General features: G+C 69.6%; 54 protein-coding genes (1 of these 54 running past the window's edge). 20 read left to right on the top strand and 34 right to left on the bottom strand.

The genetic code is table 11. From position 1 onward, the window contains the following. The first annotated feature begins 88 nt into the window (after positions 1-88). Together ACIHFD_RS41015 and ACIHFD_RS41010 are read left to right on the top strand one after the other, a co-directional pair. Entirely contained in the window at positions 89-943 is an 855-nt protein-coding gene (locus tag ACIHFD_RS41015; protein ID WP_397371512.1) for a helix-turn-helix transcriptional regulator, read from the top strand. A gap of 263 nt (positions 944-1,206) precedes the next feature. After that, positions 1,207-2,154, top strand: coding sequence for a DNA polymerase ligase N-terminal domain-containing protein (locus ACIHFD_RS41010; RefSeq protein WP_397371511.1), 948 nt, complete (start codon positions 1,207-1,209; stop codon positions 2,152-2,154). 26 nt (positions 2,155-2,180) lie between these two features. On the opposite strand, the gene ACIHFD_RS41005 is transcribed toward ACIHFD_RS41010, so the two are convergent. Genes ACIHFD_RS41005 through ACIHFD_RS40975 form a run of 7 tightly spaced genes read right to left on the bottom strand, consistent with a single transcriptional unit; the run spans position 2,181 to position 9,590 of the window. Beyond that, positions 2,181-3,215 carry an aldo/keto reductase gene (locus tag ACIHFD_RS41005; RefSeq protein WP_397371510.1) on the bottom strand — a complete coding sequence of 345 codons (1,035 nt, stop codon included), beginning with the start codon at positions 3,213-3,215 and terminating at the stop codon, positions 2,181-2,183. Next, positions 3,212-4,192: an ABC transporter permease gene (locus ACIHFD_RS41000; protein WP_397371509.1), complete on the bottom strand. Its 981-nt coding sequence runs from the start codon at positions 4,190-4,192 to the stop codon at positions 3,212-3,214. Before ACIHFD_RS41000 ends, ACIHFD_RS41005 begins: the two co-directional genes overlap by 4 nt. Before the next feature lie 5 nt (positions 4,193-4,197). After that, a complete protein-coding gene (locus tag ACIHFD_RS40995) occupies positions 4,198-5,679 on the bottom strand; it encodes a sugar ABC transporter ATP-binding protein (protein WP_397371508.1) in 1,482 nt (493 codons plus the stop codon). Beyond that, the gene (locus tag ACIHFD_RS40990) at positions 5,679-6,704 is read right to left on the bottom strand and encodes a sugar ABC transporter substrate-binding protein (RefSeq protein WP_397371507.1); all 1,026 of its coding nucleotides are present in this window, start codon (positions 6,702-6,704) and stop codon (positions 5,679-5,681) included. The genes ACIHFD_RS40995 and ACIHFD_RS40990 overlap by 1 nt, the downstream gene beginning before the upstream one ends. 14 nt (positions 6,705-6,718) lie before the next feature. After that, positions 6,719-7,453: an SDR family oxidoreductase gene (locus tag ACIHFD_RS40985; RefSeq protein ID WP_350729393.1), complete on the bottom strand. Its 735-nt coding sequence runs from the start codon at positions 7,451-7,453 to the stop codon at positions 6,719-6,721. Further along, entirely contained in the window at positions 7,450-8,748 is a 1,299-nt protein-coding gene (locus ACIHFD_RS40980) for an L-fuconate dehydratase (protein WP_397371506.1), read from the bottom strand. Before ACIHFD_RS40980 ends, ACIHFD_RS40985 begins: the two co-directional genes overlap by 4 nt. Then, on the bottom strand, positions 8,745-9,590 hold the full coding sequence (locus tag ACIHFD_RS40975; protein ID WP_397371505.1) for a fumarylacetoacetate hydrolase family protein: 846 nt from the start codon (positions 9,588-9,590) through the stop codon (positions 8,745-8,747). Before ACIHFD_RS40975 ends, ACIHFD_RS40980 begins: the two co-directional genes overlap by 4 nt. A 1,041-nt stretch (positions 9,591-10,631) precedes the next feature. Between ACIHFD_RS40975 and ACIHFD_RS40970 the strand changes: the two genes are divergently transcribed. Continuing rightward, entirely contained in the window at positions 10,632-11,837 is a 1,206-nt protein-coding gene (locus ACIHFD_RS40970) for a cytochrome P450 (RefSeq protein WP_397371504.1), read from the top strand. A gap of 192 nt (positions 11,838-12,029) precedes the next feature. On the opposite strand, the gene ACIHFD_RS40965 is transcribed toward ACIHFD_RS40970, so the two are convergent. The 5 genes from ACIHFD_RS40965 to ACIHFD_RS40945 form a co-directional block, all read right to left on the bottom strand. Then, positions 12,030-12,782: a DUF559 domain-containing protein gene (locus ACIHFD_RS40965; protein WP_397371503.1), complete on the bottom strand. Its 753-nt coding sequence runs from the start codon at positions 12,780-12,782 to the stop codon at positions 12,030-12,032. An 886-nt stretch (positions 12,783-13,668) separates the two neighbouring features. Further along, positions 13,669-14,409, bottom strand: coding sequence for a class I SAM-dependent methyltransferase (locus ACIHFD_RS40960; RefSeq protein ID WP_397371502.1), 741 nt, complete (start codon positions 14,407-14,409; stop codon positions 13,669-13,671). A gap of 226 nt (positions 14,410-14,635) precedes the next feature. Beyond that, a complete protein-coding gene (locus ACIHFD_RS40955) occupies positions 14,636-15,046 on the bottom strand; it encodes a DUF2000 family protein (protein ID WP_397371501.1) in 411 nt (136 codons plus the stop codon). A 56-nt stretch (positions 15,047-15,102) separates the two neighbouring features. Then, positions 15,103-15,936, bottom strand: coding sequence for an SRPBCC domain-containing protein (locus tag ACIHFD_RS40950; RefSeq protein ID WP_397371500.1), 834 nt, complete (start codon positions 15,934-15,936; stop codon positions 15,103-15,105). Positions 15,937-16,016: 80 nt separating this feature from the next. Continuing rightward, a complete protein-coding gene (locus ACIHFD_RS40945; RefSeq protein ID WP_397371499.1) occupies positions 16,017-16,724 on the bottom strand; it encodes a helix-turn-helix domain-containing protein in 708 nt (235 codons plus the stop codon). A 61-nt stretch (positions 16,725-16,785) separates the two neighbouring features. On the opposite strand from ACIHFD_RS40945, the gene ACIHFD_RS40940 reads away from it, so the two are divergent. After that, complete coding sequence (locus ACIHFD_RS40940; protein WP_397371498.1) at positions 16,786-17,619, top strand: AraC family transcriptional regulator; 834 nt, start codon at positions 16,786-16,788, stop codon at positions 17,617-17,619. Positions 17,620-17,622: 3 nt separating this feature from the next. Here ACIHFD_RS40940 and ACIHFD_RS40935 read toward each other — a convergent pair whose 3' ends face one another. After that, positions 17,623-18,645 (bottom strand): GDP-mannose 4,6-dehydratase, encoded by a 1,023-nt coding sequence (locus tag ACIHFD_RS40935; protein WP_397371497.1) that lies wholly within the window; start codon positions 18,643-18,645, stop codon positions 17,623-17,625. A gap of 255 nt (positions 18,646-18,900) precedes the next feature. Between ACIHFD_RS40935 and ACIHFD_RS40930 the strand changes: the two genes are divergently transcribed. The 4 genes from ACIHFD_RS40930 to ACIHFD_RS40915 all read left to right on the top strand — a co-directional run bounded on the left by ACIHFD_RS40930 (position 18,901) and on the right by ACIHFD_RS40915 (position 23,045). Beyond that, positions 18,901-20,160 carry a glycosyltransferase family 4 protein gene (locus ACIHFD_RS40930; RefSeq protein ID WP_350729375.1) on the top strand — a complete coding sequence of 420 codons (1,260 nt, stop codon included), beginning with the start codon at positions 18,901-18,903 and terminating at the stop codon, positions 20,158-20,160. A 3-nt stretch (positions 20,161-20,163) separates the two neighbouring features. Beyond that, on the top strand, positions 20,164-20,874 hold the full coding sequence (locus ACIHFD_RS40925) for a class I SAM-dependent methyltransferase (protein WP_397371496.1): 711 nt from the start codon (positions 20,164-20,166) through the stop codon (positions 20,872-20,874). Continuing rightward, on the top strand, positions 20,871-21,926 hold the full coding sequence (locus tag ACIHFD_RS40920; protein WP_397371495.1) for a prenyltransferase: 1,056 nt from the start codon (positions 20,871-20,873) through the stop codon (positions 21,924-21,926). The genes ACIHFD_RS40925 and ACIHFD_RS40920 overlap by 4 nt, the downstream gene beginning before the upstream one ends. 123 nt (positions 21,927-22,049) lie before the next feature. Continuing rightward, on the top strand, positions 22,050-23,045 hold the full coding sequence (locus tag ACIHFD_RS40915) for a DUF1702 family protein (protein ID WP_397371494.1): 996 nt from the start codon (positions 22,050-22,052) through the stop codon (positions 23,043-23,045). Here the strand turns inward: ACIHFD_RS40915 and ACIHFD_RS40910 are convergent, their stop codons facing one another. Then, complete coding sequence (locus ACIHFD_RS40910; protein ID WP_397371549.1) at positions 23,046-23,675, bottom strand: class I SAM-dependent methyltransferase; 630 nt, start codon at positions 23,673-23,675, stop codon at positions 23,046-23,048. 85 nt (positions 23,676-23,760) lie between these two features. Here ACIHFD_RS40910 and ACIHFD_RS40905 point away from each other — a divergent pair, with 85 nt between their 5' ends. Genes ACIHFD_RS40905 through ACIHFD_RS40895 form a run of 3 tightly spaced genes read left to right on the top strand, consistent with a single transcriptional unit; the run spans position 23,761 to position 25,522 of the window. Continuing rightward, the gene (locus ACIHFD_RS40905; RefSeq protein WP_355205206.1) at positions 23,761-24,213 is read left to right on the top strand and encodes a pyridoxamine 5'-phosphate oxidase family protein; all 453 of its coding nucleotides are present in this window, start codon (positions 23,761-23,763) and stop codon (positions 24,211-24,213) included. Beyond that, positions 24,210-24,401: a ferredoxin gene (locus ACIHFD_RS40900; protein WP_350729366.1), complete on the top strand. Its 192-nt coding sequence runs from the start codon at positions 24,210-24,212 to the stop codon at positions 24,399-24,401. Before ACIHFD_RS40905 ends, ACIHFD_RS40900 begins: the two co-directional genes overlap by 4 nt. A gap of 32 nt (positions 24,402-24,433) precedes the next feature. After that, positions 24,434-25,522, top strand: a complete 1,089-nt coding sequence (locus ACIHFD_RS40895) for a Zn-dependent alcohol dehydrogenase (RefSeq protein WP_397371493.1) — start codon at positions 24,434-24,436, stop codon at positions 25,520-25,522. 39 nt (positions 25,523-25,561) lie between these two features. Here ACIHFD_RS40895 and ACIHFD_RS40890 read toward each other — a convergent pair whose 3' ends face one another. The 4 genes from ACIHFD_RS40890 to ACIHFD_RS40875 form a co-directional block, all read right to left on the bottom strand. Continuing rightward, entirely contained in the window at positions 25,562-26,146 is a 585-nt protein-coding gene (locus tag ACIHFD_RS40890) for a TetR/AcrR family transcriptional regulator (RefSeq protein WP_350729362.1), read from the bottom strand. A 20-nt stretch (positions 26,147-26,166) separates the two neighbouring features. Then, complete coding sequence (locus ACIHFD_RS40885) at positions 26,167-27,420, bottom strand: cytochrome P450 (protein WP_397371492.1); 1,254 nt, start codon at positions 27,418-27,420, stop codon at positions 26,167-26,169. A 64-nt stretch (positions 27,421-27,484) separates the two neighbouring features. Then, complete coding sequence (locus ACIHFD_RS40880) at positions 27,485-28,627, bottom strand: sensor histidine kinase (RefSeq protein WP_397371491.1); 1,143 nt, start codon at positions 28,625-28,627, stop codon at positions 27,485-27,487. Further along, positions 28,624-29,280 carry a response regulator transcription factor gene (locus ACIHFD_RS40875; RefSeq protein ID WP_363976538.1) on the bottom strand — a complete coding sequence of 219 codons (657 nt, stop codon included), beginning with the start codon at positions 29,278-29,280 and terminating at the stop codon, positions 28,624-28,626. The genes ACIHFD_RS40880 and ACIHFD_RS40875 overlap by 4 nt, the downstream gene beginning before the upstream one ends. Before the next feature lie 119 nt (positions 29,281-29,399). On the opposite strand from ACIHFD_RS40875, the gene ACIHFD_RS40870 reads away from it, so the two are divergent. Together ACIHFD_RS40870 and ACIHFD_RS40865 are read left to right on the top strand one after the other, a co-directional pair. Then, a complete protein-coding gene (locus ACIHFD_RS40870) occupies positions 29,400-30,500 on the top strand; it encodes a serine hydrolase domain-containing protein (protein WP_397371490.1) in 1,101 nt (366 codons plus the stop codon). Positions 30,501-30,555: 55 nt separating this feature from the next. Next, positions 30,556-32,019, top strand: coding sequence for a S41 family peptidase (locus tag ACIHFD_RS40865; RefSeq protein ID WP_397371489.1), 1,464 nt, complete (start codon positions 30,556-30,558; stop codon positions 32,017-32,019). Positions 32,020-32,460: 441 nt separating this feature from the next. On the opposite strand, the gene ACIHFD_RS40860 is transcribed toward ACIHFD_RS40865, so the two are convergent. The 8 genes from ACIHFD_RS40860 to ACIHFD_RS40825 form a co-directional block, all read right to left on the bottom strand. Continuing rightward, complete coding sequence (locus tag ACIHFD_RS40860) at positions 32,461-33,462, bottom strand: sugar phosphate isomerase/epimerase family protein (RefSeq protein ID WP_350729357.1); 1,002 nt, start codon at positions 33,460-33,462, stop codon at positions 32,461-32,463. 3 nt (positions 33,463-33,465) lie between these two features. Further along, positions 33,466-34,623 (bottom strand): Gfo/Idh/MocA family oxidoreductase, encoded by a 1,158-nt coding sequence (locus ACIHFD_RS40855; protein ID WP_350729355.1) that lies wholly within the window; start codon positions 34,621-34,623, stop codon positions 33,466-33,468. Positions 34,624-34,634: 11 nt separating this feature from the next. Continuing rightward, positions 34,635-35,687 (bottom strand): ABC transporter substrate-binding protein, encoded by a 1,053-nt coding sequence (locus ACIHFD_RS40850; protein WP_397371488.1) that lies wholly within the window; start codon positions 35,685-35,687, stop codon positions 34,635-34,637. Further along, positions 35,684-36,697: an ABC transporter permease gene (locus tag ACIHFD_RS40845; RefSeq protein ID WP_397371487.1), complete on the bottom strand. Its 1,014-nt coding sequence runs from the start codon at positions 36,695-36,697 to the stop codon at positions 35,684-35,686. Before ACIHFD_RS40845 ends, ACIHFD_RS40850 begins: the two co-directional genes overlap by 4 nt. Continuing rightward, positions 36,697-38,181 (bottom strand): sugar ABC transporter ATP-binding protein, encoded by a 1,485-nt coding sequence (locus ACIHFD_RS40840; protein WP_397371486.1) that lies wholly within the window; start codon positions 38,179-38,181, stop codon positions 36,697-36,699. Before ACIHFD_RS40840 ends, ACIHFD_RS40845 begins: the two co-directional genes overlap by 1 nt. Positions 38,182-38,196: 15 nt before the next feature. Then, positions 38,197-39,354 (bottom strand): ROK family transcriptional regulator, encoded by a 1,158-nt coding sequence (locus tag ACIHFD_RS40835; RefSeq protein ID WP_350729347.1) that lies wholly within the window; start codon positions 39,352-39,354, stop codon positions 38,197-38,199. 293 nt (positions 39,355-39,647) lie between these two features. After that, on the bottom strand, positions 39,648-40,520 hold the full coding sequence (locus tag ACIHFD_RS40830; RefSeq protein WP_350729346.1) for an SDR family oxidoreductase: 873 nt from the start codon (positions 40,518-40,520) through the stop codon (positions 39,648-39,650). A 53-nt stretch (positions 40,521-40,573) separates the two neighbouring features. After that, positions 40,574-41,632 (bottom strand): MBL fold metallo-hydrolase, encoded by a 1,059-nt coding sequence (locus ACIHFD_RS40825; protein ID WP_350729344.1) that lies wholly within the window; start codon positions 41,630-41,632, stop codon positions 40,574-40,576. Between the two features lie 44 nt (positions 41,633-41,676). Here ACIHFD_RS40825 and ACIHFD_RS40820 point away from each other — a divergent pair, with 44 nt between their 5' ends. Beyond that, entirely contained in the window at positions 41,677-42,522 is an 846-nt protein-coding gene (locus ACIHFD_RS40820; RefSeq protein ID WP_397371485.1) for a glutathione S-transferase family protein, read from the top strand. Here ACIHFD_RS40820 and ACIHFD_RS40815 read toward each other — a convergent pair. Continuing rightward, positions 42,470-43,753, bottom strand: coding sequence for an MFS transporter (locus ACIHFD_RS40815; RefSeq protein WP_397371484.1), 1,284 nt, complete (start codon positions 43,751-43,753; stop codon positions 42,470-42,472). The genes ACIHFD_RS40820 and ACIHFD_RS40815 overlap by 53 nt on opposite strands. After that, positions 43,750-44,316, bottom strand: coding sequence for a helix-turn-helix domain-containing protein (locus ACIHFD_RS40810; protein WP_350729338.1), 567 nt, complete (start codon positions 44,314-44,316; stop codon positions 43,750-43,752). The genes ACIHFD_RS40815 and ACIHFD_RS40810 overlap by 4 nt, the downstream gene beginning before the upstream one ends. 74 nt (positions 44,317-44,390) lie before the next feature. On the opposite strand from ACIHFD_RS40810, the gene ACIHFD_RS40805 reads away from it, so the two are divergent. The 5 genes from ACIHFD_RS40805 (at position 44,391) to ACIHFD_RS40785 (ending at position 50,856) form a co-directional block, all read left to right on the top strand. After that, entirely contained in the window at positions 44,391-45,035 is a 645-nt protein-coding gene (locus ACIHFD_RS40805; RefSeq protein ID WP_355205179.1) for a phenylalanine--tRNA ligase beta subunit-related protein, read from the top strand. A 204-nt stretch (positions 45,036-45,239) separates the two neighbouring features. Beyond that, positions 45,240-48,881, top strand: a complete 3,642-nt coding sequence (locus ACIHFD_RS40800) for a multifunctional oxoglutarate decarboxylase/oxoglutarate dehydrogenase thiamine pyrophosphate-binding subunit/dihydrolipoyllysine-residue succinyltransferase subunit (protein WP_397371483.1) — start codon at positions 45,240-45,242, stop codon at positions 48,879-48,881. A 68-nt stretch (positions 48,882-48,949) separates the two neighbouring features. Beyond that, complete coding sequence (locus tag ACIHFD_RS40795) at positions 48,950-49,129, top strand: DUF6104 family protein (RefSeq protein ID WP_192793777.1); 180 nt, start codon at positions 48,950-48,952, stop codon at positions 49,127-49,129. Positions 49,130-49,291: 162 nt separating this feature from the next. Then, on the top strand, positions 49,292-50,119 hold the full coding sequence (locus ACIHFD_RS40790; RefSeq protein ID WP_350729333.1) for a DUF4097 family beta strand repeat-containing protein: 828 nt from the start codon (positions 49,292-49,294) through the stop codon (positions 50,117-50,119). Further along, positions 50,116-50,856 carry a PadR family transcriptional regulator gene (locus tag ACIHFD_RS40785; protein ID WP_364259816.1) on the top strand — a complete coding sequence of 247 codons (741 nt, stop codon included), beginning with the start codon at positions 50,116-50,118 and terminating at the stop codon, positions 50,854-50,856. The genes ACIHFD_RS40790 and ACIHFD_RS40785 overlap by 4 nt, the downstream gene beginning before the upstream one ends. Before the next feature lie 7 nt (positions 50,857-50,863). On the opposite strand, the gene ACIHFD_RS40780 is transcribed toward ACIHFD_RS40785, so the two are convergent. The 6 genes from ACIHFD_RS40780 to ACIHFD_RS40755 form a co-directional block, all read right to left on the bottom strand. After that, the gene (locus ACIHFD_RS40780) at positions 50,864-51,691 is read right to left on the bottom strand and encodes an oxygenase MpaB family protein (protein WP_397371482.1); all 828 of its coding nucleotides are present in this window, start codon (positions 51,689-51,691) and stop codon (positions 50,864-50,866) included. Positions 51,692-51,798: 107 nt separating this feature from the next. Further along, entirely contained in the window at positions 51,799-52,755 is a 957-nt protein-coding gene (locus ACIHFD_RS40775; protein WP_397371481.1) for a zinc-binding dehydrogenase, read from the bottom strand. A 9-nt stretch (positions 52,756-52,764) separates the two neighbouring features. Further along, a complete protein-coding gene (locus ACIHFD_RS40770) occupies positions 52,765-53,643 on the bottom strand; it encodes a hypothetical protein (protein WP_397371480.1) in 879 nt (292 codons plus the stop codon). Positions 53,644-53,689: 46 nt separating this feature from the next. Then, a complete protein-coding gene (locus ACIHFD_RS40765) occupies positions 53,690-54,118 on the bottom strand; it encodes a type II toxin-antitoxin system VapC family toxin (RefSeq protein WP_397371479.1) in 429 nt (142 codons plus the stop codon). Continuing rightward, positions 54,105-54,383 carry a hypothetical protein gene (locus tag ACIHFD_RS40760; protein WP_397371478.1) on the bottom strand — a complete coding sequence of 93 codons (279 nt, stop codon included), beginning with the start codon at positions 54,381-54,383 and terminating at the stop codon, positions 54,105-54,107. Before ACIHFD_RS40760 ends, ACIHFD_RS40765 begins: the two co-directional genes overlap by 14 nt. 96 nt (positions 54,384-54,479) lie before the next feature. Then, positions 54,480-55,916, bottom strand: a complete 1,437-nt coding sequence (locus ACIHFD_RS40755) for an acetyl-CoA synthetase (RefSeq protein WP_397371477.1) — start codon at positions 55,914-55,916, stop codon at positions 54,480-54,482. 283 nt (positions 55,917-56,199) lie between these two features. On the opposite strand from ACIHFD_RS40755, the gene ACIHFD_RS40750 reads away from it, so the two are divergent. Continuing rightward, positions 56,200-56,210, top strand: partial view of a trypsin-like serine peptidase gene (locus tag ACIHFD_RS40750; protein WP_397371476.1) — the start only. Its footprint extends 1,111 nt past the window's final position; 11 of the gene's 1,122 nt are visible here — the first part of the coding sequence; it begins with the start codon at positions 56,200-56,202; the stop codon falls past the right edge of the window.

Genomic DNA, 56,210 nt, shown 5'->3' with positions numbered 1-56,210 from the left:
GCGGGGCCGCGTACGAACGGGAGAGAACCGCTGAGGCCCGGATTGACAGTCCCTGGTTACGGCGTCGCGGACCAGGCATCCTGAGGTCATGGACCGGATCAACAGGGCCGGCCTGGCGGGCTTCCTGCGCAGCCGCCGCGAACTGGTGCGGCCGTCCGACGTGGGCCTGGAGGGCGGCAAGCGCCGCCGCACACCCGGGCTGCGGCGCGAGGAGGTCGCCCGGCTGGCCGGGATGTCCGTCGACTACTACGCCCGCCTGGAACAGGCCCGCGGACCTCGCCCGTCGCGCCAGATGCTCGGCGCGATCGCCAGGGCGCTGCGGCTGACGGACGACGAGCGTTCCCACCTGTACTACCTGGCCGGCGAGCCGCCCGGACCGCCTCCCGGTCCGTCACAGGACGTCAGGCCCGGCGTCCTGCACCTGCTCGACCGGCTGGACGACACCCCGGCGCTCGTGTCGGACGCCAAGTACGACGTGCTGGCCTGGAACCCCCTCGCCGCCGCGCTCCTCACGGACTTCTCCGTGCTCCCGCCCGGCGAACGCAACCTCATCTGGCGCTACTTCACCGACCCTCGGGCCCGGGACCGCCACGACCCCGACGGCGCGTGGCGGTTCGCCAGGGAGTCGGTGGCCGACCTGCGCGCCGCCGCCGCCCGCTACCCGGACGACTCCGGCATCCGCCGGCTCATCGACCGGTTGCTGGCCGGCAGCACCGAGTTCGCGGAGCTGTGGGCCGGACACGACGTCACGGTCCGCAGGTCCGCGCGCAAGCGGATCAACCATCCGGCGGTGGGGTGGCTGGAGCTCGACTGCGAGACGCTGCACGTGCCTGAGGGCGACCAGTGGATCGTCCTCTACACCGCGGCGCCGGGATCGCCGTCGTACGAGGCACTGCGCCTCCTCAAGGTCATCGGCACACAGAACCTCCAGCACTCCCCCTGAACCCACCCCCACCCGCACGCAGCATCACAGAGCCCAGCACAACGGCCCGCGCCACAACGGAGCCCGGCACCACCGCCCGGCAACCCCAGCCCCGCACGGCCACCCGGCCACCCCAGCCCGACGCAACCCCGCACGGCACGCCATCTCGCGCGGTGCTGGGCGTGTCCGGTCGCGCTCGGTCGGTATGGCCTTGACCGGCGCGGGGTCCGTCCGCCGTACCCCGCTGGTGGTCCGGGAGAGTACGGGAGGGTAGTACCCCTGTCGTGGCCGACAAACTGGAGCGATACCGGAGCAAACGCGACGCCAGCCGCACCCCCGAGCCCATCCCCGCATCGCCGCCCTCCTCCGAGGACGGCAACGCGTTCGTCATCCAGGAGCACCACGCCCGGTCCCTCCACTGGGACCTGCGGCTCGAGCGCGACGGCGTCCTCGTGTCCTGGGCCGTCCCCAAGGGCCTGCCCGCCGACCCCGACACCAACCACCTGGCCGTGCACACCGAGGACCACCCGATGGAGTACCTCACGTTCCACGGCGAGATCCCCAAGGGCGAGTACGGCGGCGGCACGATGACCGTCTGGGACACCGGCACGTACGAGACGGAGAAATGGTCGGATCGCGAGGTCAAGTTCGTCCTGCACGGAGAGCGGGCTTCGGGGAGGTTCGTCCTTTTCCGGACCCGAGGCCAGAGCTGGATGATCCACCGCATGGACGCCCGGGCCCGCGACCCGTTCCCGCCGCCCGAACCCATGCTCCCGACCGAACGCGCCAAGCCCCCGAAGGACGTCTCGGCCTACGCCTTCGAGTTCGCGTGGGGCGGCCGCCGCCTGCTCGTCCCCATCGAGGGAGGGCGCACGACGGCCGCGCGGGAGCACCCGTGGTTGCGGGGGCTCGCGGAGTCGTTCGGCAGCCGCACGGCGATGCTGGACGGGGAGGTGGCCACGCTCGGGGGCGCCGAGATCCTGGTCTTCTACGACCTGCTGTACGACGACGGCCGCTCCCTGGTCGACCGGCCTTACGCGGACCGGCGGGCGGCATTGGACGCGCTGGAGCTGGCGGGAGCGCATTGGCAGACCGCTCCGTCGTGGCCGGGCGAGGCGGGCCCGGTCCGTCAGGCCGCCCGCGAACAGGGCCTGCCCGGGATCGTGGCCAAACGCCTCGACTCGGCGTACGAGCCAGGGCCCTCGAAGTCCTGGCTGTACATCCCCACCTGAGCCCCGCCGGGCTCAGCGCCTCGCCATCACTCCTTGGGCAGTAACTCCTCCGATATCAGCTCGTCCCACACCGCCTCCGGGACCGGGCGGGACAGCAGGGCGGCGTTCGCGGTGATCTCCTCGGGCGAGCGGGCGCCCAGGACGACCGAGGCGACGGCCGGGTGGCGGAGGGGGAAGGCCATGGCCGCCTGGGGCAGCGTGACGCCGTGGCGTTCGCAGATCTCCGCGATCCTCGTCGCCCGCTCCATCACCGACGCCGGTGCGGGCTCGTAGTTGTACGTGCCGGTCGGCCGCGGGGTGGCCAGGATGCCGCTGTTGAAGACGCCCGCCGCCAGCACCCTGACCCCGCGACGCGCGCACTCCTCCAGGAGCGGCAGGCCCGACTGGTCGAGCAGGGTGTAGCGGCCCGCGAGCATCACGACGTCGATGGTGGTCTCCTGGACGAAGCGCAGGAGCGCCTGCCACTGGTTCATCCCGACGCCGATGGCCTTCACCACGCCCTGGGCCCGCAGCTCGGCCAGCGCCGGGTACGCCTCCGCCAGCGCCTGGTCCATGTGGTCGTCCGGGTCGTGGATGAGCGCGATGTCGACGGCCGGGAGCCCCAGGCGTCCCAGGGACTCCTCCAGGGATCTGCGTACGCCGTCGCCGGAGAAGTCCCACACCCGCTGGAGGTCGGCGGACACGTCGAAGCCCTGCTCGTCGCGGCCGCCCGATGCCGAGGCGGGCACCAGCAGGCGGCCGACCTTGGTGGACAGGACGTAACCCGAACGGTCCTTGAGCGCGGCGCCGAGGCGGCGCTCCGACAGTCCGAGCCCGTAGTGGGGCGCGGTGTCGAACAGGCGCACCCCGGCGTCCCACGCCGCGTCGACCGTGGCCCGCGCCTGCTCCTCCGACACCTCCTGGTACAGGTTTCCGATCGGCGCACCACCGAAGCCGTGCCGCGACACCTCGACCCCGCCACCGTCACGCCCGACCCAAGACCCGCCGCCGTCACGACCGGTCGGAGACCCGTCCGGCGCGTCGCCGTCCGAGCCGGCCGGAGGTTCGTCGATCCCGTTCAATCCTGTGCCTTTCCGCCCGCGATCCGGCTGATCATCAACGCGATGAGGATGATCCCGCCATAGATCACCGGCTGCCAGAAGCCGGAGACGCCGATGAGCGTCAAGATGTTCTGCACCAGGCCGATCACCAGCACGCCGGTGAGCGCGCCCAGGATCGTGCCCTTGCCGCCGTCCATGCTCACGCCGCCGATGACCGCCGCCGCGAACACCATGAAGATCCACCCGACGCCCTGGTTGTTGCCGATCGCCCCGAGGCGGCCGGTCTCCAGGATCCCGGCGAGCGCCGCGAGCGTCCCGCCCAGGATGAACACCCCGTACAGCACCCGATCCACCCGGATGCCGGCGGCGCGGGCGGCGTCGGTGTTGCCGCCGATCGCGTAGAGCGCGCGGCCGAGCCGCAGGTAGCCCAGGCCGAAGATGCCCGCCGCGAACAGCACACCGGCGATCCAGATGGCCGCCGGCAGGCCGAGCCATATGGCGCTGCCCAGGTAGAGGATCGAGTCGGGGAGCTCGAACAGCGTCTTGCCCTCGGTCGGCCCCTGCAGGAGGCCGTGCACGATGATCAGCATGGCCAGCGTCACGATGAACGCCGACAGCTGGAACCTGATGATCAGGAAACCGTTGAACGCCCCGATGGCCGCGCCGACCAGCAGGGCCAGCGGGATCACCAGCGCGCCGGGCAGCCCGATGCCGAACCCGCCCGCGGCCGCCGGGATCACCAGCATCACCGCGATGGCCGGCGCGGTGCCGACCGTCGACTCCAGCGACAGGTCGAACTTGCCGGCGATGAGGATCATCGCCTCCGCCAGCACGACGAGCGAGATCGCCGCCTGCTGCTGGAGCACGTTCGTGAGGTTGCCCGCGGTCAGGAAGGTCGGGTCGAGGAACGCGCCCACGACGAGCAGGATCACGATCACCGGCACCAGCGTCAGGTCACGGAACCTGGCCAGGCGCACCCGTGGGACCGGCGCAGTCATAGTGGTCAATCTTCTATGCCCTCCATCACGGCCACGAGTTCGTGGTCAGTCCAGCCGCGCGGCACGTCCTTGACGACCCTGCCGTGGAACATCACCAGCACCCTGTCGCAGATCCGCAGGTCGTCGAGCTCGTCGGAGACCACGACGGCCCCCGCGCCCCGCCCGACCGCGTCCTCGACCGCGCCGAGCAGTGCCTGCTTGGCCTTGACGTCGACACCGGCCGTCGGGTTGATCACGACCAGCACCGTCGGGTCGTCCACGAGAGCCCGCGCGAACACGACCTTCTGCGCGTTCCCCCCGGACAGGTCGCCGACCGGCTGATCAGGGCCTTCCGTCTTGATGTCGAGGTCCTTGATCATCTCGTCGGCCTTGGCCCGTCGGCGGGCAGGTGACACGATCCCGTACCGGCCGAGCTTGCGGGCGATCGGGAACGTGGCGTTCTCCCCCACCGAGAGCAGCGGGACGAAGCCCTCGTGGTGGCGGTCCTCCGGCACGAACCCGAGACCCGCCTCCATGGCGGCGGGCACGTCGCCCGGTTTGACCCGGTTGCCGTTGACCGTGACCGTGCCGGAGTCGGCTTTGCGGAGCCCGACGAGGGTCTCGGCCAGGCCGACCTTGCCGCTGCTCGCGGAGCCGGCCAGGCCGACGACCTCGCCCGCTTTAACGGAAATATCGATATCTGCGTAGCGGTCGCCGAGCGAGAGTCCCTCGCCCGACAGCACGACCCGGTCGCCAGGCGTGCGGGTGCGGGACTCGTACGCCGTCGTGGCCTCCCCCGTCATCGCGGCGACCAGCTCGTCGTGGGGAAGCTCGGCGACCGGCCTGGTCACGATGTGCCGCGCGTCGCGGAAGACCGTGACGCTCTGGCAGATCTCGTAGACCTCGTCGAGGTGGTGGGAGATGTACATCATCGTGACGCCCTGCTCGCGCAGCGAGCGCATGCGCGCGAACAGCCGCTCGATGGCCGGGCCGTCGAGCCGGGCGGTCGGCTCGTCGAGGATGATGAACCTCGCCCCGAACGACAGCGCCCTGGCGATCTCGACGAGCTGGCGCTGCTCGACGGTCAGGTCGCCGGCCAGCGCCTGCGCGTCGACGTCCACCTCGTACGTGTCCAGCAGCTCGCGCGCCCTGGCCCGCAGCGCGCGCCAGTTGATCCTGGCGCCCCTGGCCGACTGGCGGTTGAGGAAGAGGTTCTCGGCGACCGTCAGCGCGGGGATGATCGTGGACTTCTGATAGACGCAGGCGACGCGCTGCCGCCAGGCGTCGCGGTCGGCGAGGGCGGGCGCCGCCTCTCCCGAGAACAGCACCTCGCCCTCATCGGCCGGCTGGAGCCCGGTGAGGATCGACACGAGTGTGGACTTCCCCGCGCCGTTCCTGCCGACGAGCGCATGGGTCTCGCCCTCGGCGATCGCGATCCCCGCGCCGTTCAGCGCGACGGTGGGGCCGAAGCGCTTGACGACGTTTCGGGCTTCAACGTGATTTTTCATCACTTGATCTGATTACCCCAAAGGCTCTTGTCGTCCACGTTGTCCTTAGTCACGAGCGGCGCGGGGAGCTGGTCCTCCAGGCCGTTCGGGAGCTGGATGATGTTGCTGTCGTGATCGGTCGGGCCGGGCTTGAACGTCTTGCCCTCCAGCGCGGCCTTGGCGTAGAAGACCGCGTACTTGGCATACAGGTCCGCCGGCTGCGACACCGTGGCGTCGATGTCGCCCTTGCGGATCGCCTCGAGCTCCTCCGGGATCCCGTCGTTCGACACCACGAAGACGTGCTTGGGGTCGCTCGGCGGGACGAGCAGGCTCTTCTGCTTCAGCACCTGCAGCGTCGGCGCCAGGTGCACGCCGCCGGCGTGCATGTAGATGCCCTTGATGTCGGGGTTCTGCTCCAGGCGGGTCTGCAGCATGGACGCGGCCTTGGTGCCCTCCCACTCCGTGGGCTCGCTGAACACGGTGATGCCGGGGAACTTGGACTTCATGCACTCCAGGAACGCCTCCGACCTGTCACGGCCGTTGATGGAGCTGAGCGCGCCCTGGAGCTGCACGACCTTGCCCTTGCCCCCCAGCTTCTCCCCGAGGAACTCACAGGCCTTGGTCCCGTACGCGCGGTTGTCGGCGCGTACGACCATGTAGACCTTTCCCTTGTCCGGACGGGTGTCGACGGTCACGACGGGGATCTTCTTGTTCTCCAGCTGCTGCAGCGTGTTGGCGATGGCACCGGTGTCCTGCGGGGCCATGATGATCGCCTTGGCACCCTGGCCCACCAGCGCCTGCACGTTGTTGACCAGCTTGGAGACGTCGTTCTGCGAGTTCGTGGGTGGCATGAGGTCCACCTTGTACTCGCCGGCCATCTGCGGGACGTACTTGATGTAGGAGTTCCAGAAGTTGGAGTCGGCCCGCGGGTGGTCGATGCCGACCTTCCCGCCGCCGCCCCCTCCTCCGGTTGTTGTCGTGCCCGAGCCACACGCGGTGACGACCGCCAAGAGGGCCGCCGCCGCGACCGCCGATCCGAACTTCATGGGGGGTACCTTCCTTAGTTGGACGCCCTCAGCCGGAGCCCTTGCATGCCCCCGTCGACCGCGAGCGCGGTCCCGGTGGTGGCGCCGGCTTCAGGACTGGCGAGATAGGCGATCGCCGCGGCGACCTCCTCCGCGCTGACCAGGCGGCCCATCGGCTGCCTGGCGTTCAGTGCGGCCCGCTCCCCCTCGGGGTCGTCGGCCTTGTCGAGCAGCCTCGCGACCCACGGGGTGTCCGCGGTGCCGGGGTTGACACAGTTGACGCGAATGCCCTCACGGATGTGGTCCGCGGCCATCGCGAGGGTCAGCGAGAGCACCGCGCCCTTGGTCGCGCTGTAGAGCGCGCGCTGCGGCAGGCCCGCGGTGGCCGCGATCGAGCACGTGTTGACGATGGAGGCGTGCTCTGACTGCCTGAGGTACGGCAGCGCCGCCCGCGCGACCCGGACCATGCCGAGCACGTTGACGTCGAACACCCTCTGCCACTCGCTGTCCGGGTTGTCCTCGATGGTGCCCAGAGCGCCGATGCCCGCGTTGTTGACGAGCACGTCGATGCCGCCCAGCCGCTCGGCGGCCTCCGCCACCGCCGCCCGTACCTGTGCGTCATCTGTGACATCGACCTTGATCCCGATGAACGGCTCGCCCGGCGGATTGATGTCGAGGCAGGCGACGGTCATGTCGCGCTCGGCGAGCAGGGTGGCCACGGCCAGCCCGATGCCGGACCCGCCGCCGGTCACGATCGCTTTCAGGCTCACGCGTCCCTCCATACTTCGCCGCCGGGGAATGTGTGGGCGGCGATCGACACTGCGTGCATCTCCGCGCTGGAGCCGGGCGCGGACGGTGCGGCGTAACGACCGTTGCGGATGACCACGGGGTCCACGAAGTGCTCGTGGAGGTGGTCGACGTACTCGATCACGCGGTTGTCCATGGAGCCGGTGATCGCGACGTAGTCGAACATCGACAGGTGCTGCACCAGCTCGCACAGCCCTACGCCGCCCGCGTGGGGACACACCGGCACGCCGAACTTGGCCGCGAGCAGCAGGATCGCCAGGTTCTCGTTGACGCCGCCGACTCTGGCCGAGTCGATCTGCAGGTAGGAGATGGCGTTGGCCTGCAGGAGCTGCTTGAACATGATGCGGTTCTGGACGTGCTCGCCGGTGGCCACGGGGATGGGGTCGATGCCCCTGGCGATGGCGGCGTGGCCGAGCACGTCGTCGGGGCTGGTCGGCTCCTCGACCCAATGGGGGTGGAACTCGCCCAGCGCGTTGATCCACTCGATGCCCGATCCGACGTCCCAGCGCTGGTTGGCGTCGATGGCGATCGGGAAGTCGGGGCCGCAGACCTCGCGGGCGACCCTGAACCTGCGCCGGTCGTCCTCGAGGTCGGCGCCGACCTTGAGCTTGATCTGCTTGAAGCCCTGCTCCAGGGCCTCCTTGCAGAGCCTGCGCAGCTTGTCGTCGTCGTACCCGAGCCATCCGGGGGAGGTGGTGTAGGCGGGGTAGCCGACCTCGATGAGCCGGCTGATCCGCTCCTCCTTGCCCGCCTCCTGGCTCTTCAGGATCTGGAGGGCCTCTTGCGGCGTCAGCGCGTCGCTCAGGTAGCGGAAGTCGATGAGGTCGACGATCTCCTCAGGGGACATCTCGGACAGCAGCCGCCACAACGGCTTGCCCGCCCGCTTGGCCTTGAGGTCCCACAGGGCGTTGACCACGGCGGAGATCGCCATGTGCATGACGCCCTTCTCCGGCCCCAGCCAGCGCAGCTGCGAGTCGTTGACCATGTCCTTGTAGAGCACGCCGAGGTCCTCGACGTCCTTGCCGATCACGTACGGCTCGAGCGCGCTGATGGCCGTGGTCTGGATGTCGTTGCCACGCCCGATCGTGAAGGCGAACCCGTGCCCCTCGAACCCGTCATCGGTCGTGAGCACGACATAGGCCGCGGAGTAGTCGGGATCCGGATTCATCGCATCCGAGCCGTCGAGCTCGCGCGAGGTCGGGAACCGCACGTCGTGCGTCTCCATCCCGACGATCCGGTACGCGCCACGAGTCGTCATGCCTGCCCCACCATCTGGCGCTGCCGCCCGAGCCCTTCGATCTCCAGCTCCATCACGTCACCTTCACGCAGGTACGGCTGCCCCGGCATGCCCATCGCCACGCCGGCCGGCGTACCCGTATTGATCACGTCACCCGGCTCCAGGACCATGAACTGGCTCAGGTAGCGCACGATCTCGGCCACGTCGAAGATCATGTTCTTGGTGTCGCCGTCCTGGCGCAGCTCACCGTTCACCCAGAGGCGCAGCGGCAGGCTCTGCGGGTCGCCCACCTCGTCCGCCGTAACCAGCCACGGGCCGAGCGGGTTGAACGTCTCGCACGACTTGCCCTTGTCCCACTGCCCACCGCGTTCGAGCTGGAACTCGCGTTCGGAGACGTCGTTGGAGATCGCGTACCCGGCGATCACGCCGAGCGCCTCCTCCCGGCTGCCCAGGTAGCGGGCCTCCTGGCCGATCACGACAGCCAACTCCACCTCCCAGTCGGTCTTCACACTGCCCCTGGGCACGAGCACCTCGTCGTACGGGCCGACCATGGTGTTCGCGGCCTTCATGAACACGACCGGCTCAGCCGGCACATCCTGCCCGGACTCGGCGGCGTGGTCGCTGTAGTTCAGGCCGATGCAAACGATCTTGCCCGGACGAGCGATCGGGGCGCCGATCCGCAGCCCTTCGGCGTCGACGACGGGCAGGGCACCACGCTCGAGCGCGTCCCGGACGCGCGCCACTCCCCCGGAAGCGAGGAAAGCCCCGTCAATCTCGGGCTCTCCGATGTCGCGCAGGTGACCGGCGTCATCCATGACCACCGGACGTTCCTGGCCGACAGGTCCTACTCGCAGCAGCTTCACACCGCATCCTTCTCATATACATCGGATGTCTCGATTCATGATGCTCGTGCGATCGGGCAGAGTGTGTCAAGGGTGACAAGACGGATACATCCGATCCGTGACCTCGAAAGACACCCCCTGGGGGTGGTCGATGCCTGTGAAGCGACTTTACCGCTCCGATGGCTGCATTCACATACACGAATTAACGCCTCCAAATACATCGGAGGTAAATCCCACCCCCAAGACCACACCTCCCACCTCCCACGCCAACCACCACCGGCAAACATCCCCCCAGGACAATCCACCCCACGCCGGCCGGGGTGGCGGCGTGGGACTCCAGTCCCGCGATAGGCGCCGGCGCGGGACCCAGGTCCCCGCAGCAGGTGCCGGCGTGGCCCCCGTGGCAGGTGCCCGGCGCGGGCCCCGTGGCAGGTGCCAGCGTGGGACTCAAGCCCTCGCGATAGGGGGCACGGGCCGGCTTATCGAGCACGCGGGCCCCGCCGTGTCCCACACGCCAGGCCAGCCGTATCGGGCATGCGAGCCGACTCAACCTGAGCGCACGCGACGGCTGCACCGCGCATGAAACCCAGCCGAGGCTCGCGCGCAGACGACCAACGGCTCGCACGTAGACGCCGAGGGCACGCACACAGACAGCCGATAGCACGCGCACAGACGACCAGCGGCACCCACACAGAGGGTCGACGACTCGCACGCAGACGGCCCACGGCACGCACACAGACAGCCATGGCGCACACACAGACGACCAACGGCTCGCACCCAGACAGCCGAGGGCACGCACGCAGAGGCACGCACGTGGACGGTCGACGACTCGCGCATAGACGGCCGGCGGCACGCAGGCAATCGGCCAATGACACGCGTGTTTCCCGCCGTCAAGCGAGGCTGCTGTCGTCGGTGACCGCGGGGACCTGGCGCAAGCCGCATCGCCCGACGAATGCCCGACCTCGGCGGACGCCTTGTGGAGCCATTTCGCCACTACATTGCCCCTTGACGGTCGTACAGGGACGTAATAGAACACGTTTCAAGTAGTAGTAAACCAAGCGCTTGATCAAGAGGGTGAATCTGGTGCACATCGACCTCGTCGACAGGGACATTTACGCGACCACCGGACCACCACACGAGCAGCTCGCCTGGCTCCGCGCGAACTCCCCCGTCCACTGGCACGAGGGCGAGCCCGGATTCTGGGCCGTCACCCGATACGAGGACGTCGTCCATGTATCGCGGCACTCCGACCGGTTCTCCTCGCACAAGAAGCTCGCCCTGTTCGAAGAGCTGACCCAGGAACAGATCGATCTCCAGCGCCACATGATGCTCAACCAGGACCCGCCCGAGCACACGAGACGGCGTTCCCTGGTCAACCGCGGCTTCACTCCGCGCACGATCGGCGCGCTCGAAGCGCACATCCGCGACATCTGCGACGACCTCCTGGACAAGTGCACCGGCGAGATCGACTTCGTCACCGAAGTCGCCGCGCCGCTCCCCCTGTACGTGATCTGCGAATTGCTCGGCGCGCCCGTGGCCGACCGCGACAAGCTCTTCACCTGGTCCAACCGCATGATCGGCAGCCAGGACCCGGATTACTCGGAGACTCCCGAGGTGGGCTCGGCCGCCGCCATGGAGGTCTACGCCTACGCCAACGAACTCGCGACACGCCGCAGGGACACCCCGAAGAACGACATCGTCACCAAGCTCCTTCAGCCCAACGAGCACGGCGAGACGCTTGACCAGGACGAGTTCAACCTGTTCATCCTCCTCCTGGCGGTCGCCGGCAACGAGACGACCCGCAACGCGGCCTCCGGCGGCATGCTCACCCTCTTCGAGCACCCGGACCAATGGGCCCGCCTGGTCGCCGACCCCACCCTCGCCAAGACCGCCGCCGACGAAATCGTCCGCTGGGTCTCCCCGGTCAACCTCTTCCGCCGCACCTCCACCACCGACCAGGTGCTGGGCGGGCAGGAGATCAAGGCCGACGACAAGGTCGTGGTCTTCTACGCCGCCGCCAACCGCGACCCCGCGGTCTTCTCCGATCCCGAAGTCTTCGACATCACCCGCGACCCGAACCCGCACATCGGCTTCGGTGGCGGCGGAGCTCACTTCTGCCTGGGCAACCACCTGGCCAAACTCGAACTCCGGGTCCTCTTCGAACAACTGGCCCGCCGACGCCCCAAACTCCGCCAAACGGGCTCTGCGCGCCGGCTTCGCTCGAACTTCATCAACGGCATCAAGGAGCTTCCTGTCACGGTCGGCTGACCCTTGGCGGCGGCCACCGCAGGGAATCGGTTCCACCCATGTCACCGCTCGCCACAAGGGCCTGTTGGTGGTCAGCACAACGGCGCTCGGCCCAGCTCGGACCAGCTCAGCTCGGCCCGAGCTCGGCCCAGCTCGGCCCGACGTTCCGCCACAAACGCCCCACCAAGGCTCCGGTGCGACGCGCGGCCGACACTACGGCGCAACGCCCAGCCAGCACTCGGCGTTGAGCCCGGCTGATACTCCGGTGCGGCGCCTGGCTGGCATTTGAGCACGGCGCCGGCCATCAGTCCGGCGTGGGCGCCCGGCCAGCGTTCGGGCACGGACGGCGTGCGGGCACGGACGCTGGCCGGCGCTCGGCGTGGTGGGTTGGAGGGGTGGGTGGCTGATTAATCGGAAGCGGGAGCGGCGGCGGGCGGCTCGGATGCGGCGGAGGATGTGGTTGGTGCGCTCCGGGCCGGGCTGCCAACCGCATTCGATCAAGGCGTTGGCCACGTGATGGAGGAGGTCGGCGATCTGGCCGGGGATGACGTCTCGGCGGACGGCGATCACGCGCCATCCGCGGCGGCGCAGCTCCTCGCGGCGGTCCGCGTCGCGTTGCTGGTCGGCGGCTGAGGTGTGATGCTCCTGGCCGTCGTACTCGACTGCGACCTTGAACTCCTCCCAGCCCAGGTCCAGGTACGCGAACCGGTCGTCGTCCAGCCCGACCCGGATCTGGGTGGTGGGTCTGGGGAGGCCGCCTTCCACGAGGATGATCCGGAGCCAGCTCTCCCTGGGTGAGGCGGCGCCCCGGTCGGCGAGGCCTAGGGTGTCGCGTAGGCGCCAGGAGTTGAGCGGGCGGTGCCACAGAGCTTCGAGATCGACGCCTCGGCGTGCGAACTGGTCGAGGATCGCCACCGCCTCCATGCGGGGCAACCAGCGGGCGCAGTCGAGGGCTGTGCGTTCCATGGTGGTGAGGCGGACGCCCTTGTGCATGGTGATGTCTTCCGGAGGGAGCGGCGCCGGGTAGGTGACGCAGCCTGGGAGAGCGAGGTGGCCGGGGGCGGTCAGCTCTATGGGCCAGTCGGCTTCTGGGGTGTGCAGGGCGTTCAGACCCCAGATATGGGCGGCTGTCTGGCGGCAGACAACGGCCTGCGGGATCGCTCGGGTGATTCGGGCGGTCCGCTCGGCGAGTGATGGCGGGGTGGGTGGCAGCTCTGCCTTTGGAAGCCCGCGATCGGTCTTTCCCTGAAGGGGAGGTGGCTCTTTCAGGGGTGCGGTGCTGGGTGTCGATGTCCCTTTTTCGGGGTCTACAGCTCCGAAGGGCGGTGCCGCATGGGGTGGAGGGCCGTGAGGCGTGGTTACGGCGCTGGGGTAAGCGGGGTCGGTGACGGTGCAATCGGTGACTCTGGGGTCTCTGAGGCTGGAGTCGGTGACGGTGAGGTGGGTGGGGTGGTGTGGGTGGTGCATGGCGCACAGGATGCTATGGCGGGGCTGGTGGCGAGCGGCCGAATGGAGTTCTGTGGAGGACGTTGAGTTTTCCACAGTTCAGGGAATTGACCTGCGGTTTTAGGACCCACGCTGCTTCGTGGTGGCCGGGTTGGCCGTGAGTAGCCCATCGTTGACGTTTTCCGGGTTAGCCGCTGCCTCTGATCGTTGCGCCCCGACCGTAACCAGCACCAGGACCGGCCAACGCTCCCCCAACCCGAGCGCACAGAACCTGTGCCGATCGCCGAGAAGATAGCGCCCTCCGAAGTAAGGCGCTCCGGTGCCCGTCAGGTCATCACTGAGCTACTTCGCCGGGATCCTCACAGCAAGCTATCCGGCTTGCGAGAACTCGCCCGGCGCGTCGGCGTCACCCTCTGAAGTCGGCGGCTTGCAGCTGGAATTGCAGGTCGGAGGCGCCTGGCGTCTCCAGGACCGACACCGCGATCAGGCCGGCGGCTGCGGCAAGGCTCTCGAATCCCGAGCGGGTATACCAGTGCAGTATCCAGGGGCGGTCCACGACGGTGCTCTCGCCGTCGCAGTACCGCTCGTAACGCAACACCGTCGTCTGCGTCCGCGCGGAATCGCTACGCTCCTCGGACACCACCGAGACACGCAACTCAGCACCGTCGTCCGCCGTAGCGGTGCGCACTCGGCCGATCCGTTCGGCAGGTGTGGGCGACGGGACGAACAGCGGCACCAGGGCGGTGCCGCCCACGGCGAGATGGTTGCGGATGCGGTGGAGGGCAGCCAGAGCGATGGAGTCGTCGGGGAGCAGGTTGAAAGTCGGCCCGGCAAGAAAGATCGCGCGGTAGCGGCGTGGCAGATCGAGCGCCTCCATGCGCTGTTGGTAGACGACGACATCGACGCCTTGCTTCTCCGCCCGGCGACGGCACCGCTGCAGCATGTCCGCCGAGGAGTCGACACCCTCGACGTCCAGGCCGCGCCGACGCAGGTCGAGCAGTGGATCGCCGTCCCCACACCCCAGCTCCAGAGCCGGGGAACCAGCCTCTCGGACAAACGCCGCGTAGGGCTCTGGATCTTGGGCGACGGACTTCAGCGGCCCATATAACTCGGCGACGATGCCTGTGTAGAAATCAGCAGGATGCACGCCCGCACCTTACGCTTCAGCCGAATGCGCGGCGTCCGGCCCGCTCACCAAGTGAACGACACCTTGACGAGCGCACCGGCCATCCGCGCGCTTCACTGGCCTGACCGATCAAGCCCGGCCGGGGTCGAAGAGAGGGCCGTCGAACGAACCCCTCTGCCGGCTGACCGGCTGCCGTCGGCTCCGCCGCCATAAACGCCAAACCTAAAAGCGCGGTGGAGGTTGCGGGTCAAGGGTGCAGGGTGAGGCCCTTCAGGACCTTGTCCACGCCGTTCTTCGGCCCATGGATCGCCACCCCCACCAGCGCCAGTTCATCGGCCTCCACCGCCCGCACGGCCGCTCGGTTGTCCGCGTCGTGTCCCGTCTTGAACATCTCCTCGATGTAGACGGCCACGTCCATCTCCCGGCCCACCGCCTTCTCCCGGACGCCCCGGAGGCCCTCCAAGTCGGCCGTGTAGACGAGCACGGGCTGGCGGAGCATCGGCAGGTACGAATTGCCGGACCCGTCCTCGTACGGCTCCCCCATGAGCCCCGGCACCCCGCCCGCCACCGCGCTGGACAGGAAGGCGGTGACGTTGAGCTTCTGCCATGCGGCCAGATCCGCGCGGACCACGATGCCGATCTTGGTGTCGAAACGCATGGTCACGAGTCTCCACTTCCCGCCCCCGCCGTGTCTTGAACGCTGGTGCGGAAGCGTCAGCTCACGAAGACCGGCCGCCAGTCCGGCATCTCGTGGTAGCGCCGCAGCTCCGCGACGCCCGACAGGATCCCGCCCCACGCCGCGTACGGCGGACGTTCCGTGTCGAACCCGCTCTGCACCAGCGTCAGCCGCGTCTTCCCGCCGGAGCCCTCCAGCTCCCACGTGCCGACTCCCGAGGTGCCCCAGTCCAGGGAGAACTTGCGGCCGGGCTCCAGCTCCAGCACCTTGGCCGGGCTGGGGTCGTTGGCCAGGCCGCCCATCGCGAAGCGCCCGCCCACGTGCGGCTCGATCTCGATCGGGTACCCGAACCACTTCGTCACCGTCTCGGAGTCGATCAGCGACTCGAACACCTGAGACGGCGAGGCGTCGATCGTGACCTGGGCCCGCAGGTCCACGGAGGAGAAGTCGATCTTGGGTGTGAGCTCGCGTCCCTCGAGGTGCTCGGCCAGGTTGGCGACGGCCAGGCACCAGTACGTCTGGAGCACGCCCCGGATGCTCTTGCCCGTGATGACGTCCTGGAAGTCGAAGTGCGTCTGCGACAACGTCAGGATCGTCGCGTCCCCGTCCTCCTCCAGCTTCAACTCGGTGGTCGTCTCCTCGCCGTCCAGCACCCACGCGAAGCGCACCGTGCGCTCGTCCGCGTGCAGCAGCCGCTGGTGCGGCGCGTCCCCCTCAGGCGTGGTACGCCCCCAGAACCCGAACCGGTCGGGCAGCTCCACCTCGGCGTGCTCGGCCAGCCAGATCCGCAGCGTGGCCGGGTCGGTGAGCGCGTGGCGCACGTCCTTGACAGGCGCCTGGATGCGGGCACGAAGCGTCATGGGCTCGGTCATCGTCATCTTCTCCTTCGGAGAGGGCGAGTGTGAGTGTGAGTGGCCGATCCGCGTGGGCGGTCGCCGGTCGGGCGTCGGCTTCAGGCTGGTTGTGGTCGGTCGCCCCCGTCCGGCCGCCGATGCGGGCCGGTCTCGTCCGTGGGCGCCGGAGGGGCATCGAACGCGGGAGGAGCGGTGGGTGCCGGAGGGGCAGGGGCGGCTGGAGGGGTGCCGGGCTCGGGGATGTCTGCGGGAGGGTCGGCGGCGGCGTTCGGGTAGCAGGCGACGGCGAGCTTGAACGCGTCCCCCTCCGCCCCGCCGTACCGCGTGAACAGCCCCTGCAGCATCGTCTGCAGATCGTTCAGGAACTCCTGACGCTCTTCAGGACGCACGCGGATCTCCCCCGACAACCCGATCGACGGCAGCTCGGGCGCGCTCCTGTCGAGCGCCGCGATGTCCGACTGGACCTCCTCCATGAGATCCAGCAGGTAACCGAGGCTCAGCTCGTCACGCGCCTTGCGCAGCCCGATCCGGCCCACCAGCCGGGGCGACAGCCAGTACGAGCGAGCACCGGCCTGATAGATGCCCTCGTGGATCCCGCGCACCTTGCGCTCGGACACGAGGTCCACCAGGCCCGCCTCGACCAGCCGTTTGACGTGGTAGTAGACCCGCTGCGGCGTCTGGCCGAGCCGTTCGGCGACCTCCGAGCACGTACGCGGCTCGGCCAGCTGCCGCAGCACCTCCACGCGCTGCGGCTTGAGCAGTGCCTCGGCCTGCTCGATCTCTTCCAGGTACAGGACGTCTCTCATCGCAAAAACAATCCTTTACGTAAAAATTTGGTTTGTCAATGGCGGTGAGGACAATGGAGGGATGGCGCATGACTGGTCCCGATACTGGCGGTCACCCGACCGGCCGGTGGAGGCCATGCATGCCCACTTCGAGCGGCACGTTTACCACCGGCACAGCCACGAGACCTACTCGTTCGGGGTCACCGAGACCGGCGCGCAGTCGTTCACCTGCCGCGGCTCGGCCCACACGAGCTCGGCGGGCATGGTCATGGCGTTCAACCCGGAGGACCCCCACGACGGCCACGCCACGAACGCGTACGGCTTCACGTACCGGATCGTCCACATCGGTCCCGAGCTCGTGTCGAACGCCCTGACCGACGCGACGGGTCGCCACCTGGGCCTGCCCCTGTTCGCCGCGCCCGTGGTCGATGATCCCGTCCTGGCGGGGGCGCTGCGCTCCCTGCACGCGGAGCTCCTCGGCTCCGACGCGACGGCTCTGCGGCGCGACGAGCTGCTCACGGCCACGGTCGCGGCGATCGTACGGCGGGCCGCCACGACCCCGATCCACCCGGACGGCAGGCCAGGAAGGTCGGCGAGGGTCGCGCGGCAGGCCAGGCAGCTCCTCCATGACCGCCTCAGGGACGATCTCACGAGCGACGACCTGGCGCGGGCCACGGGCGCCAGCCGCTACGCGGTCTACCGGGCCTTCCACGCGGAGTACGGGCTGTCCCCCAGCGACTACCAGCGGCAGCTACGGCTCAGAGCGGCACGTACGCTGATCGCCGGCGGCACGGCCATCAGCGAGGCGGCCACCGCGACGGGCTTCGCCGACCAGAGCCACCTGACCCGCTGGTTCACCCGCTACTTCGGCCTGACCCCGGGCACCTATCGACAGGCCGTCACAGGTGAACGATGACCGTCACGGCCAGGAGCTGTCCTGGTCGGGATCGCCTCCGTCGGAGAGCAATCGCAGATCCGACTCGACCATCATCGCCACCAGCTCGTCGAACGACACGCTCGGCTCCCACCCCAGCTGCGCCCGCGCCTTCTTCGGGTCCGCGCACAGCAGGTCCACCTCGGCCGGCCGGTGCAGCGTCTGGTCGGTCACCACGTACCGCTCCCAGTCCAACCCCGCGGCCGTGAACGCCGCCTCCACCAGCTCCCTGACCGACTTCATCCGCCCCGTCCCGATCACGTAGTCCTCGGGATTGGCGGCCTGCAGCATCAGGTGCATCGCCTTCACGTAGTCGCCGGCGAACCCCCAGTCCCGCCGCGCCTCCAGGTTCCCCAGCCGCAGCTCGGCGGCCAGCCCCAGCTTGATCCGGGCCACCCCCAGGGACACCTTCCTGGTGACGAACTCGGCCCCCCGGCGCGGCGACTCGTGGTTGAACAGGATCCCGGACACGGCGAACATGCCGTACGACTCGCGGTAGTTCTGCGTGAGGAAGTGCCCGTACGCCTTGGCCACCCCGTACGGCGAGCGCGGGTGGAAGGCGGTCCGCTCGTTCTGCGGCGTCTCGCTGACCTGCCCGAACATCTCAGAGGATGAAGCCTGATAAAAGCGGATCTGTCGGGAGGCGCCCGAGCCCCGCGACGCCCCCGAGCACACCCGGATCGCCTCCAGCATGCGCAGCACGCCCATCCCGGTCACCTCGGCCGTGAGCTCCGCCTGCTCCCACGACATCGGCACGAACGAGATCGCCCCGAGGTTGTAGACCTCGTCAGGCTGAACGCGTTCCACCGCCGAGATCAGGGACCCCTGGTCCAGCAGATCCCCCCGCACCACCCGCACGTCGGAGAGCAGCTTGCGCATCCTGGACACGCGCGGGTTCGCCTGCCCCCGGGCCAGGCCCCACACCTCGTACCCCTGCTCGAGCAGGTGCTCCGCCAAGTAAGAACCGTCCTGGCCGGTGATGCCGGTGATCAGAGCTCGCCTGGCCAAGGGTCCTCCTGCTATCGCGTATAGCAATCTGTCTGGGACGGAATGTACAGCTAAGCGCCCAGATAGGGCACCAGCCCACCTAGAACCCGTTCCACCGAACCACGCTCGGTTACGGCAACGTCGCAGTTCGCACGACGTTTAACCGTAATTGTGAACAATTCCACCCGACCTACCGAATGGTAGCCTTCTCGGACTAAGGTCATCTTCACGGTACACGCCCATCTCAAGGGCCCTACCGGCGGAGAAAGGGGTGTCGTGGAAGAGCCAGCCCGGCGGGATCGAACGCTGCGAGTCGCGTTGTTGTCCTACCGCAGCAAGCCCACCTGTGGTGGCCAAGGCGTCTATCTTCGCCACCTCAGCCGCGAGCTGGTCGCCTTAGGGCACCACGTCGAGGTGTTCTCCGGGCAGCCCTATCCCGAGCTGGACGAGGGCGTCATCCTGCGCGAGGTGCCCAGCCTCGACCTCTACCGCGACGAGGACCCGTTCAGAACGCCCAAGCTGCACGAATACCGCGACTGGATCGACTGGCTCGAGGTCGGGACGATGTGGACGGCGGGGTTCCCCGAGCCGCTGACGTTCACGCTGCGGGCCTACCGCGAGCTGAAGAAGCGCATCGGCGACTTCGACGTCGTGCAGGACAACCAGACCCTCGGATACGGCCTGCTGGGCATCCAGCGGATGTTCCCCGTGGTCGGCACCATCCACCACCCGATCAGCGTCGACCGCCGCATCGAGCTCGAGGCCGCCACCGGCGGGAAGAAGCTGAGCCTGCGCCGCTGGTACGGGTTCGTGAAGATGCAGTCGCGCGTCGCACCCCGGCTGAGCCCGATCCTGACCGTCAGCGAGTCGTCGCTGGCCGACATCCACCGCGACTTCAACGTCCCCCAGGCGAACATGCGCCTGATCCCCCTCGGCGTCGACACCCGCTACTTCCACCCGCGCCCGGACAAGCCCAGGCGCAAGGGCTCGATCGTGGCCGTGGCCAGCGCGGACTCGCCCATGAAGGGCGTCGCGACGCTGCTGCGGGCGGTCGCGAAGCTGGCCACCGAGCGCGACGTGCACCTCACCGTCGTCAGCCGCCCCACCCCCGGCGGCCCGACCGAGCAGCTCGTCCAGGAGCTGTCGCTGCAGGACCGGGTGCGTTTCGTTCACGGCATCTCCGACGACGAGCTGGGCGAGCTGATCGCCACCTCGGAGATCTCGGTCGTCCCCTCCCTCTATGAGGGCTTCTCGCTGCCGGCCGTCGAGCACATGGCCTGCGGCACGCCCCTGGTGGCCAGCCGTACGGGGGCGCTGCCCGAGGTCGTGGGCGACGCCGCCATCCAGGTGGCCCCGGGCGACCCCGAGGAGCTGGCCGCGGTGCTGCGCCGCCTGCACGACTCCCCCGAGGAGCGCGAACGCGTGGGCAAGGCCGGATACGACCGCGTCATGGAGCGCTACACCTGGCACGTCGTGGCCAAGAAGACCGTCGAGGCGTACCTCGAGGCCATGGAGAACCACAAGAGGAGAGGCTGACCAGTGCTGACCGTCGACTTCGCCCGGCTTCCCGTCGGCCCCGGCGTGCGCCTGCTCGACCTGGGCTGCGGCGGCGGCAGGCACGCCTTCGAGGCGCTGCGCCGGGGAGCGGACGTGATCGCGTTCGACATGGACCAGGCGGAGCTGGACGGCGTGGCGGCCATGTTCGCGGCGATGGACAAGGCGGGCGAGGTGCCGCCGGGGGCGAGCGGGCAGATCGTCCAGGGTACGGCGCTGGACATGCCGTTCGAGGACGGCAGCTTCGACCGGATCATCGCGGCCGAGGTGCTGGAGCACATCCCGGACGACATGGCGGCCATGCGCGAGCTCTTCCGCGTGCTCAAGCCGGGCGGTACGGCGGCCGTCACCGTGCCGAGCTTCCTGCCCGAACGGATCTGCTGGGCGCTGGATGAGGCCTACCACACGGCCCCCGGGGGACATGTCCGGATTTATACGTTGGCTGAGCTGTCGGCCAAGCTGAAGTCCATCGGGTTCGAGATCGGCCCCCACCACCACGCCCACGGCCTGCACGCGCCGTACTGGTGGATCAAGTGCGCCGTCGGCGTCGGCAACGACGACCACCCGCTCGCCAAGGCGTACCACGAGCTGCTGGTCTGGGACATCATGAAGCGCCCGGCCGCCACCAGGATCGCCGAAGCCGTGCTCAACCCGATCATCGGCAAGAGCGTGGTCCTCTACGTCAGGAAGCCATGATCTCCCACGCGGAGGTCGTGCGGACGGGCGAGAGCATCGCGGCGATCCAGCAGGACGACGGCGGCGTGCCGTGGCCGGAAGGCCACGTGGACGCCTGGAACCACGTCGAGTGCCTGATGGCCATGTCCGTCGCGGGGCTCGTCGAGCCGGTACGGCGCGGCTACGCGTGGCTGGCCCGCCACCAGCGCCCCGACGGCTCCTGGCCGATGAAGCTGGCCGACGGCGTGCCCACGGAGCAGGGCGGCGAGAGCAACCACGCCGCCTACGTCGCCGCCGGGCTCTGGCACCACCACCTCGTGACCGGCGACCAGGCGTTCACCGAGGAACGCTGGCCCATGGTCAAGGCCGCGCTCGACTATGTGGCGGGTCTGCAGACCGAGCGGGGCGAGATCGTCTGGGAGCGCGACGCGCACGGCGTCGCCTCGACGCTCGCGCTGCTCACCGGGTGCTCCTCCATCCACCAGGGGCTGCGCTGCGGCGTGCTGCTCGCGGACCACCTGGGCGACCCCCAGCCGCACTGGGAGCTGGCCGCCGACCGGCTGGCGCACGTGCTGGCGGCGCATCCCGAGGCGTTCGCGGACAAGAGCCGCTTCTCCATGGACTGGTACTACCCGGTGCTCGGCGGCGCGGTGCGCGGGCAGCAGGCGTTCGAGCTGCTGGAGCGCGAGTGGGCCACGTTCGTGGTGCCCGGGCTCGGGATCAGGTGCGTGTCCGACCAGCCGTGGGTGACGGGGGCGGAGACGTGCGAGCTGGTGCTGGCGCTCGACGCGCTGGGAGACCGGGGGCGGGCGGTCACGCTGTTCACGGACGTGCAGCATCTGCGGCACGAGGACGGCTCGTACTGGACGGGCTGGCAGTTCGCGAACCTCAAGCACTTCCCCCACGAACGATCCGGGTACACGGCCGCCGCCGTCGTGCTCGCCGCCGACGCGCTGCTGGCGCTGACGCCGGGGTCCGGCCTGTTCAGGGACATCGTGGGGACGTCGGTGTCCGACCCGGAGACCTGCGGCTGCGCCGCCGGCACGGGCCTGGTACGCCGCGACGACCTCTGACCTCACCCCCGCACAAGCGCTTTTGCGGGTTCTTTGCCGCCGAAATCCGGTGCGCCGCCGATGATCGACGCAATGGGCTTACTAGCTTCTGAGTGACTCGTACGAGGCGTCTTCGGGGGAAGCGTGGGCGACACGGGCACAACTTCGTTCTTGGATCAGGTCAGGACCGAGCCGACACTGTCCCGGGCGAGGGGGCTGCGGAGGTTCCTGGTCAAGGATCCTCTGGAGTCCGATCTGGGCCGGCGACGATTCCGGCTCAGAGGAGGAGCTTCCCGAGCGGTCTTCACCGATGCCGAAAGTGCATACGTTTTCGGCTTCAACGCGGTGATGTCCCGGGAGATTGAGAAGGTCGAGGAAATATCGGCTGAGCAGCGGCCCTTCGGCTACGAAGGGGCGGCCGCCGCCTGCACCGTGCTCGACCTGCTCACGCTGACGCGGGGCCGGCGCCTTCACGAGCTACTCACCGGCCCCGCCCAGCATCATCGCCACGCCGCCTACGTCGGCGCCGGTCGCGGCTACGCCCTGCTGCGGCTGCGACCCCTGTGGGGGGCGCGGCGCGCGCATCCGCTGCTGCGCTGGCTGGCCGTGGACGGGTTCGGGTTCCAGTGGAGCCTGGCCAGGGCCGACCGCATGGTGGGCGAGCGCACGATGCCCGACCTGCTGACCAGGGCGCACTGCGCGGTGTTCGACCAGGGGCTGGGGCGGCTGCTCTGGTACCACGACAGCGCCTCGCCCGACGACATCGCCGCCAGGATCGGTGGATATCCGGCGGGACGTCGGGGCGACCTGTGGAGCGGGATCGGGTTCGCGGCGACGTACACGGGCGGGGCCGACTCCGACGAGCTGTGGTGGCTGACCGAGCACGCCGGGGCCGACGGGTTCCGCGCCCAGCTGGCCCAGGGGTGCGCGTTCGCCGTCGCCGCCCGGCTGCGGTCGGGGACGCTGCCGGACCACACGGCGCAGGCCGTGCCGATCCTGGCCGGGGCCGAACCCGAGGCGGCCGCCTCGTGGACGGACCAGGCGCTCCTCGCGCTCGGGCACGAGGCGCACACGCACGAGGACTTCCAGCGCTGGCAGTCCCAGACCCGCCGGTCCTGGAGCCAGCGCCACCGCTGCTGACTAGATTCCGGGGCCGACGCGCTCCAGCACGCGGAGCGAGCCCTCCACCGACACCTCGCTGAAGGCGCCCGACCGCAGAGCCCGCTGGTAGACCCGGTACGGCGCCTGCCCGCCGTCGGCGGGATCGGGGTAGATGTCGTGGAAGACCAGCGCTCCGCCCTCCATGACGTGCGGCGCCCAGCCCTCGTAGTCGCGGGTCACCGGATCCTCGGAGTGCCCGCCGTCGATGAACAACATCCCCAGAGGCGTCCTCCAGAGAGCGGCGACCTGCTCCGACCGGCCGACGATCGCGATCACCTCGTCCTCGAGCCCCGCGGCCGCGATCGTGGCCCTGAACGTCGGCAGCGAGTCCATCTTGCCGAACCGGGGGTCCACCAGCGTCGGGTCGTGGTGGGCCCACCCTGGCTGGATCTCCTCGGAGCCCCGGTGGTGGTCGACAGTGACGACCACCGACCCGGCCTGCCTGGCCGCCGCGCCGAGATAGACGGCCGACTTCCCGCAGTATGTGCCGATCTCGCAGACGGGGCCCAGCTTCCCGTACTGGCAGGCGGCCTCGTACAGGGCCAGCCCCTCGTTGTGCGGCATGAATCCCTTGGCGTGCTTCGCTGCGTAGAGCAGCTCTGACGGCATCGTCATGGGGATGCAGCCTAGCCGAACCGAATAACATTCCAGGGGACCCTTGCAGCGCCGTTCTGAAACCTGTTCTACTTACAACGTGAATCAGCGCGCTCGCATCACCATGTCGGACGACGACGTCACCGCCTTCCTGGAGAGCTCGCGCAAGCTGCAGCTGGCCACCATCAACGCGGACGGCACACCCCATCTGGTGACGATGTTCTATGGGCTCGACAAGGGACGCATCACCTTCTGGACCTACGCGAAAGCCCAGAAAGCCCGCAATCTTGCCCGCGACTCCCGGGTGAGCTGCCTGATCGAGACAGGCGACGACTACGCCGAGCTCCAAGGCGTCCTGGTGTACGGGAACGCCGAGCGGGTGGACGACCGCGACCGCGTCATGGACATCGGGATGACGGTCGCCCGCCGGATGACTCCGGGCGTACCGGACGAACTGCTGCGCCCGTATGTGGAGCAGACCGGGCAGAAGCGAGTTGCGTACGTCGTGGAGTACACCAAAGTGGTCTCATGGGATCACAGGAGGCTCGCATGAGAGTCAAGGTGGACGAGCTGGTCTGCGAGGCCAACGCCGTGTGCATGGGGCTCGCGCCGGAGGTGTTCGAGGTGGACGACGACGACCAGCTCCACGTCCTGCTGCCAGAACCGCCCCCCGAGATGCAGGACCGTGTCCGCCACGCCGTCCGGTCCTGCCCCAAAGCCGCCCTTTCCCTAGAGGAATAGCCCCGCTAGGCACCAGCCGGAGGAGGAACCCCATGCGCGCCGCGATCCTGCACGCCGTAGGCAACGACAAGCTGGACATCCGCGACGACGTCACCCTGGCCCCCGTCGGGCCGGCGGACGTACGCGTACGGATCAAGGCGACGGGCGTCTGCCACTCGGACCTGTCGGCCATGACCGGCGTACTGCCGCAGCCCGTGCCGCTGGTGCTCGGGCACGAGGGCGCGGGCGAGGTGGTCGAGGTGGGCGAGCACGTCGCCTCGCTCAAGCCGGGCGACCACGTGGTCATCAACTGGCGGCCCGGCTGCCAGGAGTGCGACCTGTGCCTGGGCGGCCAGCCGTACCTGTGCATCAAGTACGTGGTCGAGGCGTTCAGCAAGGGCAACTTCCGGTTCGGCGGCGACGGGGCGACGGCGTACGGGATGGCCGGGTGCGGCACCTGGGCCGAGGAGATCGTCGTTCCGTGGCAGGGCGCGATCAAGATCGACGAGGACGTGTCGTGGGAGGCGGCGGCCCTGATCGGCTGCGGCATCACGACCGGCGTGGGCGCCGCGATCAACACCGCGAAGGTCCGCCCCGGCTCCACGGTCGCGGTGATCGGCTGCGGCGGCGTCGGCCTGTCGGTCATCCAGGGCGCCCGCCTCTCCGGCGCCCGCATGATCCTCGCGATCGACCCGCTGGAGTCCAAGCACGAGCTGGCCAAGAAGGTCGGCGCCACCCACGCCGTCACCCCCGAGCAGGTCCCCGACACCCTGAACGAGCTCACCGCCGGCGCCGGCTTCGACTACGGCTTCGAGGTGGTCGGCAAGGCGGCCACCATCCAGAGCGCCTGGCAGATCACCCGGCAGGGCGGCGACGTCATCGTGGTCGGGGCGGGCGCGGTGGACGACATGGTGTCGATCTCGGCGTTCAGCCTGCTGTTCGAGGGCAAGAACCTGCTGTCCAGCCTGTACGGCGAGGCGGACGTGCGCCATGCCTTCCCCTACTTCGCCAAGCTCCACAAGGCCGGCAAGCTGGACCTGGAGTCGATGATCAGCGCCCGCATCCGCCTGTCGGACCTGAACGACGCGGTGGCGGCGTTGCGGGGCGGCGAGGTCCTCCGCCAGATCGTCGTCATGGACTGACTCTGTTCCGAGGAGAAGGGGCCGCCGCGGTGGCCCCTTCTACTGCGTCGGCGCCGGCGCGAGCCAGTGGCGATTGAGGTCGCTCACGGCCTCCAGCCAGACCTGCGGCCGCTCCCCGGCGGCGATCGCGTCCGCGGCGCTGTGCAGGACGGTGAACAGGAGCGTGGCCGCGACATGCGGGTCGACCTGGCGGAACGCGCCGTCGTCCATGGCCCGCCGCAGCGCCTTGGCGATGGCGGCGATGATGTCCGGCCCCCCTTCGGGCGCGGGGTTGGAGTGGAAGACCGCGGCGTGGAGCCCGCCGGGCCGGGCGATGGACTCGACGGCCGCCGCGCATTCGGCGTCGAGGGTGGCCCACCAGTCGATCGGCTCGGTGGATTCGGCGAGCCGGTGGAAGCGGTCCACGTAGTCCCGGAGCACGCGGTCCCGTACCGCGGTGACCATCTCCTCCCAGGAGGAGAAGTAGACGTAGAAGGTGCCCTTGGCGGCGTCGGCTTCGGCGGTGACGGCCTGGACCCAGTTGGTCACGTCCTGCCCGGAGTCCAGGAGCCGGATGGCGGCGTCGATGAGTTCGCCGCGCCTGGCCTCGGGGGAAAGGCGGCGCCGGCTCCTGGAGGTCACCATCGCATCAGGTTAGCCGACCGTCATGTCATCACCCCTGCGTGGGAGATGAGGAGCTCGCTGACGCCGCGAAGGTTGATGTGCTCCCGGTACGGCGGCGGGTCGGCGACCAGCGCGGGCTCCCGTACGCGCCGGGCGAACGCGGCCAGCGCCACCCGGCCTTCGAGGCGGGCCAGCGGCGAGCCGAGGCAGAAGTGCGGACCGAAGCCGAAGCCCAGATGCCGCACCTGCTCGCGGGCCGGGTCGAACCGGTCCGGGTCCGGATTCGCCTCCGGGTCCCGATGGGCCGCGGCCAGCAGCAGGATGACCAGGCTGCCCGCGGGCACCTTCGCCTTCCCGACGCTCATGTCCTCCTTGGCGACCCGGGCGGTGAGCTGGACGGGCGGGTCGTAGCGCAGGGTCTCCTCGACGACCGCGGACGCCGTACCGGGATCGGCGCGCAGGGCGGCGAGGTGGCCGGGGTGCCGCAGCAGGGCGAGCACGCCGTTGGCGATCAGGTTGACCGTCGTCTCGTGTCCCGCCACCAGCAGCAGCACGATCGTGGAGACCAGCTCGTCATGGCTGAGCGCGTCGCCGCCCTCCTGCGCGGCGATCAGCTCGGAGATCAGGTCGTCCCGGCGCGGGCTCCGGCGCCGTTCGGCGACGAGGTCGTTGACGTACCGGTGCATGTCGGCCATGCCACCCGCCCACTCGTCGTTCCCGTCGCCAGGATTGCCGAACCCGTCGAGCAGCCGGGTGAGCTGGGCGGTCCACCCGTGGAACAGCCGCTCGTCGGCCTGCGGCACGCCGAGCATCCGGCAGATGACGGTCACCGGCAGCGAGTAGGCGAGGCCGGACATCACGTCGAACGTCTTCCCCTCGGCCGCGCGGTCGAGGCACTCGTCGACCAGCCGCGTGACGGAGTCCTCCATCCGTGCGACGGTACGGGCGGTGAACGCGCTGCTGACCAGACGCCGCAGCCGGGTGTGGTCCGGAGGATCCAGGGAGAGGAACCACGGCCGCCGGACCGAGGCGGGAGCGTCCGCGGGGTATGGGTCTGCTGCCCCATCGGGCTGGAAGAACCGCCACCGCTCGGCGCTGAGCCGCGGGTCGCGCAGCAGCGTCTCGCAGTCGCGGTAGCCCGTCACCACTAACGAGGACATCTCCTCGATCCACACCGGGCCGCGAGCGCGGAACTCGGCGTAGATCGGATACGGGTCGGGCCTCGACGCGGGGTCGAGCAGCTTGCCGACCAGGTGCAGACCGGACGAGGTCTCGCTGTCGGTTGCCATGGACATCTGGGCTCCTTGAAGTCGCACACTATTGACCTTAGGTCATTAATAATGACCTAAGGTCAATATGTCAACGACGACAGCCGGGCTCTCCCGGAAGGTCGATGGTGACGTCGAGGCCGCCGCCGGCCCGGGCGGCGAGCGCGACCCGTCCCCGGTGGGCGAGTGTGACCGCGCGCACGATCGACAGCCCCAGCCCCAGGCCGTCGGTACGGACGCGGGTTCCCAGCCCGCGCACGAACGGTTCCAGCAGCGTCTCCGCCTTGCCGGACGGGATCTCGCGGCCGGTGTTGGAGATCCGCAGGACGGCGCGCCCACCCGCCGTACCCGTGTCGACGACCACCCGCCCACCTGCCCGGTTGTAGCGGACCGCGTTGTCGACCAGGTTGCCGATCATCCGTTCCAGCAGGACCGGTTCGCCGCTGACGGGTGCGGGCCGAAGCTCGGATCGCACGGCGACGCCGGCGGCAGCCGCCCGCGCCGCGGCGGCGTCGAGGGCGGCGGCCGCGACGGCGGCCAGGTCGACCGGTTGGCGCGCTGCCAGCCCGGCCTGGCTACGCGCCAGCAGCAGCAGCCCGTCCAGGACGCGCTGCATGTGCTCGACCGCGCCGCGTACGTCGCCGGCCATCGCGAGCAGCTCGGCACGGCTGGGCTTTCCGTCCAGGGTGACGTCGATCGCCGTGCGCGCCGTGGTCAGCGGCGTACGCAGCTCGTGGGCGGCGTTGGCGGTGAACAGCCGCTGGCTGTCCAGGATCCGGTCCCGCTCGGCGACGCCGCGCTGGATGCGGTCCAGCATCCCGTTGATCGTGCCCGCCAACGCCGACAGCTCGTCGGCAGGGGCGGTGACCGGGACCCGCTCGGTGAGGTTCTCGGCCGACAGCCGCCGGGCGGTGGAGGAGATCACGCGGATCGGCCGCAGCACCCGACCGGCCACCAGCCAGCCGAGCACGGCGGCCAGACCGGTCACCACGACGAGCGCCAGACCGGCCTGGGGCAACAGCGCGGACAGGGTGTCGGCCTGCACCCGGTCGGCCAGAACGCGCAGCCCGTCCTGCGGCGACGTGTCCGGCGAGGGATTGCCGACCGGGTCCAGGTGGGTGAAGATCGCGCGGCGCCGCATCAGCAGATAGGTCAACCCGGTCAGAGCGGCGCCCGCGACCAGCGCCAGGGCGGTCTGCAGCAGAGCGAGCCGGGCCCGGGCGGTCAGCCTCACGAACCGATCCGGTAGCCGGCGCCGGTGACGGTCTCGATCAGCGGCGGGTCGCCGAGCTTGCGGCGCAGCGTGCCGACGGTGATCCGGACCGCGTTGGTGAACGGGTCCGCATGCTCGTCCCACACCTTGTCCAGCAGGGTTTCCGCGCTGACCACGGCACCGCCGGCGGCCAGTAGCCGCTCCAGCACGCCGAACTCCTTGGGCGTCAGGCGCAGCAACCGCCCGTCCCGCTCGGCGCTGCGCCGGGCCGGATCCAGGGCCACGCCGGCGGCACGCAGCACCGGCGGGCGGGCCGGTGCGCTGCGCCGTACCAGGGCGTGGACCCGCGCGACCAGCTCGGAGAACGCGAACGGCTTGCCCAGGTAGTCGTCCGCGCCCAGCATCAGCCCCCCGACCCGGTCCTCCACGGCGTCGGAAGCGGTCAGCATCAGCACCCGCGACACCCCCTGCTGGGCGAGACGGCGGCACACCACATCGCCGTGCACGACGGGCAGGTCCCGGTCCAGGACCACCACGTCGTACGGCGTGATCTCGCACTTGTCCAGAGCACTCCGGCCGTCGAGGGCGACGTCGACGGTGAAACCGTGCTTGCGCAGCCCGGCTTCGATGTACCCGGCGAGGGGTTGCTCGTCTTCGACCAGGAGCACGCGCATCCGGGCAGTATGGCAACGCCCGCATATGGAAGGCATATGGGCCGCCGATCGGCTGCCGATCGGCGCCGGCCGGTAGATGTGATCACCCTCGAAGTCCCGCCAGGAAAGGGTGATCGACCATGACGACCAAGCATCGGAGCAAGAGGATCTCAGCAGTGGCCGCCGGGGTGGCCTGCGCAGTGCTGGCGTTGAGCGTCCAAGGACCCGCGGCCGCCGCCGACCAGGTCACGCTGGGAGACGTCCAGCAGGCGATGAAGGACGTGGCGAAGACCGACGGCGTGGTGGGCGCCATCGGAGAGGTGTACCTCGACGGCAAGCGGGTGGGCCGGGGGACGGCGGGTTCACGCCTGATCGACGGCAAGGGCGGGCGCATCCCCCCGGGTTCCCGATACCGCATCGCGTCCCAGACCAAGCTCATGGAGGCCACGGTCATCCTGCAACTGGTCGGGGAAGGCAAACTCGGCCTGGACGACAAGCTCAGTGACGTCCTGCCCGAGATGGCCGAGCACGACTATGTGGATCGGGCCGCGGAGATCACTGTGCAGCAGCTGATCCGGCACACCTCGGGCATCCCCGACTTCATCGAAAGCGGGAAGTTCGACGTCTTCGACTTCACCACCGCCTACAAGCCGATCGACCTGGTGAAGGCCGCACGTACCGTGCCTCGCAAAGGCGAGCCGGGAGAGTACCGCTACTCCACCACCAACTACGTCCTCCTCGGCATGATCATCGAGAGGCTGACCGGCCATGATCGGGCCGGCGAGTTCGAGCGGCGCCTGGTCACCCCGCTCGGCATGAACCGCACCTATCTGGCCACCAAGGTTTCCGACCAGATCAAGGGCCCGCACGGACACGGCTACCACCCCGACGCCAAGGGCCTGCCACGCGACGTCGACCGGCTCAACGCCACCATCGGCGCCGAAGGAGCGATCTCCACCGCGCACGACGTCAGCGCCTTCTACCGCGCGCTCAACCAGGGCCGGCTGCTGCCTGCGGACCTGCAACGACAGCTGCCGCGGCCGCGACCCAGCCTGTGCGGCGGAACGGTCGCGTCGGCCGCGGGCGGCATGCCCGGGATCAACTCCATCACCTTCTCCTCGACCGACGGCCGGCTCCAGTTCGCGGTGGCCGCCACGCTGAAGATCGATAACGAGCAGGCCATGGCCGTCGGTGACGCCATCAACAAGGCCGCGGAAGCCGTGCTGTGCCCCGGCCAATAGCCGGAGCCGTCCGTCGACCGCGACATCCGCCCATGAGTGAAGGAGACCTCTCAGCGTGAAGCGTTCCCTCCTGACCGCGCTGGCCTGCACCGGCATCCTGACGCTGGCCACATCCGGCGCCGCGGCCACCGTTCGGCCCGAGTCAGCCCCGCGAAGCGAGGCAGCCGCGCGGACCGAGGCCATCCTGCGGACTGGGGCGGCCACGTGCGACTCCAAGCCGCCGGACCAGCCCCTCGCCACTGGCCTGAGCACCATCAAGCAGGCATACGACTGCATCTTCACCGGCTTCTACGGCCGCGAGCGGCTCGACCACCGGGCGGTGCTCGCGGCCGGGTTCGCCGGGCTCACGGAAGAGCTCAACCGCCGCGGCGCCGACCGGCCCGACGCCACCATGCCGCCGCTGACCGGGAACCCCACGACCGACCTGGTGGCATTCGCGGCCGTGTACGAGCGGGTCGTGGCCGATCTGCCGGACGACGCCGCGCTGCGGCAAGCCGTGGCCGGGGCGACGATCAAGGGCATGGTGGGCAGCCTGCACGACAATCACTCGCAGTGGCGCCGCCGAGCGCAACTACCCGGTAAGCCGGGCGACGTCTATGGCCTCGGCTTCACCACCTCGCCCGGCTATTCGATCACCTACCGGGCACCGCAGAAGGCGGTGGCTCCGTTGTTCGTCAACACCGTCCAGGGCGGCCCGGCCGCCGCCGCTCGTATCCGGCCGGGCGAGATCGTGCAATCCGTCAACGGCGCGCCCGTCTTCGTGGACGGCGTCCTGTCCAGCGGCGCCATGAACCTGCTCAACCCGGAATACTCCGGCGACCGGCCGGACCCGGTGCGGCTGGCGCTGCGCGACCCCTCCACCGGCCGCGTCAGGAAGACGACACTGCGGCCGAAAGTGTTCACTCCCACGACGCGGCCCGTCACGGCCCGCCTGCTTGACGGCGACGTGGCAGCGATCAAGCTCGCCAACTTCCAGCCCGGCACCGCGGACCAGGCCCTGGCCGCCATCGCCGAACTGCGTGCGGACAAGAAACCACGTGGCCTCATCCTCGACCTGCGCGGCACCAACGGCGGCTCGCCCGCCGAGGTCGTCAAGCTGCTCAGCAGCTTCGTACACGGCAAGGTGCACAGTTACGACTGCGCCCCGGACGACACGTGCACGCCCAACCGCACCGACGACGCGGTCCCGCTGCTCGGCCTGCCCCTGGCCGTGCTCATCGACGGCATCTGCGCCTCGGCCTGCGACGCCTTCTCCCTCGCGATCAAAGACCTCAAGGTGGGGCCGCTGATCGGGGCGCGCACGTCGGGCATGGTGTCGGGATCCGCCCGTATGTTCGCGCTGGACGACGGGAGCACCCTGTCGCTGCCCGCGGCCTACCAGGTTGGCGCCAACCGTGAACTGATCAACGGCATCGGCGTGGCACCCGACCACTACCTGCCGCTGACCGCGAAGGACCTGCGCGAGGGCCACGACCCGGCGATGGCCAAGGCCCTGTCCCTACTTTCCGCCGCCCGGTAGAAGCACGCCCGGCCGCTCGATAACCGGCGAACCGCAACCGAGCCGGACCGTACGCTGACGACCCCGCACCGGCCCCGCCCTGGCCTGCAGGATAATCCGTATCCTTTCATCGCCGCGGTCGCGGTGAAAGGATAAGTGGTCTTCCCGCACGGCATCCGAGGTCAGTCAAAGGACGGCTTCGCCCTCGGCCCAGCGCATGGAGTGCGCGAGGGGCGGGAGCCCCTCGCCTCGGGCTTGGGGCGGAGCCTCGAACCCGTCAGACACAGCCCGAGCGACAGCGAGGACCGCTCGGGGCGGGCTCCAGCAGGCCAAGCCGGTAACCGGGCAACGGGTGGGCGCCGGCGAGCGGGGCTTTCGGGGGGTTCGAAAGGGGGGCGAAGCCCTCCTTGGGAGGCGCTGTCTGGAGCTCCGAGGCGTGCAGCGCCCCCCTCGCAAAAGGCCTTACGTCGTGGAGAAGGCGGCGTCGAAGGCGGTGGCCGGTGGGGTGATGGAGTTGAGCTTGCGGATGTAGCCGAGCGCCTCCCGAGCCCCATCCAGCCGGTCCATCCCCGCGTCCTCCCACTCGATCGAAATGGGCCCTTCGTACCCGATCGAGTTCAGCGCCCGGAAGCAGTCCTCCCAGGGCACGTCGCCCCGCCCCGTCGAGACGAAGTCCCAGCCGCGGCGCATGTCGGCCCACGGCAGGTGCGAGGACAGGCGGCCCTTGCGGCCGTCGCCCACGCGCATGCGCGTGTCCTTGCAGTCGACGTGGTAGATGCGGTCCTTGAAGTCCAGGATGAACCCGACCGGGTCCAGGTCCTGCCAGACCATGTGGGACGGGTCCCAGTTCAGGCCGAAGGCGGGGCGGTGGCCGATCGCCTCCAGGGTCCGCGCGGTGGTGTAGTAGTCGTACGCGATCTCACTCGGGTGGACCTCGTGCGCGAAGCGCACCCCGACCTCGTCGAAGACATCGAGGATCGGGTTCCAGCGGTCGGCGAAGTCCTGGTACCCGGCGTCCACCATCGACGCCGGCACCGGCGGGAACATGGCGACCGTGTGCCAGATCGACGACCCGGTGAAGCCGACCACCGTGTCCACGCCCAGCAGGGCGGCCGCGCGGGCCGTGTTCTTCATGTCCTCCGCCGCCGCCTGGCGGACCGACTCGGGGTCGCCGGAGCCCCAGATGCGGGCGGGGAGGATGGACTTGTGGCGCTCGTCGATGAGGTCGCACACCGCCTGGCCGACGAGGTGGTTGGAGATGGTCCAGACCTTGAGGCCGTGCTTGTCGAGCTGGGCGTGCTTCTGCTCCACGTACGACGGGTCCGCCACGGCCTGGGCCACGTCGAAGTGGTCGCCCGAGCAGGCGATCTCCAGGCCGTCGTAGCCCCATTCGGCGGCCAGCCTGCACACCTCCTCGAACGGCAGGTCGGCCCACTGCCCTGTGAACAGGGTGACAGGTCGCATGTGTCAGTCCTCCACGTTCATGTAGCGGCTGCCCTCAGCCGCGCTACGCTCGACCGCCTCCAGCACCCGCTGCACCCGCAGCCCGTCGGCGAACGACGGCGTGGGGTCGGCTCCGGTGGCGATCGCCTCCAGGAAGTCGTTGATCTCGTGGGTGAAGGTGTGCTCGTAGCCGAGCCCGTGCCCGGGCGGCCACCAGGCGCCCACGTAGGGGTGGTCGGGTTCGGTGACCAGGATCCGCTCGAAACCGCCGCCTCCGGAGCTGAACCACAGCTCGTTCATGGCCTCGAAGTCGAACGCCAGGCTGCCGAGCGAGCCGTTGATCTCGATGCGCATCGCGTTCTTGCGGCCGAAGGCGAAGCGGGTGGCCTCGAACGAGGCCAGCCCTCCGCCCGAGAGCCGGCCGATGAACAGGGCCGCGTCGTCCACGGTCACCTGGCCCATGTCGCCGGTGCCGGTGGCCTCCAGGCCCGCGGACGCCGCGGCGACGGGGCGTTCCTTGATGAACGTCTCCGTCAGCGCGGAGACGCCCACCAGCTGCTGCCCGGTGATGAACTGGGCCGCGTCCACGATGTGCGAGCCGATGTCGCCCAGCGCGCCCGCGCCCGCCTTGTCCTTCTGCAGTCGCCAGACCAGCGGGAACTCCGGGTCGACGATCCAGTCCTGCAGGTACGCGGCCCGTACGTGCCTGACCTCGCCGATCCGGCCCTCCTCGACGTACCGGCGGGCGAGCGCGATCGCGGGCACCCGCCGGTAGTTGAAGGCCACCATGCTCTTGACCGAGGACGGCGCCGCCTGCGCGGCCCGGACCATGGCCTCGGCCTCTTCGACGGTGTTGGCGAGCGGTTTCTCGCAGATCACGTGCTTGCCCGCCTGCAGCGCGGCGATGGCGATCTCGGCGTGCGAGTCACCGGGCGTGCAGATGTCGACGATCTGCACGTCGTCGCGCTTGATCAGCTCTCGCCAGTCCGTCTCGACGTCGGCCCAGCCGAGCTGTGCGGCGGCCGCCTCGGTGCTCTCCTTCGACCTGCCGCCGAGCACCGCCATGCGAGGCACCAAAGGCAGGTCGAAGAAGGCCGAGACGCTGCGCCAGGCCTGGGAGTGGACGCGGCCCATAAAGGCGTAGCCGATCATGCCCACGCCGATGGTGGTCTTGTCTGACATGCAACCCCCGATCAGGATTCGAAGCCGAGCGCCAGGTACTTCTCGACGTTGTCCTTGGTAATGGTCTCGGATGCGAGCGTGATGGACTGCGGAACCTGGTTCTCCACCAGATCACTCATGCCCTTCCCCTGCGCGATCAGACGTGCGATTTTGATCGCCGAGGAGGCCATCGTCGGACTGTAGGTGACCGTGGCCTTCAGCACCGAGGTGCCCGACTGGATCTCCTTCATCGCGTTCAGCGACCCGGCGCCGCCGACCATGATGAACTCGTTCCGGTTGGCCTCCTTGATCGCGGCCAGCACGCCGACGCCCTGGTCGTCGTCGTGGTTCCAGAGCGCGTCGATCTTCTTGTGCGCCTGGAGCAGCGACGTGGCCACCTGGTTGCCGGTCTCGACCGTGAACTTGGCGTCCTGCTTGGCCGTGACGCTGAACCCGTACGTCTTCAGCGCGTCGGCGAAGCCCTTGCTGCGGTCCTGCGTCAGCGGCAGCGTGGCGATGCCCTGGATCTCGACGATGACGGGGTTGGCGACGCCCTTGTCCTTGAGCTGCTTGCCGATGTAGTGCCCGGCCGCGACGCCCATGCCGTAGTTGTCGCCGCCGATCCAGGTCCGGTAGGCCAGCTTGTCGGGGAAGACGCGGTCGAGGTTGATGACCGGGATCCCCGCCTGGGTCGCCTGGAGCGCGACCTGGTTCAGCTGCTGGCCGTCGTTGGGCAGGATGACCAGCGCGCTCACCTTGGCCGCGATGAGCGACTCGACCGCGGAGATCTGCTGGTTGATGTCGTTCGTCGGCTCGACGGGCTTGAAGTCGACGTCCGTGTACTGCTTCGCGGCACTCTCGGCGTTCTTGGCGATGGCCGCGATCCAGCCGTGGTCGGCGGCGGGCGCCGAGAACCCGATCGTGACCTTGTCGCCCGGCTGGTCGTTGCCGCTGGCCGCCGGGGCGGGCGCGGGCGCTGAGGCCGAGTTGCCGGTCGATGCCGCGGGCTCGTTGCTGGTGCAGCCCGTCGCTAAGAGTACGGCTCCGCCGACGAGGAATCCCCTGCGCGCGACGTTCTCACTCATGGTGCTCTCTCCTTCAAGTTCCGCCGCTGGAGAAGGACGGCGACGACAATGATCAGGCCCTTGGCGATCAGCTGGTCGCTGGTGTTGAGCCCGTTGAGAATGAACAGGTTCGTGATGAGGGTGAAGATCAGCAGGCCCAGGATCGAGCCCACGATCGTGCCCCGGCCCCCGGTGAGGAGCGTGCCGCCGATGATCACGGCGGCGATGGCGTCGAGCTCGTACAGGTCGCCGTGGGTGGACGAGCCCGTCGTCGTACGCGCCATGATGAGGATCGCGGCGATGCCGCAGCAGAGCCCCGACAGGGCGTAGAGCAGCACCGTGTGCCTGCGCACGTCGATCCCGGCGAGCCTGGCCGCCTCGGGGTTGCCCCCGACCGCGTACGTCCGCCGCCCGAACGTCGTGCGGTTGAGCACGATCCACCCGAGCACCACGACCAGGGCGAAGATGTAGACCAGCAGCGGGATGCCGAGCAGGCGCGTGGTCGACAGGTCCACGATGGCGGAGTTGTCGGACTGGATGAGCTGCGTCTTGCGGTCGGACATGCGCTGCGCCAGCCCTCGGGCGGCGACGAGCATGGCCAGCGTCGCGATGAACGGCACCAGTCGCCCGTAGGCGATGAGTAACCCGTTGACCAGCCCCGCCCCGGTCCCGACGGCGATGGCGCAGATCGCCATCACCACCGGCCCGTACGACTGCGTGGCCAGCGTCGTGGCCCAGACCGAGGCCAGCGCCATGACCGCGCCGACCGACAGGTCGATGCCGCCGCCGATGATCACGAACGTGGCCCCGACCGTGATCACGCCGATCGTGGCGGCCAGGGAGAGGATGCTGACGAGGTTGGAGGTGGTGGCGAAGTTCTCGGGCCTGGTGACGAGGCCGACGACGATCAGCAGCGCCAGCGCCGCCAACAGCCCGAGATGTCGCATTTCTCCGAAACTGGCGCGGAAGCCGCCCGGCGACGGGGGCGACCCCACTCCCGCGAGCGGCCGGTCCGTTGTGGGCTCGCTCATCACGCCGCCCTCCCATTCATGATCATGTCGAGTACGCGGTGCTCGTCCAGGCCCTCGGCGTCGCCCTCGTGGATGACCGTGCCCTCGCGTAACACGAGCACCCGGTCGGCCAGGCCGAGCACCTCGGGCACCTCGCTGGAGACCAGCAGCACGCCGATCCCCTGCTCGGCCAGGTTGCGGATCACCGCGTACAGCTCGGCCCTGGCGCCCACGTCCACGCCTCTGGTCGGTTCGTCGAGCAGGAGCAGCTTGCGGCCGCCGAGCAGCCAGCGGGCGAGCACGGCCTTCTGCTGGTTGCCGCCGGACAGGGTCCGGATCGGGCGTTCGGGATCGGGTGGCCTGATGTCCAACATTTCCGACAGGCGCTTGGCCTCGGCCCGCTCCCGCTTGCGGTCGATCCAGCCGAACCTGGCGAACCCCGGCAGAGTGCCCAGCGTGATGTTGGCGGTGACGCTCTGGTCGAGGAGGAGGGCTTGGGCCTTGCGTTCCTCCGGGGCCAGGCCCATGCCGCGTTTGACGGTGCCGACGACGCTGCGGCGCATGGGAGTTCCGGCGAGCAGGACGCGGCCCGAGGCGGGGCGGGCGCCGTACACGGCCTCCAGGATCTCCGAGCGGCCCGAGCCGACGAGCCCGGCCAGCCCGACGATCTCGCCCGCCCGGACGGAGAAGGACACGCCCGAGAAGACGCCCGGCGAGGACAGGTTCTCGACCTTGAGCACCTCCTCGCCCGGCGAGCGGCCCGCCCGGGGCGGGAAGACGTACTCGACGTTCCTGCCGGTCATGAGCGAGACGATCTCCCCGGTGGGGGTGTCCCGCGCGGGCAGGCCGACGGCGACCGTGCGGCCGTCCTTCAGCACGGTGACCCGGTCGCCGATCTCGCGGATCTCCTCCAGGCGGTGCGAGATGTAGACCACGGCCACGCCTTGGGCGGTCAGCTCGCGGATGATGCGGAAGAGATTCGCGACCTCGTCGTGGGCGAGGGCGGCGGAGGGCTCGTCCATGATGATCAGGCGAGCGTCGTGGGAGAGCGCCCTGGCCATGGACACGACCTGCTTGGCCGCCGGCGACAGCCGCCCCACCTCGGCCGAGGCGCGGATCTCCCCGTGGCCGAGCCGTTCGAGCACCTCGCGGGCGGCGCGCCTGGCGGCCGCCCGGTTGACGAAGCCGAAGCGGGCGTGCTCGTGGCCGAGGAAGATGTTCTCGGCCACGCTGAGCCCGTCGACCAGGTCGAGCTCCTGGTAGATCGTGGCGAAACCGAGCCTGATGGCGTCGATGGGGCTGCTCGGGCGCACTTCCTGCTCGTTGAACAGGATCGTGCCCTCGTCCGGCTGGTGCGCTCCGGCCAGCACCTTGATCAGGGTGGACTTGCCGGCGCCGTTCTGGCCGAGCAGGCAGTGCACCTCGCCCGCCCGTACGTCCAGGTCGACTCCGTCCAGCGCGCGCACGCCGGGGAACTGCTTGACGATGCCCTTCATGACCAGCATCGGGGAAGGTCCCTTTCAGGCGTTGACGATCCGGTTGATGTTGTCCGGCGACAGGTAGTGCTCGATGGCGAGGATCCCCGCCCCGAGCGCGGCCGCGTTGATGCCCGTACGGCTCGGCGTGATCGACAGGTGGTGCGTGGCCAGCGGAAGCGACCTGCGGTAGACCGTCTCCCTGATCCCGGCCAGCAGGTGCTCGTGCACCCGCGACAGCGCGCCGCCGATGACGATGACCTCGGGGTTGAAGAAGTTGACCAGGCTGGCCAGCACCTCGCCGACGAGCCGGCCGGCCTCTCTGACCAGCCGCAGCGCCTGGGTGTTGCCCGCCTGTACGAGCGCCACGACGTCGGCTCCGGACTCGGCCGGCAGGCCCAGTTCGCTCAGCCGCCGCGCGATGGCGGCGCCGCCGGCCACGGCCTCCAGGCAGGCGCTGTTGCCGCACCGGCAGCCCGCGTCCTCGTGGCCGCTGACCCGGATGTGCCCGATGTCGCCGGCCGAGCCCTGGGCGCCCCTGTGCAGCTTGCCCTCGGCCATGATGCCGCAGCCGATGCCCGTGCCGACCTTGACGAACAGCAGGTGGCCGGCACCGGGGAACGAGTGACGGTGCTCGCCGAGCGCCATCACGTTGACGTCGTTGTCGACCAGCACCGACACGCCGTCGAAGTACTCGGGGATGGGGTAGTCGTTCCAGCCCGGCATGATCGGCGGGTTGTTCGGCCGTCCCGTGGCGAACTCCACCGGCCCCGGTACCCCGACCCCGATGGCGCGCAGCGCCGACCGGGGCCGCCCCGCCTCGCCGAGCAGCTGGTCGAGACGCTGGTCCACGTGGGCGAGCACTTTCTCCGGCCCCTCGCCGATCAGCAGGGAGTCCTCGCATTCGGCCAGCAGATTGCCCGAGATGTCCATCAACACGACCCGGCAGTGGGTGGCCCCCAGGTCGACTCCCGCGAAGGCGTGCTCCTCGGTGTGCAGGCGCAGCTGGCGCGGCGGGCGGCCACCGGTGGACTCACCGCTCTCGGTCTCCTCGACCAGCCCGCGCTCGATCAGCGCGTCCACGCGCTGGGAGATCGTGGACCTGGCCAGGCCGGTGAGCCTCGCTAGATCGGAACGGGTCGTGGCCGAACCTGCGCTGATCAATGTCAGCACATCTCCGGCAGAGCCCGGCTGGGGGGTCATGCCGCGACAATAAGATCACCGATGCGGCAAATCAAGAGTGAGTATCGACAAAACTCCGGCGACTTCCGCCGAAGATCGAACAAAGCCCGGTTTTTCCGGCTTTTTGGGCATCTATCGCGGCTTCGTACTTCGGCCTAAGGTCCCTTGAGGAGCGGCCACATCGGCGTCTCCCTCTGACAGAAGCCCCTCTGGGAGCCTCGCTTGTTACGCCGCGTCATCCACGTCGCCTTGCTGAGCGCATGGCGAATCCCCGCCGCCGGCGTGGAGCGCCCGGCGGCGGGGATCCGCAAGCCTTAGAGCATCGCCTTCATCGAGTCGGCGGCCGTGAGCACGTAGGGCTGCTCGGCCATGACGGCCTCCCAGTTGCCGGCGACGGCCTCCGGCGTGAGGTCGTCGGTCTTCCAGCCCGGCCCCTCCGCCACGAACACCCGCGCCACCCGGCCGCCGCCCACGCTGAACACCTCGCCGCTCGCCTCGCACGTCTCGTGCACGAGGTACGCCACCAGCGCGCTCACCCGCTCCGGCGTGAACTTGGCCTCGAACTCGGCCGGCAGCAGCGCCTCCGTCATCCGGGTCCAGGCGATGGGCGCGATGGCGTTGGCCTTGATGCCGTTGCGGGCGCCCTCGATGCCGAGCGTCTTGGTCAGGCCGACCAGGCCCATCTTGGCGGTGGAGTAGTTGGCCTGGCCGAAGTTGCCGAACAGGCCCGCCGGGCTGGAGGTGTTGACGATGCGGCCGTAGCCGGCCGCCTTCATCAGCGGGTACGCGGCCTGGCTGACCAGGTACGAGCCGCGCACGTGCACGGCCAGCACCCCGTCGAAGTCCTCGACCGTCATCTTCCCGAACGACTTGTCCCGCAGGATGCCCGCGTTGTTGACGACGATGTCCACCTTGCCGAACGCGTCCACGGCGGCCTGCACGATGGCCCTGGCGCCCTCCGGCGTGGCGACGTTGTCGGCGTTGGCGATGGCCTGGCCGCCGTTCTTCGTGATGAGCTCGACCACGTCGGCGGCGGGCCCCGTGGAGGCGCCCGTGCCGTCGAGCGCGCCGCCGAGGTCGTTGACGACGACCTTGGCGCCTCGCTCGGCCAGCAGGAGCGCGTGCGACCTGCCAAGACCGTGCCCGGCGCCCGTGATGATCGCGACCCTGTCATCGAACCGAAGCATCGAACCTCCCACGCAGGAGAACAACATTCTGTTACGAGCTACGATAGACCGCGTCAGGGCAGGCGCCACAGTTCGGGTTCGCCGGGCTCCCTGCGTACCCGCCCCTTGGCCGCCAGCCACGCCAGATGGGCCAGCGTCTCGTTGTTGGCCGCGCGCCGCATGAACGGCGGGATCGTCTCCCACGGCCGCGACCACGACAGGCGGGTGGCCACGTCCCAGCACGTGACTCCGTCCAGAGAGCCGACGACCTGCTCGATCTCCGCCAGCCGCTCGTCATGGTGCGCCAGCACGTAATCCACCCGCTCGGCCAGCTCCAGGAACCGGTACTCGTGGGCCGGCAGCACCTCCTCCACGTCCAGCTTGCGCACGGCGGCCAGCGCGTCGAGGTAGTCGGCCAGCGGGTTCGGACCCGACTGGGGGTGGACGGCCACGATGGGCGTGATCTTCGCCAGCACGTGGTCGCCGGAGAACAGCAGCCGGCGCGAGGGCGAGACGAAGCACAGGTGGCCGGGCGAGTGGCCCGGCGTCCAGATCGCCCGCAGGTCCCAGCCGGGCAGGCCGAGCTCGTCGCCGTCCTCGACCAGCCGGTCCGGCCTGGCCATCGAGACCACGTGCCTGATCATCATGGAAGCGCCGGCCAGCTCGTCCAGCGTCAGCGGCGGCACGCCGCAGCGGACCAGCAGCGCGCGTTCCCGGTCCACAAGGGAGTCGATGACCTCGTCGTCGTAGCGTTCGCGGATCAGGCGGGCGTCGGCCGGGTGCAGGGCGATCCAGGCGCCCGACATCTCGCGGATGCGCCCGGCCAGGCCGTAGTGGTCCGGGTGGATGTGGGTGACGAGCACGCCCTTGACGTCGGTGATCGCGTACCCGGCCACGCCGAGACCCGCGACGAGCGCGTCGTACGCCTCGTCGGTGTTCCACCCGGCGTCGACGATCACCACGCCGTCGGGCAGTTCGAGGACATAGACCAGCACGTACCGCAGGGGGTTGATCGGGATCGGCACCGGGACCGACCACAGCCCCGGACGCACCCGCTCGACCTCGGGGATCGCCCCGCCCACCCACGCCTCCCGCTGCGCCTGGCTCGCGGGAGTCACCACAAATTTCGACACATGCCGAATATAGTTCTGTGTCCGAATCATGTTCTACTGGGGTCATGAAGCTGCGCCGCGAGCTCTCCGAAGATGGCCGGTTCGTACGGCAGCCGAACCGCTTCACCGACCGCCTCGGCCCGCCCGAACCCGGCCGCTACCGCCTCTACGCCTCCTACGCCTGCCCCTGGGCGCAGCGCGTGCTGATCGTCCGGGCGCTGCTCGGCCTGGAGGACGTGCTGGACGTCACGATCGTCGACCCCATCCGCGACGAGAAGGGCTGGCGCGTCCCGGACGGCGACCCCGAGTATCTGTCGGAGCTCTACCACGCGACCGACCCGGACTACACGGGCCGCTACACCGTGCCGTGCGTCTGGGACACCAGGGACAAGCGGATCGTCACCAACGACTTCCCGCAGATCACCCTCGATCTGGAAATGTCATGGGGAACCTCCCCCGACCTCTATCCGGAACGTCTCCGCCCCGACATCGACATCATGAACGACCGCCTCTACCACGGCCTCAACAACGCGGTCTACGAGGCGGGCTTCTCCCGCGACCAGCAGGTGTACGAGGAGGCCGTGGCCCGGGTCTTCACCACGCTCGATTTCCTCGAGGTGCGCCTGGCGGAGTCGGAATATCTCTTCGACGTCCTCACCGACAGCGACGTGCGCCTGTACACGACCCTGGCCAGGTTCGACGCCGTCTATCACGGGCACTTCAAGTGCTCGGTCCGGCGGCTGGTCGACTATCCGGCGCTGTGGGCGTACGCGCGCCGGCTGTACGCGATCCCGGCCTTCCGCGAAACCACCGTCTTCGACCAGATCAAGCGTCACTACTACATCACCCAGACCAACATCAACCCGAGTGGGATCGTGCCCGTGGGGCCGGAGATCGACTGGAGCCTGTAGGCGCGGGCATCCGTACGAACAGCAGGGCCGAGGCCAGCACCACCAGTGCGGCGCCGATCCACGCGACGGCCACGCCCGCCTGCCCGGCCAGCGCGCCGAGCGTCAGGTTGGCCACGACCCCGCCCGCCTGCAGCGACAGCGAACTGGTCGAGGTGACGGTGGTGCGCTCGGCCGCGCTGACCGCGTTGTGGGTCATCTCCAGGCAGAGCAGGCCCGCCACCGACAACCCCACGAAGAGCGTCATGTACGCCAGCCCCGCGCTCACCAGCCCAGCCGGGCCCCTCAGCCCCGCGGTCGCGGCGAGCGCCCCGACGGACAGCGCGGCGAGCACGGTCCCGGCGATCGCGCCGCCGGCCGAGCCACCGGCCAGCCGCGCCACCCGGGGCGCGAGCGCGCTGCCCGCCGCGCTGCTCGCGAACCCGAGCGCGGAGACCACGGCGTAGGCCAGGCTGCCCCGCTCGGCCGTGCCGGCCAGCTCGGCCAGCCGCCCGGGGGTGAGCAGCTCGATGCTGATCAGCACCACGCCGGAGGCCGCCGCGGCGGCCATCAAGCGGCGCAGCACAGGCGCACCGGCCGCCAGCCGGACGCCCGCCCCGACCGTGGCCGGCACCTCGCGCAGCACGCTGATCAGCGACCTGCGGGCGTGCGCGGGCTCCGGCATCGCGAACACCACCACGACCAGCAGCACGGCCGCCGCCGTCGCGCCCACCAGCGGCGGCGCGGCCAGCGGGAAGATCACCTGCGCCGGCACCAGGAGCGGCAGGCCGCCGCCCGCCAGCACGCCCACGCACAGCGCCACGGACTCCATCGCGCCGCCCCTGGCCAGCCCCGGTTTGAGGTCGGCGTCGCGGCCCTCGATCCCGTGGAGCGTGTCGACGTACCAGGAGGTGGCCGGGCCGCTGGACAGCGCCCTGGCCACACCCTTGAGCACGCCGCTGATCAGGAACATCCAGAACGTGGTGGAGACGGCGAGCAGCGCGAGCGCGGCCACGGTGAACGCGGCGGAGACGGCCAGGACCACGCGCCGCCCGAGGACGTCGGCCAGGCCGCCGGTCGGCAACTCCAGGGTGGCGGTCACGACCGAGAACACCGTCACCGACAGCCCCACCTCCGCCAGGCCGAGCCCCCGCGCGGTCATGAGCAGCACCATGGTGGCCGCCATCAGGCCCAGGGGCAGCCAGGTCAGGAAGCTGACGAGCATGTAGCGGCGTAAGGCCGAGCGTGCGGTCACGACTCCTCCTCCTGCGATCGCGGTACGGCGCCGTGCCAGGCGTGGACCTGCCTGGCCTCCGGATCGCCGGCGTATTTGGCGGCGAGGTCGCGCAGCAGCTCCTCGGCCCTGTCGTTGAACTCGCGCACCCCGGCGGGCGGCAGCGAGACGATGTGGTCGCTCATCCCCGCCGCGTCACCCCAGTCGCGCGACCAGCCGTCGAGGTCGAACTCCTCCATCACCCGCCCGACGAACTCGGCCTGCCGCAGGTGCATGATCCGGACCGCCTCGCGGCCCTCGGCCGTGTCGGACAGCTCGCCGGCGTCCCACGAGGTGTAGCGGTGGCGGGCCCGCCAGCGTCGCTCGCGCCCGTCGCGCCGGTCGTCGTCCTCCTCGATGAAGCCGTACTTGAACAGCTCCCGCAGGTGGTAGCTGGTGGAGCCCGAGCTCTCGCCCGCCTTGCGCCCCAGCTCGCTCGCGGTCGCGGGGCCGTCCAAGCGCAGCAGGCCGAGCAGGCGCACGCGCAGCGGGTGGGAGACCGCTTTGAGCACCCGCGGATCACTGATCTTGTACTGCTCCTCCATGCGTTCCACCGTAAACCGCAAAGCTAATTTTGCAAAGAGATTTTTGCGGTCTCGGCCGCTTCTAGACTGTGGGGATGCTTGACGACATCTGGGTGGACGACTCCGTCTTCGCGCTGCGCCCCGACTTCGCGGTGCTGGTCATGACCGCGCACGGCCTGCGCAACGGGCCCACGGACGACCGGTCCCGGGCCTGGCTGGCGGCGGCCTCCGAGTACGAGGTGCAGACGGACAAGATCGACGCCTGGAAGGACGCCTATCGGGCGTTCGGCGCCAAACCACAGCGGACCAGGCCCTCGGTCGACGCCCTGACCCGCAGGATGCCGCTGCCGGAGATCAACCAGGCGGTGGACGCGTACAACTCGATCAGCGTGAAGCACGCGCTGCCGATCGGCGGCGAGGACCTCGACCACTACGCGGGCCCGGCCCGGCTGCTGCGGGCGACCGGCGACGAGGCGTCCGAGGAGGCGCTCGGCACGCCCGAGCCGGGCGAGGTGATCTGGCGCGACGACGTCGGCGTCACCTGCCGCAGGTGGAACTGGCGTCAGGTCGCGCGCACCCGGCTCACCGAGGAGACCACCAACGCGATCTTCCTCCTCGAGCGCCTCGAGCCGATGTCCCTGGAGGAGCTCAAGGAGGCGGGCGAGGAGCTGGCCGACCTGCTGTCCGAGTTGTCACCAGAGGTACGGATTGCTAGCAGATTGGTGTCCGGCGGGAAATAAACCTCCCGTCGTAGTGTTGATACCAAAGAGTAATAATTGCGGCACCACCCGGATTGACTAGGGGGACGTGACCTCTTTGCACTGTCCTGAGAGGATCGTTCGAGGCGGCACGGGCTCTTCGGCGCGCGCTGCCGGTCCGGGCGAGTAGCCTTGGACAGGTTCTCTAACATCAACGCCGATCTGCGGAAGAGGGCGATTTCCGCCGTGTCGTCAGAGTCGTCGCGGACAAACCCGCTGGCAAGCTTTGGTCAGAACGAGTGGCTTGTCGACGAGCTGTACCAGAAGTACCTCCAAGATCCCGAGTCTGTCGACAAGGCATGGTGGAACTTCTTCGCTGACTACAACCCTGATTCCGGAACGGGCCGGGCAGCGCCGGTCAGGGAGGTGGCGAACGGCACCGTGACCGCTCCCGCTCCCCCCCAGGCGCCGCCGAAGGCACCACCGGCTGCCGAGAAGCCGAAGCAGCCGGCCACCCCGGTGCCCAAGGGCGCCGAGGAGGTCAAGCTGCGCGGCGCCGCTGCCCGCACGGCCGCCAACATGGACCTGTCACTGACGGTCCCGACGGCCACCAGCGTGCGCGCGATCCCGGCCAAGCTGCTGATCGACAACCGCATTGTGATCAACAATCACCTCAAGCGGGGTCGCGGCGGGAAGATCTCCTTCACCCACCTGATCGGTTTCGCGATCGTCAAGGCCCTGAGGGCCATGCCGGAGATGAACTACTCCTACACGGAGGTCGACGGCAAGCCGACGCTGATCAAGCCCGAGCACGTGGGCTTCGGCCTGGCGATCGACGTCCAGAAGAGCAACGGCGAGCGCCAGCTCCTCGTGCCCTCGATCAAGGGCGCCGAGGAGATGGACTTCCGCCAGTTCTGGATGGCGTACGAGGACGTCGTCCGCAAGGCCCGCGGGGGCAAGCTGGGCGTCGACGACTTCGCCGGCACCACGATCTCGCTGACCAACCCCGGCACGATCGGCACCGTCCACTCTGTGCCGCGCCTGATGCCCGGTCAGGGCACGATCATCGGCGTCGGCGCGATGGAATACCCGGCCGAGTACCAGGGCGCCTCGCCCGACACGCTCTCGCGCCTGGCCGTCTCCAAGGTCATGACGCTGACCAGCACCTACGACCACCGGATCATCCAGGGCGCCCAGTCGGGCGACTTCCTGCGCCAGATCCACCGGCTGCTGCTGGGCGAGGACGGCTTCTACGACGAGATCTTCGAGGCGCTGCGGATCCCGTACGAGCCGGTCCGCTGGGTCCAGGACGTCTCGGCCTCCCACGACGACGACGTGTCGAAGTCCGCCCGCGTGATCGAGCTGATCCACGCCTACCGCGTGCGCGGCCACCTGATGGCCGAGACCGACCCGCTGGAGTACAAGCAGCGCAAGCACCCCGACCTGGACATCCAGTCGCACGGGCTGACGCTGTGGGACCTGGAGCGCGAGTTCGCCACGGGCGGTTTCGGCGGCCGCGCGCTGATGAAGCTCCGCGAGATCCTCGGCGTGCTGCGCGACTCCTACTGCCGCACGGTCGGCATCGAGTACATGCACATCCAGAACCCCGAGGAGCGTGCCTGGATCCAGGCGCGGGTGGAGAAGCCGCACAAGTCGCCCGAGCGTGACGAGCAGCTCAACATCCTGTCCCGGCTCAACACCGCCGAGGCGTTCGAGACGTTCCTGCAGACGAAGTTCGTCGGCCAGAAGCGCTTCTCCCTGGAGGGCGGCGAGTCCCTGATCCCGCTGCTCGACTCGGTGATCAGCGACGCCGCCGACGAGGGCCTCGACGAGGTCGTCATCGGCATGGCCCACCGCGGCCGCCTCAACGTGCTGGCCAACATCGTGGGCAAGTCGTACGCGCAGATCTTCGGCGAGTTCGAGGGCAACATCGACCCGCGCACGGCGCACGGCTCCGGCGACGTGAAGTACCACCTCGGCGCGACGGGCACGTTCACCTCGCCGGGCGGCAAGACCATCACCTCCTCCGTGGTCGCCAACCCCTCCCACCTGGAGGCGGTCGACCCGGTGCTCGAGGGTGTCGTCCGCGCCAAGCAGGACCTCCTGGAGCGCGGCGAGGAGGGCTTCACCGTCCTGCCCGTGCTCATCCACGGCGACGCGGCCTTCGCCGGCCAGGGCGTCGTGGCGGAGACGCTCAACCTGTCGCAGCTGCGCGGCTACCGCACCGGCGGCACCGTGCACGTGGTGGTCAACAACCAGGTGGGCTTCACCACCTCGCCCGCCTCGTCCCGGTCCTCGGTCTACGCGACCGACGTGGCCCGGATGATCCAGGCCCCGATCTTCCACGTCAACGGCGACGACCCCGAGGCCGTGGTGCGCGTGGGCCAGCTGGCCTACGAATACCGCCAGGCGTTCCGCAAGGACGTCGTCATCGACCTCATCTGCTACCGCCGCCGCGGCCACAACGAGGGCGACAACCCGGCCTTCACCCAGCCGCTGATGTACGACCTGATCGACGCCAAGCGCTCGACCCGCAAGCTCTACACCGAGGCGCTGATCGGCCGGGGCGACATCACGGTCGAGGAGGCCGAGCAGGCGCTGCGCGACTACCAGGCCAAGCTGGAGCAGGCGTTCACCGAGACCCGCGAGGCGGCGAAGAAGCCGGCCGAGGCCGCCGCGATGCGGGTGCCGCCGACCGAGGTCGTCAAGTGGTCGCACGCCGACACGGACACCGCGATCAGCGACGAGACGCTCAAGCGCATCGTCGACACCCAGCTCAACCTGCCCGAGGGCTTCACGCCGCACCCGCGCCTGGCGCCGGTGCTGCAGCGCCGCGGCCAGATGGTCGAGACGGACACGATCGACTGGGCGATGGGCGAGACGCTCGCCTACGGCTCGCTGCTGATCGACGGCCACCCGGTGCGCCTGGTCGGCCAGGACTCGCGCCGCGGCACGTTCACGCAGCGCCACGCCGTCCTGGTGGACCGGATGACCGGCGCCGACCACACGCCGCTCAAGACCTTCAACCAGGGCACCACGAAGTTCTACATCTACGACTCGCTGCTCAGCGAGTTCGCGGCGCTCGGCTTCGAGTACGGCTACAGCGTCGTCCGCCCGGACGCCCTGGTCGCCTGGGAGGCGCAGTTCGGCGACTTCGTCAACGGCGCCCAGACGATCATCGACGAGTTCATCTCGTCGGGCGAGCAGAAGTGGGGCCAGAAGTCCTCCGTCGTGCTGCTGCTGCCGCACGGCTTCGAGGGCCAGGGCCCCGACCACTCCTCGGCCCGCATCGAGCGGTTCCTGCAGGTCTGCGCGCTCGACAACATGACGGTCGCGCAGCCCTCGACCCCGGCCAACTACTTCCACCTCCTGCGCTGGCAGGTGGAGTCGCAGCGGCACAAGCCGATGGTGGTCTTCACGCCGAAGTCGCTGCTGCGCCACAAGGCGGCCACGTCCAAGGCGTCCGACTTCACCACGGGCACCTTCCAGCCGGTCCTGGGCGACACGACCGTTGACCCGGCCAAGGTCACCAGGGTCGTGCTCACGTCCGGCAAGCTCTACTACGACCTGGCGGCGGAGCGCGACAAGAAGGGCCGTAACGACGTCGCGATCGTCCGGCTCGAGCGCCTCTACCCGTTCCCGGGTGAGGAGCTGGCAGCCGAGCTGTCCCGCTACGGGGCGCAGGCGGAGCTGATCTGGGCGCAGGACGAGCCGGTCAACATGGGGCCGTGGCCGTACCTGGCGCTCAAGCTGGCCGAGGACCCGGAGACGCTGAGTGGCCGCCGGCTGCGGCGTGTCTCGCGCCGTCCCAACAGCTCGCCGGCGACGGGCTCGCACAACTCGCACGACACCGAGCTCGAGGAGATCCTCCACGAGCTGTTCGGCTGATCCAACACCAGAGTGAGCCCCCGGCCCCGGCTGGGGGCTCACTGCCGTTTCAGGAGGACTTGAGAAAGATGTACTTCACCGATCGGGGGATCGAGGAACTGGTCGAGCGGCGGGGCGAGGAGGAGGTCAGCCTGCTCTGGCTCGGCGAGCGGCTGCGCGAGTTCGTCGACCTCAACCCGGAGTTCGAGATCCCGATCGAGCGGCTGGCCACCTGGCTGGCACGGCTCGACGACGACGAGGACGACTGACCCCACCCCACCGGGGCCCCCTTCCCCGCCACGGCGGCAAGGGGGCCACGCGCCAGTAGGGCCCCCAGCCCGCCCTTCCCCAAGGGGCGGCACCTCGACGCGCCAACGCGATACATCTTGAGTTTCCCAAGAACGCGACATATCGTGTTACGTAGGGAGAACATGTCGCCAGAAGGGCGGGGGAACATGCAGCAGTGGACGATCGAGGGCCCAGAACAGCTGACGTTCGGCCAAGTGGAAGCACTCGACGTGCGCATCGTCGCCGGCCGCCTGGCCGTGCTGGCCAGCGACGGCCCACCCACCGTCGAGGTGTCCGAGATCGAGTCGGCATCCCCGCTGCTGGTCACGTACGACGAGGACGCCAAGGAGCTCTCCATCACCTACAAGGACCTCACCTGGGACGGCCTCCTCGGCTGGCTTCGGCGCGACCGGCGCAGGACGGTCCTGACGATCACCGTTCCCAAGCACTGCACCGTCAACGCCGGAGTGGTCTCCGCGCCCGCCGTGGTGGCCGGGTTCGAGAGGATGACGCAGGTCAGGAGCGTGTCCGCGGAGATCGTGCTCGACGGCGTCAGCGGCGACGTGAACGCGACAACCGTCTCGGGCCCGGTGGAGAGCCGGGCAATGGACGGCGACCTGGCGTTCAAGAGCGTCTCGGGCGACCTGACCGTGGCCGACGGCACCCCGCGCCGCCTCAAGGCGAACACCGTCTCCGGCCGCATCACGGCGGATCTGGCGCTTCGGCCGACCGGCCATGTGACGCTCAACAGCGTTTCCGGTGACATCCTTGTCAGGCTGCCGGAAAACGTGGAGGCGGACGTGAACGTGAGATCCACCTCCGGCAGGCTGGTCAGCACGTTCCACGAACTGTTCAACTCGAACGGCCCCGGCACGAAGTCGATGTCGGGCAGGCTGGGCGGCGGCATGGCGTCGCTGTCGGCGATCACGGTCTCCGGCGAGGTCGCGCTGCTCAAGGGGGAGAAGGAATGAGCCCTGTCTTCGGTCACGGCCGGCTCCGGCTGTACCTGCTCAAGCTGCTGGAAGAGAGCCCGCGTCACGGCTACGAGGTCATCAGGCTGCTCCAGGACCGCTTCCTCGGCGTCTACTCGCCCTCTCCCGGCACGATCTACCCGCGCCTGGCCCGCCTGGAGGAGGAGGGCCTGGTGACGCACGAGGTGGTCGAGGGCAAGAAGGTGTTCTCGATCACCGACAAGGGCCGTGAGGAGCTGAACGCCCGGCTCGACGAGCTCGACGACCTGGAGCAGGAGATCTCCGCCTCCGTGCGCGACATCGCCCGCGAGGTCAAGGAGGACGTCCGCGACACGGTCAAGTCGTTGCGCGACGAGCTCACGCGGATGGCCAAGGACGTTCGCACGGGAGCCCGGGATGACACCCAGCGGCTCAAGGAGCAGCAGAAGGCGGACTTCAGGCGGCTCAAGGAGCAGCAGAAGCGGCAGTGGATGGAGCACGCCACCCACTGGCAGGACGAGGGCGAGCGGCTCAGCGGGGAGTGGCGCAGGATCTGGTCCGAGGTCTGGGCCACGCTGGGCGGCTCGCCGACGAGCCGCGCCGACCTCGACGCGGAGCTGGGCGAGCTGCTGGCCGACTTCATCGCCGAGGCCCGGCAGGAGGCGTCCGAGGCCCGGCTGACGCCGGAGAAGCTGGCGGAGCTGCGTACGGCGCTCGACGAGACCCGCCGCCGCGTCCGCGACATCCTCGAAGGTTGACCTCCGTTCATGCCGAGCGGAGGTGCCGTTCCGGGCGGCGCGCGCCGCGGGCGGCCTTGCGGGCGCGGTAGGCGATGGGCATGTACCTCAGGCGTTCGGGCAGGCGCGGCGTCAGCACCGCCACCGCGTGCCCGAGGTGCCGCAACCGCCGCTCCTCCCGCGCCGTCCACGGCAGCCCCAGCTTCCGCCGGATGGCGGGCGGCAACGTACCGACCGTCACGAAGTAGTTGAACTCCCCCGATCCCACTCCCACAGGCGTCCACAGCCGCCGCAGCGGTCTCGGCAGCCCGGGCGGCGCCGGCGTGCCGCGCAGGACCGACAGCACGTCGAGCGCCGTCGGGTGCGCCTCCAGCCGGTCGGCCACCATCGCGTCGAAGTACCGCCAGAACGCCTCCAGGTCCGCGGGCATCTCCCGCTCCGGCACCCGCAGGATGGCGCCGAGCTGCCGCGACTCGGCGTAGAGCCGCCGCTCCTGCGCGACGGTGAACGGGGTGCCGAAATAGCGGTTGAGCACGACGAAGCGCTCGAACAGCGACAGGTGCACCCACGCCCACGCCTCCCCGTTCAGCGCGTGGTAGGGCCTGCCGAGCTCGTCCACCCCGCTGATCTGCCGGTGCAGCCTCCTGAGCCGCGCGCCCTCCGCCGGGCCGTCCGCGCCGCCGTACACCCATTTCTGGATCGAGACGAGCGTGCGGGTGAGCCGCCCCCACGGGTCGTCCTTGTACGTGGAATGCTCGGCGACGGCCGCACCCACGGCCGGGTGCATCGTCTGCATGACCAGCGCGCTCCCGGCGACGAGCAGATTGCGGTATTCGCCGGTGGTGTCCCAGTGCATCGAACCTGGACCGAAGGGCTGAACCTCCATCATCACGGCCTCCCAGGTGAGACAAGCCCACTCATGCTTGTATCACCCGGAAAGCCGAGAAGTAACCCTTTACTTATTCAGACGGCAAAGACGATCTTTCCGAAGATGTCCCCTTCGGCCATGGCCGCGAACCCGTCCCGCGCCTCCGCCAGCGGCAGCACCCTGTCGACGACGGGCCGTACCCCGGTCTGCTCCAGGAAGACCGCCAGCCGGCCGAGCTGTTCCCGCGTGCCCATCGTGGAGCCGACGACGGACAGCTGCAGGAAGAAGACCCGGTTCAGGTCGGCGGGCGGGACCGCGCCGCTGGTGGCGCCGCTGACGACGATGCGCCCGCCCGGCCTGAGCGACTTGAGCGAATGGTCCCAGGTGGCCTGACCGACGGTCTCCATGACCGCGTCCACCCGCTCGGGCAGCCGCGCGCCCGGCTCGAACACCTGGTCGGCGCCGAGTTCGAGGGCACGCGCGCGCTTCTCCTCTGAGCGGCTGGTGGCCCACACCCGGTAGCCGCCGGCCCGGCCGAGCGCGATCAGCGCGGTGGCGACGCCGCCGCCCGCGCCCTGCACCAGCACGGTGGAGCCGGGCTCGAGCCCGGCCTTGTCGAACAGCATCCGGTACGCGGTCAGCCAGGCCGTGGGCAGGCAGGCGGCGTGCTCGAAGCCGAGCCCGGCCGGCTTGGGCACGAGGTTGCGCCGCGGCACGGCCACCCGCTCGGCGAACGTGCCGTCGTGCACCTCGGACAGCAGCGTGCGCTTGGGATCGAGCGTCTCGTCGGCGCCCGTGCCGATCACGGAGTGCACGATGACCTCGTTGCCGTCCTCGTCCACGCCCGCGGCGTCGCAGCCGAGCACGATCGGCAGCCGGTCCTGCCTGATGCCGACGCCCTTGAGCGTCCACAGGTCGTGATGGTTGAGCGCGGCCGCGCGCACGGAGACGGTCGTCCATCCGTCCGGGACCTTCGGCTCCGGACGCTCGCCGAGCGTCAGCCCGGCGAGTGGGTTGTCGGGGTCGGTCTGTGTGGCGGTTACGGCGAACATGGCCGCACCCTACTTCAGCGTGATCCGAATCCCTTCCAAGGCCCGCTTCCTGAACGACTGTGGCCCCGTGACCGCGACCAGCACGTCGCCCCTGCACACCGAGCCGGCCGGCCGCCCGCGCCCCACGATCACACTCGGTATCCCGGCCTTCTTCTTGCAGCCGGGCGTGGGCGCCAGCACGACCATCTCCCCCGCGCCGCCGCCGAACCACAACTGCGGCCCCAGCGGCTGCCCCTGCGCCGTCTCCCCCGGCCTGGCCAGCCGCACGGGCGACTTGGCCGACAGCACGAGGTAGCCGTCCTTCGTCTCCCTGCCCTTCAGCCCCCGCGCGAGGGCCACCCGCTGGTCGAACGTCAGCCCCTGCCCCCGGTCGTACATCGCCAGCCGCCACCGCCCGAACGTGAACAGCAGCACCTGCCCGTAGTAACCGCTGCCCGCCCGGCGGGGCCAGAGGGTGACGTTGGGCGCGTAGTTCCTGATCGCCTGGCCACCCGCGGTCACCTCGAACTCACCGTTGTACGGGGCGGACAACTGCCGATACTGCCCGTCGATCCAGACCCCCTGGTAGGGCCGCGACCCCATGGCGGCAAGACCGAGCTCGGCCGGGTATCGCACCTCGGCCCGCACCCCGTGCGGGAACACCACCTCCATGACCTCCTCACCGCCCTTGGCCGCGGGCCGGACGGTGAGGGCGTTGGGGGCGCTGTCTATCTTGGTGAGGGACCTGATGGGCTCGGAGGTCGGCCCTGCCGGCGGCGCAGGCTCGGGATCCCGGCTGATGAGCAGGCTGACGACGGGGATCAGGAGGAGCGCGAGCACCACCACCAGCCCGACCCACCGGCGGCGACCGCGCTCGCCTACTTCGATGACATCGAACCGGTCAACCACGACGGTTCCTAGCCGAGTAGTGCGGGCTTGCGCCCTTTCATCCAGTTCAGTTGAGCGGCGACCGCCAGCGCAAGCCCTGGAACCTGGCGAAATCCTTGTCGCAGGTCACAAATTCACAACCGTGCTCGATGGCGAGTGCGGCGAGATAGGCGTCGGGGACGAGGTTGCCGGTGGCTCCCGACTGACGGCACAGCTTGACGAAGATCTCCCAGTGTCTCGAGTCCGGGGCGACCACCGACGCCTGCGGCTGGCTACGGTAGGTGCCGACGAAGGTCAGCGCGCGCCCCACGTCGTCGGGGTCCTTGTAGACGCGCCGGTTGGTCACCATCCGGACGAAGCCGTTGACGACGAAGTCGCTCACGGCGTAGCTGGAGTCGCCGTTGACCATCCCGTCCACGAAGTCATGGCATTGATCGTGGTCGGAGGACTCCCGCCGGAAGGCGTTGATGAGGACGTTGGTGTCAACCAGCAACATCGCGCAGCTCCGGGAAACGCTCCTCGTCGTCGAGATCCCAGGCGATGTGCTCCAGCTTCTCGCCGGCGTCGAGCCGCTCCTGGACCCACGGCTGGAATCCAGCCTTGCTGCTGGAAGTGATCAGCTCCACCCGCGGCCGTTCGGCCAGCTCCGTGGAGCGGTTGAGCAGTTGCCTCAAGGCATCCTCCATCACCGAGTTGAGACTGCGTCCGTTACGTGCCGCGTACGCCTTCGCCTCGTTGAGGAGCGTCTCGTCGATGCGCACCGTTGTCCTCCGCATGACTCCAGCGTCCGCCGCTGACATCAAAATGTCAACTCCGGATAGTAGTCGCACGGTCACAGTCTTTGCATCAACTTTGAGTCACCAGGCCGCCACGTTGACCTTCCCGTCAGAGGACACCCGCACCACCTGCCCCACCAGCTCCCGCGACTCCGCGTCCGCCAGCAGCCCGGCCTCCTCCACCACCGCATAGGCCCGCCCGCCCGGCACCTCCACCACCAGCACCCCCTGTTCGGCGGCACCGTCGCGCCCGTGCGCCACCGTGTACCCCGCCACCACCCCCTCCCCCGCACAGGCCCCCACCAGAGGCACCTCCTCGGCCACGAACACCGGCGCGGCGCTCCCCAGCCGCCCTCCCGGCTCGCTGGACCACACCGCATATGTGTGTTTGGTCAGATGCATCCCCACCCCGCTCACCAGCCCGTGCCCGGACTGGGCCCGCAGCAGTCCCGCCATGGTCGCCGTGGAGTGCAGGACGTAGTCGCTGGCCGGCCCGCCCGCGTACGGCAGCCCGCCGGTGACCGTGAGCCCGCGCCGATCCAGGGGATCGAGCCCGATCGCGTCGCACGCCTGCCGCAGCGCCACCGCGAAACAGCTGTACAGGTCGAGCGCGTGCATGTCGCCGAGCCCGAGCCCGGACCGCCGGAAAGCGGCCTCCGCCACGTGCGCGATGGCCTGGGAAGACCCGAGTTCGGGCCGCGCGGCCACCTCCCAGGTGTCCTCCCCGTACGCCCACCCGCGCAGGTAGACCCGCCTCTCCGCCGGCACCCCGAGCCGGTCGGCCAGCCGCGAGCTGGCCAGGATGACGGCCGCCGCCTGGTCCACCTCCAGCACGGCCACCGTGTCCCTGGTGTAGGGCCAGCCGACGTAGCGGTCGCCCGTCGCGAGCTCGTCGGGGGTGCGGACGGTCCGGCGCCAGGCGTACGGGTTCGCGGCGGCCACCTCGGTCATGGGCGCCATCAGGCGACCCCTGTCGCGCATCTCCTCCGCGATCGAGAGCCCGGACGCCGCCCGCCGCGCCGTCTCCATGATCGCGTAGGTGTGCACCGGCATGAAGAGCCCGTGGGCCAGCGCGTAGGGGTGCGGCGGGCGCTCCCATCCGTACGGGGGCTTGGGCACGGCGGGGTGGCTCCACGGGACGTGCTCGCCCGCCCGCCGGTACGCCCGGCGCGTCGCCAGCGCCTCGGCCCCCGTGACCAGCGCGGAGTCGAGGTCGCCCGCCGCGATCCTGGCCGCCGCCTCGCCCATGAGCAGCTGCGGGGCCGTACCGCTGACCTTGGAGTACGCACGGTGCCGCGGCGTCGCCCCGAGGCGCTCGGCGAGGCGGCCGACCGGCGAGTCGTACTGCCACGAGTCCGTGTGGACGATCTGGATCGAGTCCAGCCGCTCGACGGGGAGCCGGGCGTCCTCGGCGGCCGCGCGTGCCGTCTCCTCCCACAGATCGAGCGGTTCCGGGCCGGGCTGCTCTCGAATGGTGCGTTGTGCGATGCCGATGAGACAGGGGGTGCGAGGATCCATGAATCCATCTAACCAGAACAAGATTCGGTTGATAAGGAGTGGCATTTGATAATGCCTGTTACCGCTGTTGCGCGAGACAAAAAACGGGCGGCGCGACCTGCGGGGATGCCAATCATGAATACATGCGGTTTCGCTATTTCTATAACGGAATGGAACCGGGCCATGCTTTTTCGCGTCGTTTCATGGCCAGCCCCTTGCGCCATTCATTAGCGTTCCGATCGTTTTCCTGGCCCACCGGGGCGCAGTACCCCGCTCTGGGCCGCCGAAAGCCGAAAGGAGCTCCATGTTTTCCCG

The organism is Nonomuraea sp. NPDC051941, assembly GCF_044593615.1.
Note: the sequence above shows the minus strand (reverse complement) of the source record. Positions and strands in the feature narration are given on the sequence as shown.

What these genes read in the sequence shown, in the direction of transcription:
- ACIHFD_RS41015 (WP_397371512.1), top strand. Translation starts at nt 89, where the DNA reads ATGGACCGGATCAACAGGGCCGGCCTGGCGGGCTTCCTGCGCAGCCGC.
- ACIHFD_RS41000 (WP_397371509.1), bottom strand. Translation starts at nt 4,192, where the DNA reads ATGACTGCGCCGGTCCCACGGGTGCGCCTGGCCAGGTTCCGTGACCTG.
- ACIHFD_RS40995 (WP_397371508.1), bottom strand. Translation starts at nt 5,679, where the DNA reads ATGAAAAATCACGTTGAAGCCCGAAACGTCGTCAAGCGCTTCGGCCCC.
- ACIHFD_RS40990 (WP_397371507.1), bottom strand. Translation starts at nt 6,704, where the DNA reads ATGAAGTTCGGATCGGCGGTCGCGGCGGCGGCCCTCTTGGCGGTCGTC.
- ACIHFD_RS40980 (WP_397371506.1), bottom strand. Translation starts at nt 8,748, where the DNA reads ATGACGACTCGTGGCGCGTACCGGATCGTCGGGATGGAGACGCACGAC.
- ACIHFD_RS40965 (WP_397371503.1), bottom strand. Translation starts at nt 12,782, where the DNA reads ATGGAACGCACAGCCCTCGACTGCGCCCGCTGGTTGCCCCGCATGGAG.
- ACIHFD_RS40955 (WP_397371501.1), bottom strand. Translation starts at nt 15,046, where the DNA reads ATGCGTTTCGACACCAAGATCGGCATCGTGGTCCGCGCGGATCTGGCC.
- ACIHFD_RS40950 (WP_397371500.1), bottom strand. Translation starts at nt 15,936, where the DNA reads ATGACCGAGCCCATGACGCTTCGTGCCCGCATCCAGGCGCCTGTCAAG.
- ACIHFD_RS40945 (WP_397371499.1), bottom strand. Translation starts at nt 16,724, where the DNA reads ATGAGAGACGTCCTGTACCTGGAAGAGATCGAGCAGGCCGAGGCACTG.
- ACIHFD_RS40940 (WP_397371498.1), top strand. Translation starts at nt 16,786, where the DNA reads ATGGCGCATGACTGGTCCCGATACTGGCGGTCACCCGACCGGCCGGTG.
- ACIHFD_RS40920 (WP_397371495.1), top strand. Translation starts at nt 20,871, where the DNA reads ATGATCTCCCACGCGGAGGTCGTGCGGACGGGCGAGAGCATCGCGGCG.
- ACIHFD_RS40910 (WP_397371549.1), bottom strand. Translation starts at nt 23,675, where the DNA reads ATGCCGTCAGAGCTGCTCTACGCAGCGAAGCACGCCAAGGGATTCATG.
- ACIHFD_RS40900 (WP_350729366.1), top strand. Translation starts at nt 24,210, where the DNA reads ATGAGAGTCAAGGTGGACGAGCTGGTCTGCGAGGCCAACGCCGTGTGC.
- ACIHFD_RS40895 (WP_397371493.1), top strand. Translation starts at nt 24,434, where the DNA reads ATGCGCGCCGCGATCCTGCACGCCGTAGGCAACGACAAGCTGGACATC.
- ACIHFD_RS40890 (WP_350729362.1), bottom strand. Translation starts at nt 26,146, where the DNA reads ATGGTGACCTCCAGGAGCCGGCGCCGCCTTTCCCCCGAGGCCAGGCGC.
- ACIHFD_RS40885 (WP_397371492.1), bottom strand. Translation starts at nt 27,420, where the DNA reads ATGTCCATGGCAACCGACAGCGAGACCTCGTCCGGTCTGCACCTGGTC.
- ACIHFD_RS40875 (WP_363976538.1), bottom strand. Translation starts at nt 29,280, where the DNA reads ATGCGCGTGCTCCTGGTCGAAGACGAGCAACCCCTCGCCGGGTACATC.
- ACIHFD_RS40870 (WP_397371490.1), top strand. Translation starts at nt 29,400, where the DNA reads ATGACGACCAAGCATCGGAGCAAGAGGATCTCAGCAGTGGCCGCCGGG.
- ACIHFD_RS40860 (WP_350729357.1), bottom strand. Translation starts at nt 33,462, where the DNA reads ATGCGACCTGTCACCCTGTTCACAGGGCAGTGGGCCGACCTGCCGTTC.
- ACIHFD_RS40855 (WP_350729355.1), bottom strand. Translation starts at nt 34,623, where the DNA reads ATGTCAGACAAGACCACCATCGGCGTGGGCATGATCGGCTACGCCTTT.
- ACIHFD_RS40850 (WP_397371488.1), bottom strand. Translation starts at nt 35,687, where the DNA reads ATGAGTGAGAACGTCGCGCGCAGGGGATTCCTCGTCGGCGGAGCCGTA.
- ACIHFD_RS40845 (WP_397371487.1), bottom strand. Translation starts at nt 36,697, where the DNA reads ATGAGCGAGCCCACAACGGACCGGCCGCTCGCGGGAGTGGGGTCGCCC.
- ACIHFD_RS40840 (WP_397371486.1), bottom strand. Translation starts at nt 38,181, where the DNA reads ATGCTGGTCATGAAGGGCATCGTCAAGCAGTTCCCCGGCGTGCGCGCG.
- ACIHFD_RS40835 (WP_350729347.1), bottom strand. Translation starts at nt 39,354, where the DNA reads ATGACCCCCCAGCCGGGCTCTGCCGGAGATGTGCTGACATTGATCAGC.
- ACIHFD_RS40830 (WP_350729346.1), bottom strand. Translation starts at nt 40,520, where the DNA reads ATGCTTCGGTTCGATGACAGGGTCGCGATCATCACGGGCGCCGGGCAC.
- ACIHFD_RS40820 (WP_397371485.1), top strand. Translation starts at nt 41,677, where the DNA reads ATGAAGCTGCGCCGCGAGCTCTCCGAAGATGGCCGGTTCGTACGGCAG.
- ACIHFD_RS40810 (WP_350729338.1), bottom strand. Translation starts at nt 44,316, where the DNA reads ATGGAGGAGCAGTACAAGATCAGTGATCCGCGGGTGCTCAAAGCGGTC.
- ACIHFD_RS40805 (WP_355205179.1), top strand. Translation starts at nt 44,391, where the DNA reads ATGCTTGACGACATCTGGGTGGACGACTCCGTCTTCGCGCTGCGCCCC.
- ACIHFD_RS40795 (WP_192793777.1), top strand. Translation starts at nt 48,950, where the DNA reads ATGTACTTCACCGATCGGGGGATCGAGGAACTGGTCGAGCGGCGGGGC.
- ACIHFD_RS40790 (WP_350729333.1), top strand. Translation starts at nt 49,292, where the DNA reads ATGTCGCCAGAAGGGCGGGGGAACATGCAGCAGTGGACGATCGAGGGC.
- ACIHFD_RS40785 (WP_364259816.1), top strand. Translation starts at nt 50,116, where the DNA reads ATGAGCCCTGTCTTCGGTCACGGCCGGCTCCGGCTGTACCTGCTCAAG.
- ACIHFD_RS40780 (WP_397371482.1), bottom strand. Translation starts at nt 51,691, where the DNA reads ATGCACTGGGACACCACCGGCGAATACCGCAATCTGCTCGTCGCCGGG.
- ACIHFD_RS40775 (WP_397371481.1), bottom strand. Translation starts at nt 52,755, where the DNA reads ATGTTCGCCGTAACCGCCACACAGACCGACCCCGACAACCCACTCGCC.
- ACIHFD_RS40765 (WP_397371479.1), bottom strand. Translation starts at nt 54,118, where the DNA reads ATGTTGCTGGTTGACACCAACGTCCTCATCAACGCCTTCCGGCGGGAG.
- ACIHFD_RS40755 (WP_397371477.1), bottom strand. Translation starts at nt 55,916, where the DNA reads ATGGATCCTCGCACCCCCTGTCTCATCGGCATCGCACAACGCACCATT.